The organism is Rhizobium sp. P40RR-XXII (assembly GCF_012641405.1).
In the GTDB taxonomy this organism is placed as follows: Bacteria; Pseudomonadota; Alphaproteobacteria; order Rhizobiales; family Rhizobiaceae; genus Rhizobium.
In genome coordinates this window covers 1-57,671 of the sequence record NZ_JABAII010000004.1, presented here as the reverse complement: position 1 = coordinate 57,671, position 57,671 = coordinate 1, and the positions used below count along the sequence as shown (strand labels likewise).

Genomic DNA, 57,671 nt, shown 5'->3' with positions numbered 1-57,671 from the left:
TTGACCGGGCGGTCGCGATCGACGGTCTGCGTCAACTCCAGCGCGACGCCATCCTCTTCGCTCGAGAAGACGGAATAGCCGAGACCGTGACGGGCCTCAAAGCGGACCTTCGCATTGCGCGACAGGCCGGCATAGGGCGTCATGACCTTGTTGTTGTCGAGATCGGCCACGTAGAGCGCTTCGCCCGGACGGTTGACGACCATGTCGTTGGTCCAGGGTGTCAGCTGATAGTCACGCGAATTGTGGCTCCAGGTGAAGCCGCCGCCTTCGGCGGGCACATGGAAGCCGAAGCGCTCGTTCGAGATGACGTTGATCCACGGATGCGGCGTCGACTGCCCGCCAGGCAGGCGAACGACATATTCGCGGCCGTCCTTGGAGAAACCGCCATAGCCGTTCCAAAAATCGAGATCGTCCTGCGCCTCCAGGGCGTCGGCCGCAAAGACCGACGCCTGCAGCGCCGCCGGTACGGTAAGGCGATTGACCAGCGCCGGCGCATCGGACTGCGCCGAGGCGAATAACGTCGCCGCGCGGGCGATCTGGTCGACGAGCTTGCCGTTGCGGGCATGGAAGATCACCCGCGATGCGGCAAGGATCTCCTGATAGGTCTCGTTTTCGATCTGGTCCTTGCGAACTGAGAAGATGTTCTGCCGGAGACCGTCGCCCTGATTGTGACGGACGTGCTCGACGAGCTTGTCCAGCTCGCGCTGCATGTCCTGGGCCTGCTCGACAGCGCGTTCGTTGACGATCACCAGATCGGCAGTGATGCCGCGTGAACGCAGATATTCCGCCGCCATCAGCGCTTCCCTGGCGATTTCGAGGTCGATATCGTCGTTGATGCGCAGCGTGAAGATCGGGAAATCGCCCGAGATCGTCACCGGCCAGAGTGCGGATTGCGAATGCAGACCGGCCTGCACGGTGGCGCCATCGGCGCGCAGATGCATATCCGGATAGACCAGATAGCGCGCGAGCTTCTGGAAGGCCGCCGCCTGCTGCGAGGTGACGCCGACATGGCGCATCTGCATCTGCGTGCGCGTCCAGGCCTGCGTGAGTTCGATGCCGAATGTGTCGGGATTGCGGTAGCGCTCGACGGCCTTGTCGACCTCTTCGCGGTTCGGCGCGGCCATAGTCCAGAAGATCACGCTGACCTTCTTGCCCGCGGGCACGCGCACGACGCGACGCAGCGACAGGCAGGCATCCATGGTGAAGCCGTCGGTGCCGGAAAGGGTCGTGCCCGGATCGAAAGCAGCGGCTTCCGCAAGCGTGCGGCCGCGGCCGAGGAACTTGCGGCGATCCGTTTCGAATTCGGTCGGCCGTTCCGATCCGGCATTGTCGACGACCATGTGGGCGATCGACATATCCGGCTCGTTGAAGTCGCGCTTGTTGCGCTCGGCGCGGATCACGTCGCCGCTATTGCCGATCTCGGTGCGCACGAACATGCGCGCGAAGACCGGGTGACCGGAATCGACGTCGTCACTGGCAAGCGCCGGCTCGAGATAGGAGGTCACTTCGATGAAGCGATCTTCCGTGCCCATGTTGAGCAGCGTCACGCGACGGCCTTCGGCGTCATGTTCGGTCGCGACGATGCATTCAACGTCACTGGTGAGATCGCCGACCGTCTTGCTATATTCGGCCTTTTCATCGCTGAACGAGACCTTGGTCTTCTCGCCCTCGATGCTGCGCGGCTCTGCAGTCGCCGACCACCACTGGCCGGAGGCGGTGTCGCGCAGGAAGATGAAGGTGCCCCAACGGTCTTCCGTCGGGTCGGCGCGCCAGCGCGAGACCGTCAGGCCGTTCCAGCGCGAATAGCCGGCGCCGGTCGCCGTCAGCATGACCGAATAATGGCCGTTGGAGAGGAAGGCGAGCTCGCGATCCCGCGTCGCCGGATCGGCAATCTTGCGGATTTCCGGCCGCAGCATGTCTTCCTGGATATTTGCCGGCTGGTCGCTCTCGTGCTTGGCGGCCATGACCGGAATATCGCGCGGCGCCTTTTCCTGCAGCAGCAGTTCGGCCGCCTCGATCACCGGATCGGCATGGAAGAGTTCGCGCAGGCGGCCGTTGAAGGCGACGTTGGCGATCGCGGCGATCGACATGCCGTGATGGTGCGCATAGTAGTTGTAGACAACAGCGCACTTCTTGCCTTCGGGAACGCGGGTCGGCGTGAAATCGACGGCATCGTGGAAGCCGTAGATGCCAAGCGCGCCCACCTTGCGCAGCTTCTGCAGGTTTTCCAGCGCCGCGGCCGGACGATACTGGCTGGCGAGGATGGAGGCGTAGGGCGCGATGACGGCATTCTGGCCGAGACCGCGCTTCAGGCCAAGGGAAGGCACGCCGAAATTGGTGTACTGGTAATGCATGTTATGGTCGCGGGCATTGAAGGCCGCTTCCGAGATGCCCCAGGGGATGTCGGAGCCAAGGCGCTTGGCGTAGTTCATCTGTTCCTGGACGACCAGATTGTTCGTCTGGTTAAGAATGCCGCCCTGGCGCTCCTGCATGACGAGCGGCGGCATCAGATATTCGAACATCGAGCCGGACCAGGAGACCAGCGCACCGCGCGAGCCGACGGGCACGACCTGGCGGCCGAGACGATACCAGTGCTCGGTCGGCAGATCGCCCTTGGCGATGGCGAAAAGGCTGGTCAAGCGGGCTTCGGAAGCCAGAAGGTCGTAGCAGGCCGCATCGAGCTCATTGGTTTCGACGCGGAAACCGATGGAAAGCAGGCGACGTTCCGGGCGATAGAGGAAGGCGTATTCCATGCCGAAGGCGAGTTCGCGCATTTCATCGCGCAACTTCGCCAGGCGCTGGCGCAGCGAATCGACATTGGCAAGATCGAAGATGCTGTCGGCGATATGGCCTTCGCAGACCTTGACCAGCGATTGCGACCAGGTAAGCACCTCGCCGCTCAGCGTTGACTTCACTTCATGGTCGAGGTTTGCCGCCAGCTTCTGGATGTCCTGCGCCAGAACCGAAAGGTTGATGACGCGGATGGAGGCGAACTCATGCTCGCGCTTGACGGCGGCGAGCGCGTTCTGGAAGCCGACGATACGCTCTTCCAGGCGGCGGCGCAGCGGCCGAACCGTCTTGCGGTCGTCCGGAAGCTCGGCAAGCATTTCGGCGAGAATGCCGGCGACGTCGCCGATACCGTCCAGATTGCCCTGCATATGCGCTGACGGCGCCTCCGCCCAGATACGGCAGGCGGAAGAAACCGCAATCAGGTGACCGGCGAAATTGCCGCTGTCCACAGCCGAGATATAGCGAGCGCCCATCGGCTTCATCGTATCGGTGTGATACCAGTTGCACAGGTGCCCGCGGAACTTTTCGAGCTTCGCCACGGTCGCCATGGTCTTTTCCATGCGATCGATGGTTTCCTCGAAGGACATCCAGCCGAAATGACGCGCGGAGATCACCGACAGCAGGTAGACGCCGATATTGGTTGGCGACGTGCGCGATGCCACGACGGCATTCGGGGTCTGCTGCACGTTGTCGGGCGGCAGATGGTTCTGCTGCTCGACGACGAAGGTCTCAAAGTAGCGCCAGGTACGGCGGGCGATCTTGCGCAGCTCGAAGGAAACGCTTTCCGGCACTTCAAGCCTGTCTTCAGTCTCGGCCGACTGGCTGACATACCAGGCGATCGCCGGCGACAAGACCCAGAGTAGCGCAAAGGGAATGCCGACGAAGAAGGCGTTGTCGCCGGAGAGTGAGGCAAAGGCCAGAGCCAGTAACGCCAGCACAGGCGCATGCCACATGACACGGTAGTGGCCGAGGATCGTCGTCTGTGCCGCGGCCTGGGCGCTTGCGGCGGTTCGCCATTGCAGCATCAGCTTGCGGCTGACGAAGGCGCGGTAGAGCGAACGGCCGATGGCGTCGGCCATGATGCAGGCGCTGTCGGCGATGAAGACGATACGCAGCGCGACCTGGGCATTGGCAGCGCGGATATCCGACCAGACCGTATAGAGATGGGCCCGTGCGACGATATCGCTGGTGCGCGGAATGATGCCGTTGATGAGCGACAAGGTCGGGGCGACGAACAGGCAGAAGATCAAGAGGATTTGCCAGATGAGCGCCGCCAGCGGCTCCATGAAGTACCATCCGAGAACGGATGCGAAGAACCAGGCGATCGGCGTCAGCGAACGACGCAGATTGTCCATCATCTTCCAGCGGCCAAGGCCGGTGACGCCGCGCTTCGGATTAAAGAGATAGGGAAGCAACTGCCAGTCGCCGCGCGCCCAGCGATGCTGGCGCGAGACTTCAACTTCGTAGCGGATCGGGAAATCCTCGACGAGTTCGCAATCCGTGACGAGAGCGCAGCGCGCCATCGAGCCTTCGAGCAGATCGTGGCTGAGAACCGCATTCTCCTCGATCTTGCCCTTCAGCGACGCCTCGAAGGCGTCGACATGATAGAGGCCCTTGCCGGTGAACGTGCCTTCCTCGACCAGGTCCTGATAGACGTCGGAGACGGCGAAGACGTAAGGATCGAGACCGCGATTGACCGAGAAGACGCGCTGGAACACCGACGCATCCTTGCCCGTGGTCAGCGACGGGGTGACGCGCGGCTGCAGCACGCCGTAGCCGCGCACGACGCGCTTGCTCTCGGGATCGAAGACCGGGCGGTTGGTCGGGTGATGCAGCTTGCCGACGAGCTTCGTGACCGTGTCGCGCACAAGGCGCGTATCGGAATCGAGCGTCATGACATACTGCACGTCCTTCGGCACGATGTTGGCGCCGGGCAGGAAGGTGGTATCGCGGTCGCCGCGCAGCAGCATATTTAGCTCGTGCAGCTTGCCGCGCTTGCGCTCCCAGCCCATCCAGGCGCCTTCGGCCGGATTATAGAGACGGCGGCGGTGCAGCAGATAGAAGCGCTGCGTGCCATCCTCATCATAACGCGCAGCCAGATTGGCCACTTCGCGGCGGGCGTAATCGAGGATTTCCAGATCGCGCTCGCTCTCCTCTTCCTGGCTGTCGGGCCAGTCGCTGAGCAGGGCATAGTAGATCTCGCCGCCCGGATTGGCGAGATAATGAACCTCGAGATTGCGCACGAGTTCGTCGACGCTATCGCGATTGCCGATTAGCGTCGGCACGACGACAAGCGTGCGGGCCTCTTCCGGAATGCCTTCCTTGAATTCGTAGCCGACGAGGCGCGCCGGCGTCAGATACATGGTGACGAAGAAATTGAAGAGGCCGGTCGCGCCTTCCGATGCCGGCAGCGAGAACATCAACAGCAACAGGATGGTTTCTGCCCAGCCCATGCCGGAATGCAGCATGAAGTAGCCGACGATGGCGAGCGCGACGACGGTCAGGAACAGGACCGGTGCTGCGATCGACAGCCAGTTGAGCTTGCGCCATTGGCGCACAAAGCTCACCGACAGCGGCAGACGATAACCGATCGCCTTCTCCAGCTTCTGCGTCTGCTGGCCCATGATGAAATCGCCGATATTCGGCTCATGCGGATGGCCCTCGCCCGATATCTTGACCGCCTCGGTCATCGCCATGGCGACCTGGGCGATCTCCATTTCGGTCTTTTCGGAGCGGCGGGCGAGCTTTTCGATACGGCGGCGATAGCTGTTGCGCGAGCCCGGATCGAGCTTGGCATAGTCGGTCTCGTCCCAGAGCAGCTTGTCGACGGCGCTGACCTCTTCGACCCAGACGGACCAGTCGGTGTCGTCGATCAGGCGCAGGCTCTTGATGATGTTGCCCATCGTCACATTGCCGGACGAGAGGCGATTGTGCTCGGCCATCATGACGCTTTCAGCGTCGGTTCCGGCCTCGGTCAGCCGCTTCTCAAGCCAGGTGACGGCAAGGCCGGACGTATGCGAGCCATCGCGCAGCCGATAGAGGAACTGGGTGGCGAAGGTATTGTCGGACGTGAACGGCTCGAGCGTCTTCAGGAATTCGGCGACCTTGGCGTCGTCATTGAGACGGATCAACTCATCGACGGCGGCATTTGCCTTCTTGCGGGTGAGGCGGCTCTGCTCGACGCGACTCGAAATGCGACGCAGGTTTTCGACCAGAATGTAGCGCACCAGCGAGGGAACGGCCCAAAGCTCGCCGATCTTCAGCATTTCCACCGACTGGAAGCCTTCGACCAGCGCCAGCAGGCCCTGATTGGAAACGGTGCTGTGGGTGTGGGCGACATAGAGCCACGCCAGCGCCATGGTGCGTGGCATGACCATGCCGTCGATGGTCAGCGTCTGCAGCTGGTCGTAGAACTTCTTCGGAAAGTCACGGCGGACTTCCTGAATCGCCTCTTCGATGATGTAGTGGTTGTCGAGCAGCCATTCTGCGGCCGGCGTGATCGATTCCCCGGCATCAACGTCGGCATTGGCCGAGCGGTAGACGCGCAGGATCTCTTTCTCGTTTTCCTTGTGCCGGGCGAAGAAATCGAAGGGCGCAAAGCCCGGCAACTTGGTTTTCGCGCCGTTGCGGGCAAAGGTCGCGCCGCATTCCTTTATCTGCTCGTTGGAGAAATAGGTGGCGCGGATCGCATCGTTATGATCGATCTGCTTGGCTTCAGAATCGCGCGGCGTAACGGTGGAGAGATTTTGAGATGTCATGGATTCGGGTTCTGGGTCCAAACAGAGTGAGTGGCATTGTCGCCTTTATCGTTTTTGTCCTGCCCGACACAAGAATTCACGCATTTGGACCCTTTTGCTTCGCTTCCCGGCGGGCGAAGGGGGTGAATTCGAAATGACGGCTTAGAACGAACATATAAAGGCGAAGATTTTCACGAGGCGTTTTTAAAGATTACGGCGACTAATTCGTCATCATCCAAAAAGGTGTCCGTGAAACTGGATACGCGGCCAAATGGTTCCGGCAGCGATCCGCACACGTCAGCGACAATCGATCAAGGTCATGAGGCATTCTCCCTGGGCTGATTCATCCCATTTTGGAAATTCAGCATGGTTCGGCATATTGAACCCTCAATATCCCGCAGAAGATGAACTTAAACTGAACCCTCTAAAAAGATTCGCAAATTCCTGTCGGGACGTCTGGTTTTCGAAACGGTTCACAAGCTGATTGCTTGGCTGCCGATCGCCTACGCACGAACATACTGAGCTCAAACCCTTTGGCTCCAACCGCCGCCCCATGGAACGGTCCTGCTCACAATCGAGGGAAATACGCGGCGCACAGGAGCCTTTTGGCTTCCTCCGCGCGCCAGACCATGACCGCGCCAACGGCCTCCCCAATGCCCTTCTATTTGCGTGAAGCTTACCGTTTCTGCGCGGCATATTCCATCGGCCGGGCAAATTTTCTTTGCCCAGCGAAGGTCTGTCAGCGGGAAAAGAGAGAGTTGCGATGAAATGGAACTGGGTTTCGGACAGGCCGGGCCGCGCAGGGGCGTCCGGCATTCCAGCTCCGCACGGCCCTCGGCAGCGCTATCAAAGCAGCAAGCAGGACCATCCTGTGCGGGTGGCATGGGTTGCCGCCCCGCAAAACATCGTACTTAGCCGACGATGCCGCAAACGATGGCCGCAACGAACAGGAATGCGGCGGAGAAAAGGACGACATGGATCGCCATCTGTATCTTCTGCCGCGTCTTAGCGGCGCGCTTGGAACCATCGAACTGATTCACATGCGTATTCGCAATACCCAAATTCGCCATGTGTCGCCTCCGTTCGTTTCTTATATGTCTCTCAGGTCGAGCCCGGGACGGATATTCATATATTTCCTATCAACTAGGTAGAGATGAATTTCCGTCCAGCACACGAGCTGAGAAAAATTAAACCACTGGATTTCGAGGACCCGAAAGATCGGCAATGCCAATTCAGCAGAGAATGCGGCGGGCCCAAATCAAACTGCGCTCGATGGCGCTGCTGTCGGCAGCCTGCTCTTCGGCAGGAGCCGACTGGCGGCGGCTGTTTTCATCGGAAAGAGAGGCGGACCGTGCACCTTCCTGCTTCACCGGCACCGGCGGATGAAGATAGCCCATGGTCATGCCACCCATGAAAAACATGCCTGCCTCCACTTAACATATGACCCTTGATCGGGATCACGAAAGTTAACTGCCATTAACGAGATCATGACAGAATTGCGGCGGGTGTCAATAGTCTATACGATTGGTCGTGTTTAACGGGCCTATTCGTTAACGCGCTGAAGGCATTAGGCGTCGCCCGCTCAGGCGCGGACGAACCCCTTGCTGGCGACCATCAGATTGCGCGTGTAGTCTTGCCTGACGTCGCCCGCCGCCAGCTCCTTCGCCGTCAATCTTTCGACGACGGCGCCATTGCGCATGACGGCCAGGCGCTCGCACATATGCGTGACGACGCCGAGATCGTGGCTAACCATCACGAATGTCAGATTGCGGTCCTTACGCACCTGTTCGAGCAGATTGAGCACCTCGGCCTGGACGGAGGCATCGAGCGCCGAAGTCGGCTCGTCGAGCAGCAGTATGGACGGCTCAACGATCAGCGCGCGGGCGATCGCAACCCGCTGACGCTGGCCGCCGGACAGCTGGTGCGGATAGCGGAAGCGGAAACCGGAGCCGAGGCCGACTTCGTCCAGCGCTCTCGCAATGCGCGTCTCGCCGTCGCCGATCCCGTGGATCGCCAGTGGCTCTAGGAGCAGCCGGTCGATCGTCTGGCGCGGATGCAGGGAACCGTAAGGGTCCTGAAACACCATCTGCACCTGACGATAGAAGGTCTTGCTGCGCTTGGCACCCTTCAACTGCTCGCCGCCGACGCGGATGGCGCCATCGGTGACGGGCGCAAGGCCGGCGACGGCGCGCAGCAGCGTCGATTTGCCGGAGCCGGACTCGCCGACTAGACCGAAGGATTCGCCCTTGTTCACCTCGATACCGACGGCATCGAGGGCATAGTAGCCATCATAGACGACGCTGAGGCCATCAACTGCAAGTGCCGCCGTCATGCCGCCCACTCCGGCTTGCGGTCGAGCACCGGCAGTGGATGCCGGCTTTCGCCGATGATGGGCATGCAGTTCAGCAGGCCGCGAGTATAGGGATGCTGTGCATTGCTCAATTCGGAAGCCTTCAGCTCTTCCACCACCTTGCCTGCATACATGACGATTACGCGGTCGCAGAAGGACGACACCAGCCGCAGGTCGTGCGAGACGAAAATCAGCCCCATGCCGCGCTCGGAGACGAGCTTGTCCATGATCTCAAGCACATCGAGCTGCACCGTGACGTCGAGAGCTGAGGTCGGTTCGTCGGCAATCAGCAGCTCCGGCCCGGCGATCAGCATCATAGCGATCATGACGCGCTGGCCCATGCCGCCGGAGACTTCGTGCGGATGCAGGTCGTAGACGCGGCCGGGATCGCGGATCTGCACCGCTTCCAGCATGGCCATGGCACGGTCGCGCGCCTCCGCCCTGCTCACCTTCTCATGCGTACGGAGCGTTTCGGTGATCTGCCGGCCGATAGTCATGACGGGATCGAGCGAGTATTTCGGGTCCTGCAGCACCATGGCGATGCGCTTGCCGCGCAGCGACCGGCGCTCCCTCGCCGAAACAGACAATAGGTCGATACCATTGAAATTCAGCCTGTCGGCGGTGATGAGCGCATGCGGCGGCGTCAGCCCCATGATGGCGCGGCCCGTTTGCGATTTGCCGGAGCCGCTCTCGCCGACGATACCCAGCCGCTCGCGGCCGAGCGTGAACGAGACGCCACGCACGGCTTCGATGATACCCGTGCGTGTCGGATAGCGAACCCTGAGGTTCTCCACGGTCAAAAGTGTCGTCATTGCCCGCTCTCCTTCGGGTCGAGCGCGTCGCGCAGGCCATCGCCGAGCAGGTTGAAGCCGAGGCTGACGATGAGGATCGCGATGCCGGGCATGGCCGCCACCCACCATTGATCGAGATAGTATTTGAAGCCGCTTGCAATCATGACGCCCCATTCCGGCAACGGGGGCTGCGCACCGAGACCAAGGAAGCCGAGACCGGCAGCCGTCAGGATCACGCCTGCCATGTCGAGCGTGACGCGGACGATTACCGAGGAGATGCAGAGCGGCATGATGTGGCGGAAGATGATGCGCAGAGGCGAGGCGCCCATGAGCTGCACGGCGGCGATGTAGTCTGAATGCCGTACCGTCATCGTCTCCGCCCGCGCCAGACGCGCATAGGGCGGCCATGAGGTGATGGCGATGGCGATGACAGCGTTCTCGATGCCGGCCCCGAGCGCGCCGGCAAAGGCGAGTGCCAGCACCAGCTTCGGAAAGGCGAGAAAGATATCAGTGATGCGCATCAGGATCGTGTCGATCCAGCCGCCCGTATAGCCGGACACCATGCCGATGATCAGCCCGATCGGCGCCGATATGATCGCGACCAGGACGACGATATAGAGAGTCCAGCGCGAACCATAGATGAGGCGCGAAAGGATATCGCGCCCGAGGTCGTCGGTGCCGAGAAGATAGCCCGGCGTGCCGGGCGGCTTCAGATAGGCATTGGTGAGATCGCCGATGACAGGCGAATGCGGCGCAATTACATCGGCGAGCGCCGCCACGAGCACGAGCCCAACGATGATCAGAAGACCAATGACGGCGAGACGATTGGCGGAGAACTGCCGCCAGGTGACGTAGGCACGCCCTAGTCTCGCCTGCCGGCGCGACTGCGGCCGGTCGGACAGCAGCCAGTCCCTCAAGCTGGGTTGGGTGATCTCAACTGTCATTTACGCCGGGTCCTTGGGTCCAGGGTCCGATACAGAAGATCGGAAATCAGATTGATGCCGATGAAAACCGTACCGACGACGATGGTGCCGCCGAGAACGGCATTCATGTCGGCGTTGCGCAGCGAACTGGTGATATAGAAGCCAATGCCCGGCCAGGAGAATACGATCTCCGTCAGCACGGAGCCCTCGAGCAGTCCGGCATAGGAAAGAGCAATCACAGTGATTAGCGGCACCATGGCGCTGCGAAGGGCATGTCCCCAGATAACCCGCGTTTCTGAAAGCCCCTTGGCGCGGGCGGCGACGATATATTCCTGGCCGAGCTCGTTCAGCATGAAACTGCGCGTCATGCGGCTGATATAGGCAAGCGAGAAATAACCGAGTAGCGACGCCGGCAGGATGATATGGCGGAAGACGTCCCAGAAGACGTCCCATTGCCCCTGCATGGCGCTGTCGAGCAGGAAGAAACCGGTGATCGGCGTGAAGGTGTATTCATAGGCGATGTCGATGCGACCGGGATAGGCCACCCAGCCCAGCTTCGCATAGAAGATGACGAGCGAAACCATCGCCAGCCAGAAGACTGGCACCGAATAGCCGACGAGGCCGATGACGCGCACGATCTGGTCGATGATGCTGTTGCGGCGCACGGCGGCAAGAACACCGAAGGGGACGCCGAAAACCGCGCCGATGATCGTGCCGACCGTGGCAAGCTCCATCGTCGCAGGAAAGACGCGCCGGATATCGTCCATGACCGGGTTGGTCGTCAGCACGGAGGTGCCGAAATCGCCGGTGAGCGCGCTCACCAGATAGAAATAGAATTGCAGATAGAGCGGCTGGTCGAGATGCATCTCGCGCCGCAGACGCTCCAGCACCTGCGTCGGCGCATGGTCGCCGGCAATCGCCAGCGCCGGATCGATCGGGATGACCCTCCCGATGAAGAAGGTGACGGCCAGAAGGCCGAGATAGGTCGTGACGGCCACGACGAGGAATCGCAGCAGACCCATGAAAAAGGGAGCGGCACGGCCCTTCTTGGGCCGCACCTGCATTTTTCGTTCGACAGTGCTCAAAGAACTAGTCCCGCCGGATCATCACTTAGAGATCGGCCAGACGAAGTTGGTGTCGAAGCTCGGACCGAGCTTGAAATCCTTGATATCCTTGCGATACCCGGCGACTTCCGTCTGCTGGTAGAGGAAGACGAAGGGGCTGGCCTCCAGATATTTCTTCTGGATTTCCCGGTACATGGCTGCACGCTTGTCGGTATCGACCTCGAACAGCGCCGCCTTCGTTTCCTTGTCGAGCTCCGGCGTCGTCCAAGCGTTGCGCCAGGCAAGCGTCTTGTTGGTGCCCGCGTCGGAATTGTCGGGATTGTTCGTGAACGTATCGGCGTTGGAATGGGGGTCCCAATAGTCGTTGCCCCACTGGCCGTAGTAGATGTCGTGATTGCGGGCGCGGTACTTGGTCAGCTTCTGCTTGCCGTCGCCCGGAATGATCTCAACTTTGATCCCGGCCTGGCCAAGCGTCTGCTGGATCGCGGTGGCGATGCCGGTGTCCGGCTCGATGCTGCGCGCGTCCATGGTCACCGAGAAGCCGTTCGGCAGGCCGGCTTTGGCCAATAATTCCTTCGCCTTGGCGACGTCGAGCTTGAACGGATTTTCGTCCAGCGCGCCGAGCAGGCCCTTCGGCTCGAAGGTCTGGTGGATTTCGCCGACACCCTTAATCAGGGTCTTGCCGATGGCATCATAGTCGACCAGATACTTGAACGCCTGCTGCACTTCCGGCTTGGCAAGGTTCGGATTCTTCTGATTGAGGCTGATGTAATAGATCGTGCCCTTCGGCGCATTGGTAGAGGCAAGCTGCGGGTTCTTCTCGACGGCAGCAAGATCGGTCGGCGAGAGATTGCGGGCGATATCGATATCGCCGTTCTCCAGCGCCAAGCGCTGCGCCGAGCTTTCCTTCATGAAGCGGTAGATGACGCGGGCAAGCTTCGGCTTGTCGCCGTAATAATTGTCATTGCGCTCAAGCACGACGGCTTCGTTGGCGCGCCATTCGCGCAGCTTGAAGGGGCCGGAACCGGCAAAGCCAGTCTTCAGCCAGCTATTGCCGAAGTCGTTGTCATATTTGTAGTCGGCCGATGGCGTTGCCGGCTTGACGTGCTGTAGGACCAGCTTCTTGTCGACCACTTCGGCGACCGTCGCCGTCAGGCAGTTCAGCACGAAGCTCGGCGCATAGGGCTTGTCGACGGTGAAGGTGAAGGTGTTCGGGTCGGTCGCCTTGGCCTTTTCCGTCACATTGTCGCCGGTAAGGCCGAACTGGGTGAGAATGAAGGCCGGGCTCTTGTCGAGCTTGACGACGCGCTCGAAGGACCAGGCAACGTCCTCGGCGGTGACCGGATTGCCGGAAGCGAACTTCAGGCCGGGCTTCAGCTTGAACGTGTAGGTGAGGTGGTCGTCGGAGACGGACCAGCTCTCGGCAAGGTCACCCTTGATCTTCGAGGTGTCGTTGATGTCGAGGCGCACGAGCAGGCTGTAGGTGTTGCCGGTGATTTCGGCAGCGGACAATTCGTAGGCCTCGGCCGGGTCCATGCTCAGAATGTCATCGAAGGCAAAGCCTTCGACCAGCGTATCCTTGGGCGTCGCAGCATATGCGTTCGGCGTCGCCATCAGCAGAAGCGAAAGAGCCGCCCCGGCGGAAAGCGCGCGGAAACCGCGGTTCATCTTGGTAATCATCATTGTTTTCATTCCCCTTTTTTAAACTCTACGCAATATTCAGGACGCACTCTAACGGCTGCCTTCCTTCCAGGCGGACGCCAGGACGCGAAGCCAGTTCTCCCTACACAGCTTTACAAGATCGGCTTCACCATAACCAACGTTCCGAAGAGCGGCAATCAGGTTTTGGTTGCCGGCCGCATCGCCGATTTCAGCGGGAATCGTCGCACCATCAAAGTCCGATCCGAGGCCGACGCAGTCGATGCCGACGCGGCTGACCAGATGATCCACATGCCGCACCATCGCCTCGATCGGCGTATCCGCATCCGAGCGCGCATCCTCGCGCAACATCGCCGTCGCATAGTTGAGGCCGACAATGCCGCGGCTCTCCTTGATGGCGTCGAGCTGCTTGTCGGTGAGGTTGCGCGCGACCGGCGTCAGCGCATGCGCGTTGGAATGGCTCGCGACCAGCGGCTGGTCCGAGGTCTTCGCCACGTCCCAGAAGCCTTTTTCGGTGATGTGGGCAAGATCGATGAGGATGCCGAGCCGGTTGCATGCGCGCACCAGCGCGAAGCCGGCCTCGGTAAGGCCAGGTCCGGTATCCGGCGAGCTCGGATAAGCGAAGGGCACGCCATGGGCAAAGACGTTGTTGCGGCTCCAGACGGGACCGAGCGAGCGCAGGCCGGCGGCGTAAAAGGTTTCGAGTGCTGCGAGATCGGCATCGATGGCTTCGCAGCCTTCCATATGCATGACGGCAGCAAAGACACCGTTCTCCACACAGCGGCGGATTTCAGCGGTGGAGCGGCAGAGCTTCCAGGCGCCTTCGCGATCGAGTCGCAGCGCGATCGCCGCCATTTCCAGCGCGATATCGAGGGACGGCGCGCGCTCCAACGGCACCGCCAGTGGCGTGGCATAGTGGCCATTGCCATCCGGCTCGGCAAAGACGAGATCACCAGATGGAATGTAGATGGCGCAAAGGCCGCCGGCCAAGCCACCGGCCTTGGACCGGGGCGCATCGATATGGCCGCTCGTCGTCCCATCCCTGAATTCGGCGATCGGATCGGCGCCGTCGCGAGCATTATGCCAGAGTCTCAGGAGAACATCGTTGTGACCATCGAATACGGCTTGCATTTTCTATCCCGGGTGAAGCGCTCGGGTGGAGCGAATGGAAAGCGGCCAGAATAGAAAAGCTGACAGGATTCGCCATACCCAAATGAAAAAAATTTGCATTTGCATGGAATAGCATCGTCAAGCAGAAAAGGCGGGATAAAAATCCCGCCTTGAGAGCATGCTTTAGAACGCTGACGATGTGTCGGGCATTTCAGCGCTTGGCCCGCTTCTTCTGGCGGTAGACGTCGATTGCCACGGCCGCAACGATGATGAAGCCCTTGGCGATTTCCTGGTAATAGGCATCGACGTTGAGGAAGGTGAAGCCGGAGATCATCACGCCGAGGATGACCGTGCCGATCACGGTGCCGGCGATGCGGCCGACGCCGCCGGTGAGCGACGTGCCGCCGATGACGGCAGCCGCGATCGCATCCAGCTCGTAGTTGACGCCCATGCCGGCCTGCGCCGTCTGCACGCGGGCGGCGGTGATGATACCGGCAAGACCGGCCAGAAGCCCTGCAATGGCATAGACTTTGACCAGATGTCCCTCGACATTGATGCCCGAAACGCGCGCCGCCTGCAGATTGGCACCGATCGCATAGGTAAACTTGCCGTAACGCGTGTAGCGCAGCACGATATGGAAGGCGATCGCGATGATCAGGAAGACGACGACGGGCCAGATGCCGGAGCCAATGAAATTGAACTGGTCGGTCAGGCCCGAGATCGGCTGGCCCTTGGTATAGAGCTTCGAAAGGCCACGAGCCGAGACCATCATGCCGAGGGTTGCGATGAAGGGAGGAATCTTCGTCTTCGTGATCAGCTGGCCGTTGATATAGCCGGCCAAAAGCCCGAGCAGCAGGCCGACACCGATCGGCACGAAGAAAGGCATGTCGGTCAGTGCCGGATAAACGGCCCTCGCCCATGTCGACGACTGAGCGAAGCTCGCCGCGACCATGGCGGTCAGGCCGACGACGGAACCCGATGACAGATCGATGCCGCCTGTTATGATGACCTGCGTCACGCCGACCGAGATGATGCCGATGACGGAGACCTGCAGAATCATGATCTTCAGGCGCTGCAGGTTCATCAGGAAGCTCTGCCCCACGAAGATCCAGCCAAGGATCTCACAGAGGAGCGCAATGCCGATCAGCACCAGGAAGATGCCGAGTTCGGGCGGCACACGGCGACGTCTTGGCCGTGTGACTGCCGGGGCGGTCGCATCTGCAACTTTGCTAACCATGGTTCAATCCTCCCTTGCGATGATTGGCGGCGTCACTGCGCGGCCAGCTCCATCACCTTCACTTGAGTTGCTTCTGCGCGATCCAGGAATCCGGTGACCCGCCCCTCGTGCATCACCATGATGCGGTCGCTCATGCCAAGCACCTCGGGCATTTCCGACGAGATCATGACGACGGCGACGCCGCTGCGCGCCATTTCGGTAACCAGGCGATGGATTTCCGCCTTGGCGCCGACATCGATGCCGCGCGTCGGCTCATCCAGGATCAGGATGCGCGGGTTGGTGAGCAGCCATCGGCCGATCAGCGCCTTCTGCTGGTTACCGCCGGAGAGGTTTTCGATGCGCTCGTCGAGATTCGGCGTCTTGACTCGCAATTTCCTGGCCATCTCCTCGCACGCCTGCTCAACCGCGCCCTCCTGCACGAAGCCGCCGCGCACGAAATTGTCGTGCAACACGGCCACCTGCATATTTTCAAGCACGCTGAGGATGAGAAGACAGCCCGTGTCCTTGCGGTCCTCGGTCAGGAAGGCCATGCCATGGCGGATAGCCGCTGCCGGCGAGGAAATCTCGGCCTTTTTGCCGAAGAGCTCGATCGTACCCGACGAAGCGGGCGTCACGCCGAAGATCGTCTCGGCGACATTGGATCGGCCTGATCCCACAAGCCCGGCAACGCCGAGGATTTCGCCGGCCCTGACATCGAAGGACACATTGAAGAAGACGCCGTCGAGGCTCAGATCCTTGACCGAAAGGACGGTCTCGCCGATCGGCACCTCCTCCTTCGGAAACATCTGCGTGATCTCGCGGCCGACCATCATGCGGATGATGTCGTCGCGGGTCACATCTGTAGAGGCGTGCGTGCCGATATATTTGCCGTCGCGGAACACCGAAAACTCGTCGGCGATCTCGAACAGCTCGTTCATCTTGTGGGTAATGTAGACGATGCCGATACCCTGTTCACGCAGCCCTCGGATAATCTCGAACAGATGCGCCACCTCGCGCTCGGTCAAGGCCGAGGTCGGCTCGTCCATGATCAGCACGTCGGAATTATAGGACACCGCCTTGGCGATTTCGACCATCTGCCGGCTGGCGACGGAAAGCTCGCGCACCTGGATTTCAGGGTCGATAGAGATGTTCAGGCGCTGGAAAAGTTCCTCGGTCTTGCGGCTCATCTCCGCGTGGTCGACGAAGCCGAAGCGGTTCTTCGGCTCACGGCGGATCCAGATATTCTCAGCAACCGTCATGAAGGGCATCAGGTTCAGTTCCTGATGGATCATGGCAATGCCGTTTTCCAGCGCGTCGAGAGGCGACTTCAGTTGGATTTCGACGCCCTTGAGGCGCACCTCGCCCTGGTCGGGGATGTAGATGCCGGCAAGGATCTTCATCAGCGTCGACTTGCCCGCGCCGTTTTCGCCCATCAGCGCGTGGACCGTTCCGCGCTTCAGGCGGAAGGAAACGTCGTCGAGAGCGAGCACGCCGGGAAATTCCTTGCGGATGCCTTCCGCGCTCAGCAGATAGGCGGCATTGGGGACAGCGCCGCTGGCGCGCACCGCCGCCATGGTGGATGGGCTCACAACCATTTTTCCCTCCCGGGCAGATCGGATTTCAAGGGATGCGGGCCTCCGGCCCGCATCCGTCGATCATTGCGTCATCAGTTCTTCTTGACGAAGTCCTTGACGTTGGCCGGCGTGACGAGCTGGAAGGGGATGTAGACCTTCTTCTCGATCTTCTCGCCCTTGGCGAGCTTGAGCGCGGCGTCGACCGCACCCTTGCCCTGGCCGGCTGCATCCTGGAACACGGTGACCTTCAGGTCGCCGGCCTGCATGGCGGCAAGCGCGTCCTGCGTCGCATCGACGCCGGCAACGACGATCTTGTCCAGCGGCTTGCCCGCGGCCTTCAGTGCCTGGATGGCACCGATCGCCATTTCGTCGTTGTTGGAGATGACGGCATCGAATTCGATACCGCTGGAGAGCCAGTTCGTCATCAGGTCGGCGCCCTGAGTACGCTGCCAGTTGGCGGTCTGCTCCTGAACGATCTGAATGCCCTTGCACTCGTCGGTCGCGACCACATCATGAACGTCCTTGGTGCGCATGCGGGCGGCCTGGTTCGAGAGTTCGCCCATCATGATGACAGCCTTGCCCTTGCCGCCCAGCAATCGGCACACTTCCTTGGCTTCCAGTGTACCGGATTCTTGCTCGTTGGAGGCGACGAAGGCCTGCTTGTCCGGCAGGCTGTCGACGTTGGCCGGCTCGCGGTTGACGTAGATAAGCGGGATCTTCGCTTCAGCCGCCAGCTTGGAGATGGCGGCGGTCGCATCGGTATCGACCGGGTTTACGATGATGGCATCGACCTTACTGGCGATGAAGTTCTGGATCTGGCTCTGCTGCTTGGCGATATCGTTCTGAGCGTCTTCCACCTGCAGCGTCACGCCGCTCATGCCCTTTGCATAATCCTGCATGCCGTTACGCAGGACGGTCAGGAAGTTGTCGTCGAACAGCGCCATGGAAACGCCGATGGTTTCCGCATGGGCGGCGGTCGACAGCATAAGCGCCATCGCAGAGCCAAGGATAAATTTCTTCATGTTTTCCTCCCAGATACGGTGCCCGGCCACACCCCTCCTAATGCCGGAGCCCTCAGTCTCGACCGCAGGGCCTATCATCAATTCGGCCGTCACTCCCATGATGGCGATATTGAAAAACGGAACAAACAAACCGTAAAATTCTTTATGCGGAATATTCATTCCATTTTTCAATGCAAAGGTCAACACCAAATTCTGGTCGCGTTGCGGGAGCCCGCAAAGACGGGTTTTATCGCTGCCACCGCTGTTAAGAATCGAAGGCCGAACCTACATACGGGCGCCCGGAATGACGGAACGGCTATTCCATCGACACGGGAAGAGAATAGAATGCTGACGACCAACCGGCCGCAACGCGGCAAGCAATGGAGAACCCGCATGCCCTCGATGTACAGTTTCTCGGTCCCCATCTTTCAACGCGGCCTCCAAAACCTCTCCGTCTATCTCGACAAGATCGAGGCCCATGCCGCGGAAAAAGGCATTGCGGCGGAGGAGCTCGTTTCCGCCCGCCTCATTGACGATATGCTGCCGCTCTCTGGCCAATATCAGCGCGCATCCGATACCGCGAAGCTCGCCATTGCGCGTCTTGCCGGCATCGATGCACCGCGCTTCGGAGACAATGAGGCGACCGTCGCCGATCTGCGCGAACGCCTGAAGAAGACACAGGATTTCCTGGCGACGATCACGCCAGCGACGATGGAAGGCAGCGACACGCGGGAGGTGACGATCACACCCGGCGGCAACAAGATCGTCTTCAAGGGCGAGGATTATCTGGCGAAATTCGCGCTGCCGAACTTCTTCTTCCACGTCACGACGGCGCACGACATCCTGCGCAGCCGTGGGCTGGCAGTCGGCAAGAGTAACTATCTCGGCTCGTTCAGCTAAAGCAATACCAGGAAAAGCGCGCAGCGGTTTTCCGTCCGGAACTGCGTAAACGCAAGTGACAGAAACGACTCAGGGCCGGAGCGATACCGGCCCTTTTTCTGCCAGCTCCGTATAGGCAAGCGTCTGGTCCAGATGTCGGGCACGAAGGGAGAGAAGCTTTTCGGCATAGGCAAGCCTGATCGCCAAATAGGCGCCATCATCGGCGACATTGGACAGCTCCGCCGGATCCTTCGCACGATCGAAAAGCAGCGGCGGAAGACCGGCGCAATGGACGTATTTGAAGCGCTCGTCACGGATGACGGCCAGATTGCACGCATTGGACCGTAAGCCGAAATGCCGCTCGGGAATGCTATTGGCGATATCCCGGAAATCGAACTCCCAGAAGGCCGCATCGCGCCAGTTCCCCGGTTCGGAACCAGAGAGGAACGGCACAAGGCTTTCGCCGTCGACATGGTTTGCCGGCGCTATGCCGAGGCGATCGCACAGGCTCGGGAAAATATCCGCAGCACTGGTAAAATGCTCCACCTGCCGGCCATGCATGCCAGGCTTGGCGGGATCGCGAATGACGAGCGGAACATGATAACTGCCGTCGAAGTAGCCACCCTTGCCGAGCATCCAATGATCACCCATCATCTCGGCATGGTCCGAGGTGAAGATGATCAGCGTATCGTCCCACACCCCGGCATCCTTCAATGCCTGCCAGATGCGGCCGAGCTGCGCGTCGACTTCGGCGATCATGCCGTAATAGATGGCGCGGATCGCTGAAAAATCCTCGGACGCCCACTCGCTGACGGAGCCTTTGCCGCCATGCATGAACCCGCCTTTGTCGAGCAGCGGCAGGGCGAAGGCGAGCAGCGGATGCGATGCCATTTCCGCTTCGCGGTCGGCGGCGCGCGCGAAAGCCGGACCATCGTCGGCCGAGAACATGCGGTTATAGGGTTCCGGCACCGAGAAGGGCGGATGCGGCCGGAGGAAGGAAACATGCGCGAACCAGGGCTGATCCTGTTCGCCGAGCCAGCGGATGAACTCGCCCGCCAGAAAGGCTGTCTGCGTCTCTTCCTTGGAATAGGCGGGCGCGTTATTGGAAATCTCGCCGGGCTGGGCACCGACCGGAATATGAATATCGCGGCTGGCAGCATCGGCATGGCCGCGCGACCGCAGCCAGGATAGCCATTGCTTTTCATGCTCGGGCAGGAGCTGTCGCGCCGTGAAGCCCGGCAGCACGCCCTCATAGGTCGTCAGATGCGGATCGTTGGAGTCACGACCACGCGGATCCGGTGCCGTGTCGGTATAGCCGAACAGCGTCGGTTCGTAGCCGGCCCGGCGTGCGGCAAGCGCGACATTGTCGAAACGTGCGTCCAGCGGCGAGCCGTTGCGGCAAACGCGATGGTTCATCTGGTAAAGGCCGGTATAGAGCGTCGCACGTGCCGGCGAGCACGGTGCTGTTCCGGCATAATGTCGGCGGAACAGCACGCCTTCCTTCGCCAGCGCATCGACATTCGGCGTCTTTACACATTCATGCCCGACGGCGGAAAGGCAATCTCCCCGCCACTGGTCGGCCGAAATCAGCAGGACGTTCGGACGTCTACCCCCAACACTGGCGACAGAACGCCGTTCAGTGCTGGTTGGACTTGGCATGCCAGTTCCAGGCCGATTGGATGATCTCGGTCAGATCATATTGCGGCGACCAGCCGAGAATATCGCGGGCCTTGTCGTTATTAGCGACCAGCGTCGTCGAATCGCCCTCGCGGCGGCCGACATATTCGACCGGAAACGGCCGGTTGGACACCGTCTCAATGGTTCCGAGCAGTTCCTTCACCGTCGTTCCCGTGCCCGTGCCGAGATTGAGCGCAACGGAATCGCCGCCTTCAAGCAGATACTCCACGGCGCGCACATGGGCGTCGGCGAGATCGAGCACATGGATGTAGTCACGCACGCAGGTGCCGTCGCGCGTATCATAATCACTGCCGAATACCTTGAAGCCCTGGCGGCGGCCGAGGGCGGCGTCGATGGCAAGCGGGATCGCGTGGGTTTCCGGCGTATGCCACTCGCCGATGCGCCCCTCGAAATCGGCGCCGGCAGCATTGAAATAGCGCAGTATGACGGAACGCAGCCCCTTGTACTGGTCGTAATCGGCAAGCGCCTGCTCGACGATATATTTCGTGCGGCCATAGGGGTTGATCGGCACCTGCTGGTGGCTTTCGTCGAGCGGCACACTCTGCGGCAGGCCGTAGGTCGCGCAGGTCGAGGAGAAGACAAAAGCCTTCACGCCAGCCGCTTGTGCCGCCGAAAGCAAGGTCAGCGTGCCAATGACGTTGTTCTCATAGAAGGAAACAGGATCCTTGACCGACTCCCCGACCTCGATCAGCGCGGCAAAATGCAGGATAGCGGCAGGCTTGTGTTTGGCCAGCACCTCATCGAGACGGGCGCGATCGCGGATATCGCCTTCCTCGGCCGGACCCCATTTGACGAATTCGCGATGACCGTTGGAGAAATTGTCGTAGACGACGGGCTTGAACCCCTTATTCGCCAGATCCAGACATGTGTGCGAACCGATATATCCGGCTCCGCCGACCACAAGCACCGTTTCTCCTGCCATGATCATCCTTTCTTGAGTCACAAGGATTTGCCGCCTCAAACGCGACGGACCGGTTCGGTCCGAGGCGTACACTTAGAGAGCTGTAGCCGACTTGCAAGACGGGAGAAAGGAGCAAGATTGGTCGTATCGAGAACAGGTCAATGCGAAAAGCTAAGCCGGCTTCACCTCCGCCTTGCTGATATGCGTGAGAATTCCGGCAAGCGCCAGAACCGGCGGGATGAGAAAACAGGCCATGCCGACGAGCAGGAAAAGCGCTGCCGCCACGGCACAGCCGAGCGCAAAGCCGCCGACTGCAGCTCCCATGCGGGAAAGCCGCGCCTTCATCGCCGCCCTATCCTCCGGCTTGGCGCCACGCAGCAGATCGGCAATGTCGATCATGATCTGCGTCGTCGTGCCCGTCATCATGGTCGTGGGTGGTGTCGAACCGAGATGAATGCGATGTGCCGTCGTCTGGATGGCCATGGCGGCGACAAGGATCATGCCGGTCAGGATGGCCTGCCAGCCATCCCCATCGCCAAACGGACCGAAGCGCATGGCGAGGATCGCCGCAAGCGCGAGCAGCAGTAATTTCAGCGAGAGGATGATCTGCAACGTCGGCAGATTGCGCCGCGAGAGATCGCCGCCAATGAGACGGGCGAGGATGACGACGACGCAGAAGACCGGCAGCGCCAGAAGCTTGGCCAGCGCACCCGAGGTTCCGAGTGCCAGGGAAGCGCCGAGCGTGACGAAATTGCCCGTCACATGCGCCGTGAACAGGCCATGCAGGGCCAGAAACCCGGCGGTATCCACATAGCCGCCATTGATGCTCAGAAGGGTGGGCAGGCTCGGCTTCATCGCTTTCTCGCTCGCTTTTATCGTCTCCGATCTTATCGCGCCGAATAGCTGCCGTTGTCGAGATGGTTGCGTGGGGGGAAACGAAACATCACCGTGCAACGCCGATCGGACAGCGGCGGCATACTGCAGATCAAAGTTGCATCCACGTGCCCAACTGGTCGTCTGTCACAAAGACGGTAGGAGGCAGCGCTTCACGATTCCAGCAGTTTTCTCGCGTCTTGTGCACCTCCTCGTCCAAGACCGTCGGATAAGGGCCGCAGCAGGACTAGCGATTCAACTGGGTCGTCGTGGCTTGTTGAACACGTTGAATTTCGCAACCAACTGCGGCGCGGCCTCATAAACACTGTTCATGTGCGCCGAAATTTCACCCAACTTTGCGTTTCATCGTGACCCTGGCTGGATTCCAATATCGCAATTTCGTCAACGGCATCTTCGCGACAGAACGGATCAGCCTCAAATGCAAATCTGGGTCAAGGCATCGCGAAACTGGCAGACCTAAGCACGTTGCGGCATCTTCGTTGGTATCTTTGATTGAGAAATGGGCGGCGTTATACTAGATTTGCAAAATAGTATAACGGAGCTTCCGATGAACCGCCTCGACACAATGTATCAAACGATCCTAGCCGAACTTGGTCAACGGGTTTTCGATGCCAGCTTCGTTTCCGACTTCCCGGCCGACGGCCGTTTTGTCTCCGTCACGGTGAAGGATCGCAAATATTGGTATTTCGATCAACCCGACGGGCAGGGCGGCCAAACTCGCCGCTATGTCGGTCCTGCTGATGATGCCGCGATCACTGAAAGGGTTACGCAATTCAAGGCGCTAAAGAATGATTTCACGTCACGCCGCAAGCTCGTTCGGACGTTGATCCGTGAAGGTGGACTTCCTAGACCTGAGAATAGGGCCGGGGACATCATTGAAGTTCTCGCCAATGCGGGTTTCTTCCGGCTGCGTGGCGTCCTCATCGGCACAGTCGCGTATCAATGCTACTCCGGCCTCCTCGGTGTCCGTCTGCCTTCCGCTTCCATGGTGACGGGTGACGCTGATCTCGCGCAAGATTTTGCAATCTCCAACGAAGTGCAAGACAGCCTTCCCCCTATCCTCGATCTACTCCGATCGGTAGACGAGACATTCCAGCCGATCCCGCATGGTTCGGGCTCGCCGCGATCGTCGGCTTTCCGGACGCAAGATGGTTATCGCGTCGAATTTTTGACCGGGAATCGAGGATCAGACGATTATCTGGACAAGCCTGCCGAAATGCCCGCCCTTGGCGGTGCCTCGGCTGATCCGCTCCGGTTTCTCGATTTCCTGATCTACGAACCGGTGCGGACGGTCTTGCTGCATCAAGCCGGGGTGTCAGTCCTCATACCCGACCCGGCTCGGTATGCCATTCATAAGCTGATCATCGCCACGCGGCGGATTAAGACGGCCGATAGCTTTCTGAAGCAGCAGAAAGACCTCGATCAGGCGACAGCACTGATCGAGGTCATGGCGCAAGTGCGCCGATTCAACGATATGAAGGAAGCTCTTCAAGAGGCTTGGGCGAGAGGACCGGCTTGGCGAGAGGCGATCACCGAAGCGCTTTCCATGATCCCCAATGAAACGGCTAATCGGCTGATGAAAGTCATCGATGAAAATGACGAGGGATAGGGGAAAGGGCCGCTGCCGGCTCTGATGGGGACGGCCCCGACGGCATCTGTGTGCCAGAATGGAGACGTTGATCACCATTTAGAGGAGGCGTCGATGACAGAGGTTAGTATTATCGGACTGGATCCGGCGAAGAATGTGTTTCAGGTCCATTGCTCTGATAGAACTGGCAGCGCGCTTTTGCGCAAGAAACTTCGGCGTGATCAGCTGCTTGGATTTTTTGATCTAAACCGAAAGCGCGGCCCGTCCGTGGCCGTGGCCGGCACTAGGCTTCGATCCTGCCCGAACGAACAGCCGCTTTTGGGCGACAGCTGATGCGCCGGCGCGAAAGGTACCCTCTATTCCACTAGCGCCCGACGCTCCTCCAAAACCCGCATTCAGGTCTGTCGCCATCTCGCCACTACTCATTACCAGCCGAACAACCCGCATCTTCGTTTCTGTTGGACGACCAAAAGGCGGCTCCACGACACGGACCCGGGTATAGCCTGTCGTTTTCCCTTCAAATCTTTGGACGTTCTCAGCGGTCAATGCCACGGACACGGTTGATCGTTCGACTTTGGCGCTCAGCGATAATCTCTTCTGTCCTATCTATAGCGACGGCACGCTGGACTGCGCGCAATTGGCCAAGGATGGATTTGAAGACCGGTTGCTGAGACCTTGAGACCATATTGGCAACATCGGTCTCGTTGCGCAAAATTGCGCCCGGTCCGAAGCGAGCATCAAGTGCCTTGCTGACAAGAGAAAATTCGCGTCGGACATCTGGCGACAAAGACCGGACCAATCGTGCCAGCTCGCGCGGGTTCTTCTCAGCCTCAGACGTGATGTGCCGCAGCTCATTCTGGGCAATTCTCGTCAACCCTGGAATAGCTATTGCCATCCGTTGCCGCTCGATGACGACCGCCGATTTTTCGGTCTCAAAAGCGCTCAGGTAATATCGACCAAGAGAGTGAATGTCGGCACCAACAGCGTTAACCGCCTGCAGTGCTTTCCTGCGCTCCCGGCCACCAGCGAGCAGCCTGTCCATCGTTCTGCCGCTACCGCGCAAAGGGCCATAGGCCGTTGGCTCTGTGGCGACGGCACGCGCAATACGCTCAGGGTCGATCTGCTTGCGCACCAGATCTTCGATCATCGTCACGGCGGCCGCGGGATCGCGCCAGATCACAGACCCAGTCGCGGCGAGTACGGCTCTCATCTGTTTGTAATGCTCAGTCTCGGTCACGCGCATTCGCGCCTCCTCGTCGAGGCTTGCATTGAATTTCGTGACCGCTGGCAACATTGCAGGAGATGCGAGTTGGGCGAGACGCCCATCCTCCGCAATTGATCGGCCAAAGGATTTCCCAGCGGGCAATAGACTGGAAGCATCCGCGACCGAAGCGGGCAACGCGTCTTTGTGGTGTGTCGCGTGAACAGCAGTATTTCGCCCCGAAGTTTCGATTGCCATACCGAAGGACACGTTCGCCCGCTGCCAGAGCCGCGCTATATAATCCCGTTGTATGGCGAGCCAATTGGATAGACGCTCAACCCGCGCCTCGACGGCGTGACTATAATCCGCGATAGCGTCGATGCCGCGCCGCCGTGCGAAATCGAAAGCCACGGATCGATAAGACGGCTCATTCTCGAAATCGAGCGTCGTCGTCTTTTCGCCGGGGCGCGACAGCCTTTCAATCAGTTGCGCAAAGAGCGTCGGGGGGCGATGTTCGGCGGCAAGTTGATCCATCCGAGCCTCGGTCTTATCAATTGAGTATGCCGTCCAAATATTGCGGTCGACAACACGATCCTCAAGGTGCCTCGCGCCCCTTTCCTCATCAATAACAGGCACTTTCACGGTAACTTTTTCAGTCCCCTCCTTGCGCATGGTCACTTTATCCCCGACACCGACGCCAGCCGCCTCAATCGCCTTTGGCAGATTGACGCCCCAAAGGCGATGCGTGGTTCCATCGTTCGTTCTGACGTCAACATACGGAGAAGGATCAGCGTCGTCCCGCTTGCGAAACTTCGCAAGTCCGATTTCAACAAGCTCGCCGGTAATGCCAACGGCATGTTCGGCGCGTGCCGTCTTGCCCCATTCGAACCTGGGCTGAAAATCTTCCCTTGCCGCATAAAGATCGACACGCTCGCGATGACGCGTCATGGCAACATATGTCAGGTGTCGGTCCATCATGCCGGTTGCCAGCACGAAAGTGCGGTCGAAGGTCGATCCTTGGGTCTTGTGAATCGTTGCGGCGTAGCCATGGTCGACATTGCGATAAGTGTCTTCGGAGAACATGACATCCCGACCACTGTCCAACCGAACAAAAAGAAATGGTTCCCCTCCTCGACCCGCTGTCGATATGACCGTTCCAAACATGCCGTTCTTGACATGCTGAACGGTAAGGTGACGGGCTTTGGGTTCGACGAACCGCGCATTTTCCAGGAAGATGATCCGGTCTCCCTCGCTAAACTCACGCATGCCGCGCTCTGTGCGAAACGACCTACCCTCCCCAAGCGCATCCTGGTGCAACATGACCGCACGGACCGCGTCGTTGAGGCGTCTCACATCGCTATTGGTGTGGGCGAGAACCATCAACTCGTCGCCACGCAACTTACGACCTTCGACTTCAGCCTTTGCAATGGCATCAAGGCGAGCGCTGGCCCAATCGGAGACGATGCGCTGAACTGCATCATTGCGCGTGTCACTTTCGAGGAGATGGCCATGGGCGCTATAGGCCCTCAAGGCTTCCTCAACATTTCCACGGGCAAACAGACGGGACGCCTCTCGCGCCCATTCGTGTCTCTGGCGGCGAACGCCGACCAATTCGGCAAAGCCGATGCGCTCAACGATGGCACGGAAGGAAGCCCCCGCCTGGATCGGCTGAAGTTGCATCGCGTCGCCGACAAGAACCGCTTTCGCGCCGGCATCCTCGACGCGTTTGAGAAGACGCGCCATCTGTTCCGACGAAACCATGCCAGCTTCGTCTAGAACCAGCACGTCGCCCTTCTGAAGCAGGTCATAGTCGTTTTTCCAGGCAAGCTCCCAAGCGGCGGTCGTACGCGAACGGATCCCGGAACTACCAGTCAATGCCTCCGCCGCCTTGCCGGCGAGCGCTGCTCCGAGAACGCGCCTGCCGTCTCCTTCCCAGGCGAGACGTGCCACACTTAGCAATGTCGATTTGCCAGCGCCCGCAATACCGACGACTGCGGCAATGCCGCTATCGGCCGTGATATGTCGAACCGCATCGACCTGCTCAGGGTCGAGGCGAATGGCCTTGTCTGGCGCTGCCTCAATCTCACCTATCGCAGCATCAACTTGGGATGACGATACCGCGAAGCCACCTATGTTCGAGAGATTGAATGCTGACCGCGCCATGTGAAATTCGGTTCTGATCGTCGCGCGCGTCGTGAAGACTGCCGGAAGCTCGACCCCACCAGTTTCCGCACTGACCTGCTGCGGTCGCAGCATTACCAAATCATCCGACGCCATCAGTTTCGCGCGGATATTGGCAAAGACGATTGGATCATCAACGTGGCGGTGGAGCGCACGGGCGACCTCGGCCTCATCGAAAGTCGAGCGCTCGTTGCTGAGTTGCCTAAGCAATAGACCGGGGTCGGCAGCGAGACGATCCGCAGCCTCGTAGCGCTGCGCCAATGCTGCAGGGGCGGAGTAGACATCGGCACCTTTGCGTAGAAGCGCCGTGCGGGCAGGACCGAGATGGCGCTGCCCCATTCCCCGCAACCCCTGCTCCTCGTAGGAGCGGCCGTCTATGCGAATATCGTGACCGGCAAGCGCTAGGTGGTGCGTTACCGTTTCAGCCCAGGCAAGTTTCCACCCCTCCATCGTTTCCTTGTTGCCTGCCCACGGACGGTAAACAATTGCTCCTTTCGGCCTATCGGGGGTTTTGAGGCGCAGCGGCTCGCCCCGGTCGTCGACGACAGCGACGTGCTTTGGCCCAAATCCTTCCGCGGTCAGTGGACGCAGCGTGGTCATAACGTGGACGTGCGGATTGCCCTTCTTGTCGTGATAGACCCAGTCTGCCACCATTCCACGCGACAGCAGGTTCTCGCGAACGAAGTCGCGCACGAGAGCGATATTCTCCTTACTGCTGAGCTCGTTTGGAAGCGCAAGGATGATCTCGCGGGCTAACTGTGCATCACGCCGGTTCTCGAAACAATCGACAGCATTCCAGAGTGCTTCGCTGGCGCCGGCAACCGATCGTCCGTCGATTGCGGTTCGCAACCATGCCGGCGTATCCTCGGGCAGAGCAAGTTCCTCGTGGATGAGTTCGTCCGCCCTTGCGAAGTGGCGAAAGTTAGTCCCCACCTGCTCATCCATCATCTTGGTACGATGGCGATAGGCTGCGGCCGAGACAATGCTCTGTCCCGCTCCGCGGCTGATCAATTTCGCTCTCAAAAACATAATAGCCAAATTTGACTCTATCCTTTCTGGCACCTCGGCACCGCGGATGTCGAGATGTTCAGCTAGAAGTCCTCCGAAAAATCCCAGTTTTCCGGGGCGAATTCCACTTCCCTATATTATTTCCGCCGATTTGACTACTGCATTTAATGCAGTATAAAAGATACTAGCTGACTCGACCCTGATGAAAAGGAAGGACAGATATGCGCGCAAGAACCACGGTTTCCGAGATCGACACACAGATTGAGCTGCTGAGGGAGAAACGCAAGACCATGGTCGCCAAGGCCAATGAACGTTTCGCTAGCGCGGCGCGGAGGGCCGGTCTCGCCGAACTGGACATTTCCGACGCCGAGCTCAATGACGTTCTCGCCGAGATTACAGCGCGATTTCGCGACGGCGAAAAAACCACAACGGGCGAATCCGCTTAAGAGGCTAGATCAGCGGATTATGTTTCTCGAACGAAGGCGGCAGCGCGATATGACAAACGATCGTAAGCGCGAAACGCGCGAAAAGATGATCTTCGGCGGATTGATCATCAAGGCTGGCTTGAGAAAAGCCGATCGCGCATTCCTGCTCGGCGCCCTGATTGAGGCGAGCCGGATCCCGTCAGATACCGCACGCTACAGCCAGTTACACAAGATTGGGATGGAAGCGTTTCGAGCCGACGCACGCATGACCAATGCGGAAAGCAAGGATCTAGAATGACGGTACAGTGATGATCAGGCCCAATGCTTCCGAGAGCATTGCGCCTGCGGTCGTGATCGCAATGGATGGAACGGCGACAACGATCTTTTGCCTCGACGTGTCGCTCGGTTCGCACCTACCACGGCGGCCATGTCGGTTCCAGCTGCTGCATCACCAGATTTGCTATTTTGGAAGTGTTAAAGCCGATCCGGATCGGCTCGAAACGAAGCCGCCTGTGAAATCTTACTCTCCGCGCTCGGTTTCGAGAGCGGCAATCTCGTCGGAGATTTCCGCAATCCGCTGACGGAGGTCCGCTTCGGTACCGTCGTCCACCTCGCCTTCGCCGAAACAATAGCGCGCTATATGCAGCTCGAGCTTGGCTTCAAGCTCTTCGCGCTTGGTCCGTAGATTTTTAAGATAGCTGTTTCGCATTGCGAACTACGCTTTCCGAGAAAAGAAAATAAGTCTCACCCAAATAAATGGGATCGAAACCAGAAAGTTTCGATAGGCATCCTGCGCCAAAGCTGAGGCGCGACGCGCGACAAGACCGCATGCCCAGGCCATTGCAACGCAGCTGACCGATCATCACATTCATGCGACTCGCATCTGAAATGATCCTCAAGGCAAATATTAGGCGCTGACATTCGCTTCGGATTTGGGCTAATTCAGGCGGAAAGTTCGAGGTATGCTGTGTTGAACGAAAAAATTGCCGTCATTGGCCTCGGTTATGTGGGCCTACCAGTCGCAATCGCGCTCGCCGAAAAATTCCGCGATGTGGTCGGCTTCGACATCAAGGCTTCCCGCGTCGCCGCACTGAAGGCGGGCGAAGACGATACCCGGGAGGTTTCTTCCGAACGGCTGCGGTCGAGCGGGCTGCGCATCAGCAGCGATATCGAGGATCTCCGGGATCGCGATGTCTTCATCGTCGCCGTGCCTACACCGATCGACCGGAACCGGCAGCCTGATTTGCGGCCGATGATCTCCGCCTCGCGCACGGTCGGCAAGGTTTTACGCAAGGGTTCGATCGTCGTCTACGAATCCACCGTCTATCCCGGCGTTACAGAAGAGGTCTGCGGTCCGGAGCTAGCCGAAGTTTCCGGGCTGCGTCAGGGCGAGGATTTCCATGTTGGTTATTCGCCCGAGCGCATCAATCCCGGCGACACGGAGCACACCTTTGAGCGCATCGTCAAAGTCGTCGCAGGCGATGACATGGAAACGCTGGAAAGGATTGCCGCCATCTATGGTGCCGTGGTCGAGGCCGGCATCCATCGCGCCCCCAGCATCAAGGTGGCCGAAGCCGCCAAGGTAATCGAGAATACGCAACGCGACGTCAACATCGCGCTGATGAACGAGCTTTCGATCATTTTCGAGAAAATGGATATCCGCACGGCCGACGTGCTGAAGGCGGCGCGGACGAAATGGAATTTCCTGCCTTTCACTCCCGGCCTGGTCGGCGGCCATTGCATCGGCGTCGACCCCTATTATCTGACGGCTAAGGCCGAGGAACTCGGCTATCACCCCGAGGTCATTCTTTCCGGCCGCCGCATCAATGACGGCATGGGCGCCTTCATCGCCCAGAAGCTTATAAAGATGCTGGTTGCAGCGAAAAAGCCGATCAACGGCGCCCGCATCGGCATATTCGGCCTAACCTTCAAGGAAAACGTGCCCGACCTGCGCAACAGCCGCGTGCCGGACATTATAAGCGAACTACATCAGTTCGGTCTGGAGCCGCTGGTGCACGACCCGATGGCGAGCCATTCGGAAGCTGAGGAAGAATACGGCATAAAGCTCAGGGAGCTGACGGACTTCGGCAAGCTTGATGCCGTCGTGCTTGCCGTCCCCCACAAATCCTATCTGGCTGAGGGCGCCGCAGAGGTCCTCGATCTTTTGAACGAGAACGGTGTCGTTGTCGACGTGAAGGCAGCCCTCGATCGGAGTAATCCTCTATTGGAAGGTCATTCGGTCTGGAGTCTGTAAGCTGAAAGGCCAGCTCAACGCCCCTTCATCCCAGCACCGGCAACCGTTGCCGTCAGCCCTTCTTCAACCGAGTAAGGCGGCGACCAACCGGTGACCGCCCGCGTTTGGCTAATATCGACCTGAAGCGAGCCAAGCAACCGCTGCGCGGCGGCTCGTCGCCCCAAAAGCGCGGCAAGTCCCTCGAGCAGCGCAGGCGGCACCGGCAGCATCCAAGCCTTGCGCCCCGCGGCCAGAGACAGTTTGGCGATCAGCTGGCCGATCGAAAGATCTTCGCCGTCGCTGACCAGGAACACGCGGTTTCCGGCGGCAGAATGGTTGGCGCAGAGCAGCATGAAATCGACGAGATTGCCGACGTAAACGAGCGACCTGCGGTTTCGAACCGCCCCGAATGGCCAAGGAAACGGTCGGGCAGCCCATCTCATCAGGCTTGCGAAATTCGCCTTGACGCCGGGACCATAAACGAGCGGCGGCCGAATGATGACCACCTCCATGCCAGTTTCCGTTGATATCGCGAGCAAGGCCTCCTCCGCTTCAAGCTTCGAGCGGCCATAGGCATCTTCCGGATGCGGCGCGTCCGCAGCCCTGAAGGGCTCTCCCGCCGCCGTCCCCTCGCCGTTGACCTTGATCGAACTCAGGAAGATGAAGCGTTTCACACCTGCGGCCGCTGCCTGTCGCGCCAGGTTGAGTGTTGCATCGACATTGACGGCGCGAAATGCGGCCAGCGGGTCGGCGGCGCTCTCGTTCATGACGTGGACGCGGGCCACCAGATGCATGACGATATCGACGCCGGCAAGCGCTCCGGTCCAATCGGTATCGCCACTCACCGCCCCGATGGCGGCGAAGCCTGGGCGGGAGTTGCGACTGACCGGCCGATAATCCATCCGCCGGCGGGAAAGCTCCGCGCATAGCGCCTGTCCGACAAAACCCGTCGCACCCGTCACCAGGATCATCCGCGCACTGCCTCCGCTTTTCCGCACCATGATTAGCTGAAACATGCTTTGCACTGGATATCCGCTCTGAACAAGGGCGAGGAATCTTGCGGAGGATGGTTGTGCTTAAAATCGCGATATGAGATGCACAGGACAATGACGACCTTCATTACCCTCTGAACAAAGGGCGATGCAACGACAAGAGACGATGCTTTATACGATCGCCAAGCGCCTTTTCGATTTTCTCGCCGCTCTTGCCGCGGCAATCGTCTTTTTCATCCCGATCCTGATCGTTGCTCTCGCAGTGCGGCTGACCTCGCCAGGTCCGATCCTCTATTGGTCGGATCGGGTTGGCCGGAAAAACCGGATCTTCCGCATGCCGAAATTTCGCAGCATGCGCACCGATACGCCTGCCGTCGCGACCCATCTGCTGAAGAACCCCGACATTTATCTGACGCCCATCGGGTCTTTCCTGCGCAAATCCAGCCTCGACGAATTGCCGCAGCTTTGGTGCATCCTCAAGGGCGAGATGAGCATCGTCGGCCCGCGCCCTGCCCTTTTCAATCAGCACGACCTCATAACCCTGCGCACGGAGCGCGGCGTCGATGCCTTGCTGCCGGGCCTAACCGGCTGGGCGCAGGTCAACGGCCGCGACGAGCTGCCCATCCCCGAGAAGGTGGCGCTGGACGAAGACTATCTGCGTCGACGATCTTTTTTCTTCGACTTAAGGGTTATTTTCCTGACGGCCTTGAAAGTGGTCAAACGCGACGGAGTTGCGCATTAACAACCATTCGGCGAAATCGACAATATTGATGCAACGGCATGGGAAAATCGCCGTATTCCTGCCCATTTGCGACCATAGGGGCCGTCATGGGGGCGAGAAATGCCGGATGGTGAACCGATTCTGGATGAGGGCGGACGACATTGGATGACTCGCGCATGAACAAACCGCACGCTGACCTTGCAGCCGAACCCGTCGGGGTCACAAAGGCTGGAAGCAGCATGACGAAACCGGTCGCCATCATCGGAGGCATTCTCTGGCTGCTGGTCGCCTCGCCGACCGTGGTCGAGAGCGACACCTATCGCTACGCTTCCGCGCTCCTGTCTCTGATCGCCCTCTACTACTACATGAAGGCACCGATACGGCCGCGCACGGACTGGATCGGCTGGCTTTGCATGGGCTGGGCCTTCTATGTCATGGTCCGGTTCTTCATCACCTTCTGGCTGACGCCGCAGCACGATATCGGCGCCTCGGACTGGCTCTATGCCTTCCCTTTCTTCTTTCCCATCATGGGCGTCGCCTTCCTGCTTTATGAGGAGCTGATGGAGAAGATCGTCGCGGCCTATTTCGCGATGGTCCTCATCATGCTGGTCGCCACCCAGCATCTGCGCGAGGTCTTTGCCGGCGAAACCATCCGGCCGCTGATCATGAACAACCAGATTCACGGCGCCGTTGCCTGCGGCATGATCGTGATCTTCACCCTGTTCTGGCTGTTGCACTACCTGACGGACAAATCCAGTGACCGCCGGATCGCCCGCTTCGCCTATATCGTTTCGCCCTTCATCTTCGCGCTCTGTTTCATCGCCATCTACGGCGCCAAATCAAAAGGCGTGTGGCTGGCGCTCGGCATCACCCTGCCGCTGCTGGCGCTGATCACGCTGACCTACCTGCGCCTGAAGAGCGGCGTTATCATCATCATCGCTATCGCAGCCCTGTTGATCGCCGGTATCTATGGCGTCAGGCACAATCTCGACAAGACGGCTGGCCCGACCGTGGCGGCAGCCCTTTCCATGGTCGAAAATGTGGCCAACGGCCACGAGATGGGCGGCGTGATTTCAAGCGCCATCAGCTCCAGCAATACGCCGGTGTCGATGGACGAACGCCTGCAGCTCTGGTCGAACAGCTGGGAGGTCTTTTCCTCCGCACCGATCTTCGGTTGGGGCAACCGGTGGCTCGAACGCTGGGCGGAGACGCGCTACTCGCATGTCCAATACACGCTGCTGCACAACGGCTACCTGGAAATCCTGGTGCGCTACGGCTTGTTCGGTGCGGTAATCATGGGCTTCATGCTCGCCATCTTCATCCGCGCCGTTTGGCGCGCCCGCAAGGCAGGCATTATCCCGCGCGCCGCGTGGCACGCCTATATCGCCTGCCTCTTCTTCTTCTCGCTAACCCTGCTCAGCAACTCCAACAACCGCCTGGCGATCGGCGAAAGCCTGGCCTTCGCAAGCTCCGCCTTCGCCTGCTGGTGCCATATGCGGCTGAAGGGAGAGTATTTGGCGATGGCGAAGGTGGAAAGGAAAGAAGCGGCCGTGAGAGCGTGAGCATGATAGTTGCACGACTACTTCCGGTATCCGCCCATAGTGGTATCGCTCCGCCATTTAAGGGCGCTTAACCTAGCTCAGCTCCTATTTAAGCCAAGAGCCAATTGCTTAAATAACACTGCATCCTCGTAATTGGGCATGTCCGAATCAGCTTCTAACCTTCGGTTAGGCCGCTTCGTCGAGACGACTATAGCGGGCGAAATCGTGCACGCCTTCGTGCCACCCCCATTACCGCCTGAACCGTCGATCGACGTGCTGGCCCTACTGGAAAGGCTGAGCCTAGCCGAGCGGGCCTTTGGGCGCGCCATCCTCATTCGATAGGCCGATGTCGAAGGCGTCGCGAACCACCGCTTCCGCTGACTTTACCTCCTCGTCCGTCATCTTTTCGAATTCACGACTGCGCCGCTTCTTGGAAAGCGTACCCTCGTTCTGACGGATGAAATTGATGAGACTGGAGATCATCCCGTCCGGCATCTCAAGGAAATCCTGAATGCGTCCCTTCGCTTCATCGAAACGCGAGAGGTGATCGATCTCGTTTGGCAGGTCATGCCTGATCGTCTGAACGACGCAAGCATAGAGAAATTCCGTCAACTCCGTGTAATCTCCGAACCTGTAGAGATCGGTGGTGTCGTTGACAACACGCACGTTTTTCTCCGGTGTCGGCACCCATTCGATAAAGGGCAACAGCGGTCCGGTGTAACCGCGCAGGCGCGCGCCATACTCCTCCTGGCGTTCAAGAAGTACGGAAGAAATGGGAAAGATCATGCCGGCGGGCGTATATCCGCGCTCGGACAGAACATGGTGTATGAGGTACCGATGCAGGCGACCGTTTCCGTCTTCAAAGGGATGGACGAACACGAAGGCGAAGGCCATGACCGAGGCTTGAAGTACGGCATCGACCCCACTCTCCGCCATCCTGCTTCCTGCGGCTATGATCCCTCCGAGAAGATCGTTAATGTCTTCGTGCCGGGCTGAAACGAATTCGGGGAGAGGATCGTCGTTCCAGTCGCGATCGCCAATAAAGCCGCCGGCGTCTCGCAGGCCGCGCATAATGAACCGGTTCTCCTCGATGACAATGTGCTGGAGGCGCACGAGTTCGTCGACTGTGATCGGCCGCTTTCCCGCTTGGGCAACAGCCCTCATCCAACGCTCGAGGCGGCTTCGCGGCGGGCGTTCGCCTTCGATCTGGTAGGATGCCTGGCTATCCGACAGAAGCAGAAAGCTTGCCGCGCGCGTAACGATCCCCTTCCCGATCTTTCCGATGAGCTCTTTGGCTTCAGCATCCCAGCGGTGGGCGACCGTGTCGACGAGATATTCGGTGCGCCTTAATACGGGGCAGAATGCTGGTGTACCAAGGAGATTGTCTCGCACGCGGTGACGGGGCGAATTCACCGGGGACGATGTGAAGTAGCTCGCTGTGTCAAGCGCTTCAACATAGTTCGCCCGTTCCGCGTCCGGAATGTCAAGGCGTGTACCTGTCAGCCATTCATAGAAAAACCAGATCCGGCGCGTCGCGCTGCTCGTCGGTTCGGCTTCGATTAGCGCTGCGATCTCACTTGCCGGGACGATGTGAAATAGCTTTTTTAGGATCAACAGATCGATCGTCTCGTGCCTCAGTGCGAAAGACAGATGTCCAAGCAAGCTGTCCCCTGGAGCGAAGCGCTTGTCGAAGATCGTCCAATCTTCATGTGCTCTCCTCGAGCCATAGACGAAGCCCTTCGCGACGCACGAGGGGCGACGAACAGGGGCTGCAATCCCGTATTTCTGGATGAGAGCTGCATACCCAACGGGAACCGTATCCGTTGGCACGATACGCTCTTGGAAGACCGCCGGATTTGCGGGATTGGCTGTCATGCCGACTTCCTTCCTCATCGAAAAACAAGTTACATCATCGAAGGATGATTATTTTTGAGACATGATATCGAAAATCGCTTACATCGGAAATCAATTATCTTTATCGAAAAATGCTTGGATACGACCGATCATATCGAAAATTGATTAATTGTGGGCATATGCCTCATCGAAACCGCAAGTTTCGCATCGAAAATCGATTAGTGACATAGGTCGAGATAGAACTAATCATTTCTCCGCTCGATCACGGCTCAAAATAAATCTCGCTAACCCGAAACCGCCCATCAATCCGCTTGCACTGGACAATGATATCGATCGCGACCTTGAGCAAATTACGAATATCGCCACGCTCAAGGTCACGACCACCTTCCGACTCTTTTACGAGTAACGTCAGTTGCTCAAATGCCAGCGCCGCAGAATCGGCATGCACCGTTGTGATCGATCCGGGGTGTCCTGAATTGACATTCCGGATGTAGTAGAAGGCCGAACCGTCGCGCAGCTCCTGTAGAAGAATGCGATCGGGTCGCATCCTGAGGCACGATTCGAGTAAATCTTTCGCGCTGATTTTCGACAGCCCCTGCTCTCCTTTCGAATAGAAAAGCTTGACGTGATTGGGCTGCGAGATGACCAGCTCCGGCGTATCCTCGATCGAGATTATCCGCTCATGCTCTGGGATATGCCGGATCAATGCCTTCGACAGAGTTGTCTTGCCCGATCCCGTCGCGCCCGAGATGATGATGTTCTTGCGCGCAAGAACCGCCGCACGCAGAAACGTCGCGCAATTTCCTGCCTTAAGGATCTCGTCCAACTTCGTATTGGAGGATTCGACATGACGGTTTGGCGAGGAGACATCGGAAAACAATCCACCCTTTTCGAGATCATCCAACGTCAGCGTCACTAACGACGGCTTTCTGATCGTGACGCTGACCGTGCCCTTAGTCGTTGCCGGTGGAACAACGATCTGAATCCGCTCTTCATCGGGCAAAGAGGCCGACAAGACCGGCCGGACCTCATCGATTGCCTGGTTCGAATAGCTTGCAACGGCCCGGGCCAGACGCATCAGCTTCTCGAAACTAAGATCCGGCAGTGCATGATGCTGCCATCCCTCCGTTCCCTCAGTCAGCACTTCACCCGGGCGGTTGACGACGATCTCATAGAGCGACGTATCCTTCAGGAAGCGAGATAGTGGCAAAAGCAATTCACGCACGACACCAGCATCTGAAGCTTCCGCCATCTTCCGCCCTACTTCGTCACGAGCGTCGATCGAGGCCTGAAATCTCCCGACACCGCCCGATCGAGGATCCTGGTGCGGGGTTCGGTGACACGCAGACTATAGACGTCGGAAAATTCGAGATCGCGGGCTACAAAAATTGAGACGAGTTCGCCCTGATGCTTTGTCAATGTCGGCACAATATTGATGGATTGCTCGACGGCGATCGCTGCTGCCTGCTGGCCAGCGGTCGTCGTATTCTGCGCCTGAACGTCACTATCCTGCAGCCGGCTGCCGGCATAGGTCGTCGCGTCGCCAACGATGGAGAGCAGGATGGCGCTGCCGAAGCGCTCCCACCAATGCGTGTCGACATAGCCATCCATGCCCGCCCGCCCGAGTGCGTCAGTTGCGGGCGAGGCGAGTGTAATAATCACACCTCTTGGCGTTTTTGCCCGGTTCCAAAGCACGAACAGACGCTTCTGGCCCCGGTTCAAGCCGCCTCGATATTCTCCAACGATCTGAGTTCCTTTCTCCATCAGAACGACGCGGCCATTGTCCGAGAGCACATCGCGGTTGATGACGCAGCTGGCGAAGCCCGGCTGATCGGAGGCGAGCGCCGTCTCCAGCACACAGGGAATCGAAGTTCCCATCGCCACGATGAAGTCGCGATTGCCGAGCGTGCCGGCGCGTGATCCTTCCAGATGGGTCGGCGTCAACATCCTGTTGAAGCGCTGATCCTCCGTTTCAGGTTGGGCGCCACCAAGGCTGCCTTGAACAGGGAGATAATTGGAGCCAGGGTCTTGCGACATGGCGGCGGCTGTGTTGCGGCGTTGCGATGAGGACTGCTGTCCATTATAGGCCATTACCGGCGCACGGCGGGCAGAATCCAACAAAGTGTCCTCAGCAGGTGTGACCTGCTCCTTTGGCGCAGGCGTCGGTAGCAGCACCTCGGGAAGCGGTGCAGCCGGCTTTACCTCTTCCTTCGCCGGTTCGAAGTCAGCCGTCTGGCGAATAACGACATGGTCGGGCTTTGTCGTCTCAGTCTTTTGCCGGTCACGCATCGACCACAGCGAAAACCCAACAAAAGCGACCATCGCTAGAACCACGGCACCGCGCTTCAGGAATGGACTGGCCTCAGATCGCGGGTTGACATCCGTCTCGGCGCGCTCGCCTGGGATACGGTCTTCCGCCTCATCCGCCATGGGCTCCTCCTGTCGCAGCACTTGCCGCCTGCACTTTCATGACGCGCTCCACCGAAGGCGATGTCGTATTGGTGTTGGGATCGATGCCCATCGGATCGTAGGCCTCGTTGAAAATGCAGAGCACGTCTCCTCCCCGCCGCAGAATGAATTTGCGGCCGATCGCATGAACGAGCACGAGATCACCGGCGACCGACTTAGGTACCAGGCTCTCGGTGCCGTCGGAGTTTTCCATATAGATTGCCGGCATTTCCTGATTACCGGGGAAGGCGATAGTCGTGATCTTGCCGTTGTCATAAACAGCGTTCGGTTCCAACGCTTCTGATCCCTGTGCCGAATAATGCCAATTGCGCGGTCCATATTGCTCATGCAAAGCCAGCACAGTGTCGGCTTGTCCAGCTTGTGCTGCCTGGGTTTGCGCGAGCGCCTCCTGACGGCGGCGTTCCCTATCATCTGCCGGATAGCGAAATTTGACATAGAAGTAAGTGTCCTGGCCGGCAGCAACCGGACCGTCTCGAACCGTCAACTCCATCTGGTAACTGCGCGTCGAACCATCACGACGTGTCGTGACCACGGAGATGTTCGTGACCGGCTGGTTCTCTCGCGCCTTCAGGAAGAGGATATTGCCAGCGGGCGCCACTTCCCAGGCGACCGTGTTGCCAAGCGCCACATGCGCGATTTCCTCGTCGGCGGCAAACTCTACCTGGACGGAGGAACGCAACGAGCCCACGATCCTGGTGATATTGTAAGGCTGATAGTCGACGAAGCGGACCCGACTGTCCTGGGATGCGCCGCGCGGCGTTTCCAAGGCAAGGACTGCCGATGGCAAGCTAGCAGTCAGGAGCAGCGCGATCAAACAATGATGTTTCAGATATGTCAATTGATGGCCTCCGGATCGGATCGATAGTCGCTGACAGCGAAGCCGAGCGGATTTATCAGCCGATCGGTCGAGGACATTGGAGCATTCACATAGGAGAAGGTAAGCGTCGCCACCCAATGGGTCGTATGGGTCTCATCACCGCGGGTGATCGTACGCATATAGCGAATAGAGAGTACATTGGCGTTGATCAGCGAGATGGAAACAATGTTGATCCGCGATGTGGCGCCGCGGCCGTAGATATTTTGCGGCGAATCCGGATTACCACCGCGATAAATTGCGGCAAAGCGGGTCTGTTCCGGCGCCGTTGAGAGCAGCGAAACCGTGCGAAAATTCTCCTCCGCCTCGCTCCAGACGTAACCCTCGCGGGCACGAACATAGCGGGCGGCAAAATACTTGGTCACCGCTTCGTCGTAGGTGCCAGCAGTCGATGTGAGTGCCGAAACGACATCGACTATACCGGTGGAATTGTCGACTCTCACGACAAAAGGCTCAACCGTCTTTAGCGGTGTCAAGCCTGCGATGGCGACAATCGAAATCGCCGCAAGAACGCTAGCCCCGGTGGCCACGAACCAGGCAATCCGAGCCGAACGTTCCATGTGAATCATGCGGTCCTGATCGAAGCGCCGGGCCCTATCGAAATAATCCTTGAGACTGTCCGTCGTCACCATCACCGCTACCCTCCGCATGGGCGGTAGGAATCGCCGACATCAAAATGCGCGAAGGCGGCGGGAACGATGTCCGGCTTTTCCTCGACATAGGCAGGTGGCTTGCCACCGGACTGTGCCGGAGAAGAGTGAGGAGGTTGGGGCGTGGACCGGCTATCGCCGTCCCATTGCCACATGGCGCGATTGAGCGGCCGGCGCGAATAGCCGTCGCATTTGGGCAGGGGATAGGAATGTGACGCGCAGCCGCCGAGCGTTGATACCACGCAAAAAAGCACGAATATTCGGATCATCGTGAACCAGCCATCTTGTTGTTTGCTTGAAGTTCCACATCAGTCGGTTCTTTCGGAACGAAAGCTGCGGCCAACGGCACGTGCACCCCGGCCAGTCGCTCGCGCCATGTAGGTAGCACCTCGAGCAAGCGTGCCTTCATGCGCGTCGCGTGCCGCGCCGTAGCCGTAAGTGAGCGACGCTCCGCCAGCGGCCAGTGCCGAGGCAATGCCTGGAAGCTGGTAAAAGACGTAGAGGGCGGCAAGGCAAATGGCGCCGAGCGCAACGGGTCGCATGAGTACGTCGCTGTAGCTCTCGATCATTGTGAAGGTGGAATCGATGCAGGTGATGAGTAGAGAGCCAACCGCCACGACCAGCACCTGCAGGATCACGAAGTTGGCGAGTTGCCCGATCCAGGCTTCGGTAAAGCGGCGTGTCGAGCGGAACATGGCGAGCGCTACGAAAATCGGTCCGATCGCCAGCACGATCGCAAGCGCCAGGCGGGCATAGAGCGAGACGATATAACCGATCGCGGCAACCACGAAGCTTGCCAAGATGACCAGCATGCCGCCGAGACCGGTAACGATGTCGACTCCCCATGAGGCGCGCGACCAAATCTCGCGCGCGCATTTCTGCCCTTTATCCAACAGGCTGTCGAAGGTCGAGGCGCTTGGTATCGTGCCGGAGTTCAACGCCTGTGAGATTTCCTTAGGCAATGTGTCGAAGAAGATATTGCCGATATAAGTCTGGTACTCGCCAGCGTTCGTGACCAGCATCAGGATGATGGCAAGCTTTATTGCCCGAAAGGCGAAATCCATGATCGGTTCGTGGACTGATCCGCGCAGGATCAGAAAGCCATAGAGGATGACATAAAGTGTCAATGCCGCCGTCAATGGCCCGGTGACCCAGCTGGCAATATTCGACGTACCTGACGATATGAAATTCTCCAGCGGCGCCTTGAACTGCCCGTCGACGAAGGCAAAGATCTGATACATGCCTCAGCCTCCGAGTGCTTTCCCCATGCGTTCCAGGCGGGATTTCCAATCTGCTGCTTTGGCATTCACGCAGTTCGGCGTCTCTTGCAACTCGCCGGGATTGCTTTTGCATTTGGCGATGAGATCCGACAGCAGCGTTTGGTTGGCCATCAGCTCGTCGACCGAATAGGTACGCTCGGGCTGCTTCGAGCAGCCGAACAAAGAGAGGCCGAGTGTGAGGAGAACAAGAATTTTCATTGAAGGGCCGCTCCCATTGTATCCATGCGCTTGCGCCAATCCTCGGCCCTGCGCTGCTCATCGACCTGAACCTGGGCCTGCTGCACCATCTGCAATCCCTGCATCCTGAGCATATCGGTCTGGAGAAAGGCCGTTTCGGCCTGCAGGCGTGCCTGCAGATCGGCGATATCTTTGGCGTCGCTCGCCGAAGAGATTTGTCGGCGTAATTGATCAATCCCGTCGATCCGCTTGGTCGCAGCGTCGTAGATTTGCTGGCCAAGGCTCATCTGCCCTGCATTCTTGTTCTGGAGACGCGACAGTTCCTGAGCATAAAAATCGTTAGCGCTCGTTTTGTAGGTCGAATTGTCGGTCAAGAACTTTGAGGCCGCATCGCCAAGCGTGCCTGAACCTGAGCCCTTGAGCAGGCTTTCAACCGCGGAAAAGTCCCCTGGCAGTGCCTTGCGGATCGCCGGATCGTTCAACAGGCCGGCGACGTCGGCCATATTGGTCAGCGTGTTTAGCGAACCGTAGAGCTGCTGGGCCTGCTGGAGTTGCTGGTTCAGCGCATCGAGCTGCGATTTCAGCTGGGTTATGCTTTCGATCTGCTTGGCAATCGCCGTCTGGTCGATCACCGGGATACCCTGCGCGCCGGCGACATGGGCTGAGACGAGCAACGCTAACGCTGTTTGTCGAAGAATTCTGCATCGAACCATCACACACTCCTTCTTTGCTGGAACATTCGTAACCATGCTTCGCCATCGCCTTCGTCTCGGAGTTCAGACCGGATCGCATCGGCGAGTTCGATATTGGCCGTTCGCCCGGACAGGATTGCGAGCTCATCGTCGAAACCGTTGAGATTGAGTTCGGCAACGACACTGTTGTGACCCTGTTTAACAATGAAGCGCCGGCTTTCGGCGGAGAGCTCGCGGGCAACCAACTCGAATTCGCGCTCGGTGAGCTTGAAGCCAGCGACATAGTCGTCTCGGTTACCGCGGGAATTCGGCAGGAAAACCTGTGTTGGGCACTGCTCTATGATCGTATGCGCGATCGATGAGTTGATGGCGTCACGCGGGCTTTGCGTGGCAAACAGCATCAAGCCATTCTGCTTGCGGATGGTCTTGAGCTTGTTCTGGGCGAGATCAAGAAAGCTCTCGTCCTGCAGCGCCTTCCAAAACTCATCGATGACGATGATAATCCGCCGGCCATCAATCAATTGTTCGACGCGATAGAAAAGATAAGCCATCAAGGGATTACGGATTTCCTCATTGTCGAGAAAATCGGTCATGTCGTAGCCGAGAAATTTGGCGCCGATACCGATCTCATCGGCCTCGTTGTCGAAGACCCAACCAAGCGGCCCGCCTCTTTCCCACCGACGCAGGCGCGCGGCGATCCCTTCCGGATCGGTATTGTTGAGAAAGGTGCGCAAAGCGCCGATCGTGCGCTGGTCTTTCGGCAGATCGGCAAGACCATCGATCGCCAGCGCGATATCGCTGACATCGCTGACCGAAAAATCACGCATGCCCGCACCGGCTAGCTTGGCGATAAATCGTGCCAGGAATATCTTGTTCGCCGGGGTCAGCTCTAAGGCTTTCAGCGGCGCACATCCGGTCGGCAGCCCGTTCTTCAGAGGCAAATAGGTTCCGCCGGCAGCCCGAACGAAGAGGTCGGCGCCGCGATCCTTGTCGAAGAAGACCATGTGCGGGTCATGCTTTTCGAGTTGCGATAGCATGAAATTGAGAAGTACGGTCTTACCGGCACCCGACGGACCGCAGACGAAGGTGTTGCCGAGATCGCCATAGTGGAAATTGAAATAGAACGGCGAGCCTGACGCCGTCTTCAGCATGGCGACGGCGGGGCCCCATTCGTTGCCGTCCTTCCTACCCATAGGATAGGAATGAAACGGAGAAAGCGCTGCAAAATTCAGCGAGGTGACCGCACCGGAACGGGCCCGATACCGAAAATTACCGGGCAATTGTGCCCACCATGCGGCCTCGAGCCCTAGATCCTCGCGCGCCACGACGGCGCCGCCATTGGTCAGATGCGAGCGCGCCTTGGCGAGATTATCAGCAAGGTCTTTGACAGATGAAGCGAATACCCCGAGGGTCAGATGGTGCTCCCCGAGCACGAAGCGGTTCGATTCCAGCTCGTCCATTGCCGCATCAAGCTCTTCAATCTGGGAGGCCGCCTTGTCGACCGCACTCACCATTTGGTTCTGCTTGCGCCCCATGATGGTGCGGGCATCGGTTTTGGACCTGAACGCGAAGGACTGAGTGAGGATCAGTTCGAAAGGTGCCGTCAGAATGCCGTCCAGCATTCCGCCGCGGGTTCTTGCTGGATATTCCTTGAAACCGAACATGCCAGCATAACGGCTTGTCCCTTCATCGCGGATCTCGACTGTCTCGCGCCCGAAGATTAGACGATCGGAATAGATCGCCGAGGAGATCCTGCCGTCCGTCAATGGTATGGGTTCTCGGCGGCCGCCGATCAACTGATGCAGCACCTCGCTCGGTTCGGAAAACAGGATGCCGTTCTGATCGTAGAGTGACAGCACGCGGGGCCCGAAGCGTCGCAGTCCCGCAGTGACATCGGTTACTTTGTCCCGCAGATGCTTCAGGCTATCCTCATCGAGCTCCACTGCGGCTCGTTGGACCTTGCGAAGCCGTGACAGCAGATTTGCGAGCCGTTCGGTCGGATCGCGTGCCGGATGCCAAAGCAGAGTGAGATAGAGATCGTTGCGAAACAGGTCTTCGCTCACCATCCGCTCCCGATACTTGCCATTCAATGTTGCCGAGAAGGAATTGGTGAATTCGCCGTCGGGATAAGTGTTATCGCGCCGACGGATGAGGTGGGTCCAGATTGCCAAGCGTTCGTCCGCAATATTGCGGTAGAGCGTGTTGAGATCGCGCTGCAGGCTGTTCAAATCGATAGCATCGATTGTCTCGAACGATACGCCCTCCAAAGCGATCATCGCTAGCAATGCCCTGGAATCGAGTGCGATCACGGTCTCGTCCACGTGCCGGACATAGGGGATAAACGTTTCCGGTTCGAGTTCACGGAATTTGAGACGGGACACCTTAGGCATGACCAAGGTCCCTTTCGTCATAGTGCCGCACTAGCCTCAACGGCGTCAGCGAAGCACCACTCCAATAGGCGCCGTTGCGCGAACGACCCCGGGTTTCGATCCAGGCCAGCAGAATACGGAACATGTTGTGGTCATGCTTGACGAGCGAGCGAAAAATGAAATGAAAGACCACACCGACAAGCCCATAGGCAATCGAGCCGGCAATTATGTAGAGGATCGTCGTCAGTATAATGTTGACGCCCATGGCCTCCATCGTCACCCCGGCAATCATCGCTGGCCGGGTGCAGGCCAAGAACAGGGTATCTTCCTCAAGCGAAACCTTCTCCGGCATCATCTTCAGCCCCCGGAAATCGTGCTGACGATCTGCGAGGCGCCAAATAGAATGCCGATACCAAGCACGACATAGGCGGCCTTGCGAAGGTCCAGGTAACCGAACATCCAGGCGATACCGACGATGATGACGGCGATCGTTGCCAAGAGCTTGGCAACGTTGCCGGTGAGTAAGGTGACGATATTCTGCAGAACCGTCTCGATCCCGCCGGCGCTCTGTGCGAAGGCTGGCTCGATCATGGCGATCGAAAGGACAGTTGCCATCGCAACGGTAACGCCAAATGCACGAATATTAATTCTCGACATCATTCAGATTGCTCCGGGGGATCATTTTGGAAGATCAGCGCAGATGATTGCCGCGCTGCATGGAAGACATCCCAAGACTGTAATTTCGCCGGCCGTTCGGGCAAACGCCCTTCCTCACCGTTCAAGGACGGATCACTGGACTGGGATTCTGGAACTGTCGGCCGCCCGACACTCTGCCCTATCGCTATGGCGGACAGCGTTTTCGAAAGCCGTTTGGCCTCGCGTCGGACCTGATCGTCATACTGCGCCATCTTTCCGACCGAAGGATCGGAGCGCCCGTAGTAGGATTGCAGCATCACGCGCTCAGCCTGCTGCGGCGCGGCGCCGGCGCGCTCGGCCAGACGATAATAACCATCGAGCAGTGTGGCCGTTGCCTTGAGGTTGAGGCACGGGTCGAAGGCGTCCGCGATGCTGAGATCAAACTTGCGCAATTCGGCGATGCCAATGCCGCCAAGCCCTACTTGGACATCTTTATGCTCCGCCATCAGCGCCGTTGCGGTTTCGATCGCCTCCGCCTTGCTCTTCGGCTGTTCATGAAGAGATGAGCTCCCGCCCACGCGAATATCAAAAGGCTGGAACTGGCTTTCGAGACTGACAACCGCTGCAAGCGTTTCGATCGCAATCGCCGGCGCACAGGTCTGGGCAAGGTCGGTGAAGGAGACCGCCATGATCAGTACCACACTCGTTGGCTTCCAACGCCGTCGATGGTCACATCGACATAATGGGGTTCGGATCGCACATTCGGTCGCGCCGTCGGATAGCCCATGCACTGCATGTGCCGGCCATCCCGCTGCCAACGCGCCGATATCACCAGCCCATCGTCTCTTGCGCTGCCATCACGACCGGATGCGCAATAGCTGCCGTCAACCTTGGAAAGGGTTCGCGAAACGCAGGTCTCCTGTTGACCGCGCTCGCCATAGCGTGTCGTCAGGCGATAGCTGTCACTGCAGAAATAGGGCTCGTAACCGGGACGCGATGCCCGGAAGCCGACACCGCTGCAGGTGGGAAAGGAATGCCCCTTGGCAAGCTCCTGCCAGAGCTTGCTGATCGGCGGATGGCAGGCGGCATATTGTGTAGGTCCACCCGGATTGGAAAGACACAGGATAACCTGACATCCCCAATCATCGGCGCGCGCATGCCGCTCGGAAATGAGGTATAAAGGGATGGAGCCGGCAATGGCGAAGATTGTTCCAACCAGAAGGCGTTTCATCAGCATGATCCTTCGATGTGGCGATATCAAACGATCCGTCCGGCGACGAATCTGGCGTCGTTCGTAGTTTATACTGAATTATATAATGCAGTTAAAAAGATGACAAGTACCCTAACCACGCAGTGGCACAGTCTTTCGTTTGCAGCCTTCATCCTGCACGAAATCATGGATAATCCGCAGGAAGACGAGACACCGCAATCCAGGCTGAAACAGGTTGGCATGATGAGTGTTCTTTACATCATGAACCAAGCTCATCAGGCACTAACTATCTCAAATATAGTCGAAATTACGAAGCTCACACGTATGGGCGTGACGGAGACAATCGAGCCGCTGGTGAAACGTGGGATCTTGACCGAGACGTTCGTGAAGAATTCCATGGGGCGCGGCAAGGCCCGTCAATTTGAGATCGCGCCGGAGATTTTCGAGAAGCTACGGAGCTTTCAGGCGCGGTAATTGATCATCTCAGCGGCCGAATCAAACTGAATCAAAATAATCAATAAAAACCGAGAAGGGTCCAAACAAAGAGACTATGCTGATCGGCTTTACTCACTCTTTCGTAAGCCCGGTAGCTTGAACACATAGCCAGCTGCATGGACGGTGCGAATGACAGCACCACATCCGGGCAACTCTCCCAGCGCCTTGCGCAAGCGGCCAATGTGAACATCCACGGTTCGCGGCGTGACTTCGGCGGAAGCCGGCCAAGCCGAAGCAATCAGTTCGGAACGGCTGCAGAGCTGTCCCTCCCTGTTCATCAGATGACGTAGAATATTGAACTCGATTGGCGGCAGCGCAAAGTCGTGACCGTTGCAATGTATTCGGCGACTGTCGACGTCGACTTCCAGGTCGGCGAAAGCCAGCGACGCGACCATTTTTGAGTGGGCCGTTTCCATGGCCTGTCCCGTCGCCTGCATGAGAGATGTCAGCAACTTCTCCGGTGAAAGCGGCCTGAACAGGAAGTCATCAACACCGGCTTGCAGCAAGGACAGATGAAGGGGCTGCGCTTCGCTTCGTAAGAGCGCAATCAGGCGGACCTCGTCGTCATGTGTGGTGGCTCGCCTGATTTCGCCACATATGGAAACGGCATCTTGGGTTTCGTGGGTGCAATCGAAAAGGACTGCGCACGGCGAGCGCTCCGTGCAGGAGGCCAGAACATCGTTTGCGCTGCAAGCCACGGAGGGGATAAAGCCTTCCGTCTTCAGAATATAGCTAAACGGCAGGAACAGCTCTGCATCGGAGGTCCAGATGATGACTTCGTTGCAGGCCGCCACGTCGAAGCGCTTGAAGCCGGACGCGCCGGACCGTGTGATGGCTCTAGGCTGGCGCATATTCGCCCCCGTTGATATCGAGGATAGCACCATTAACGAAGCCCGCGTCCTCCGACGCCAGGAAGGCAACGGCAGCGGCGATGTCCTCCGGCGTTCCCAATCTGGCAGAAGGAATGCGTCCGACCGCGTCCCGATTGGCTGGCGTATTGGGATCGCCAGTCAAGGGCGTCAAGATCCTGCCCGGTGCCACGAGATTAACGGTTATGCCGAAAGGACCGCACGATCCGACAAGCGAGCGCATAAGACCGGCCAGTGCTGCCTTGCTGGCGGCGTAAGCGCCACCGGCGATGCGAGGGCGTGTGCGCCCAGCGAGCGAACCGATCAAAATGATGCGTCCGAATCCCGTCCGTCGCATTCCCCTGACGACCGCCTGGCAACATAGCATGGTGCCGGTCAGATTAACGGCCAGCACTTCGTTCCATTCTTCCAGCCCAATGTCCTCGAACCGCCGAGGACCAGCTGGGCCTTTCGGCGATATCCCGGCATTGCAGACGAGAATTGCGGCATCTCCCCAGGTCGATGAAAGCTCTTCGAAGAAATTGGCAACAGCCACAGGATCCGACAGATCGACAACTCGGCCCAGGACCCGTCCAGATCCGAACTCCGCGGAAAGCGCGGCAGTTGCGTCGGTCACAGTTTTAGCGCTGTGACTGAAGACGGCGACGCAATGCCCCGCCGCCAATAGCTTTCGCGCCGTCGCCAATCCGATACCGCTCGTCCCTCCCGTCACGACGGCGATGCGAGACGGCTTAGGCATCATGCCGCCTCATCTAAGCCGGCAAACAAGGACAAAGCCGGATGAGCCTCAGGATCTGTCATGACCTCGATAAACAGCGGCCCCTTGCCTGTCAGTCCACCCTGTAGATGAGCCGTGAGCTCGGCTGGATCCTCAACGCGCACTGCCGGGCATCCGCAGGCTTGAGCGATCCGCATATGATCGACAGGCGCAAAATGGCACGCCGATGTGAAGCGCCCGAACTTCACGGTCTCGGCATCCCGCTGGAAACCGAGGATACCGTTGTTGAGAAGGATAATGGTGATGGGAAGATCGGAGCGAACCATGGTTTCCATCTCCGCCCAGCTATGGGCAAACCCGCCGTCGCCGACGATGGCGACCACCGGATGCTCGGGTCTGGCTGCCTTTGCGCCAAGAGCCAGAGGCAGGCCCCACCCCAACCCCGCAAGACCGCGCGGCGTCAGGAACCGCATTCCTGAAGTAAGCGATCGCAATTGGCCGACGACCCACATCGATGAATAGCTTGCATCCGCAACGACGGTCGTCTGCGGCGTCAATGACGCCTGCAGTTCTGCCATGATGCGTTCCGGACGGATCGGCGACGCAGTAGCACGCACGAGGTGATGCCGATCCTCATCGAACTGCCGCCAGCACTCGGCTATGCGGTCGATAACAGCGGTCCGTTGATCTCGACGTTGGGATAGATCTTGCGCGTTCAGGGCATGAACAAGCTCTCTGAGTGTCTCACGCGCATCCCCGACCAGGCGCAGCGCCTGATAATTTCGGCCGATTTCCTGCGGGTCGACATCGATGTGGATCACCTGAGCACCAGCAGGAATTTGCCGCCAACTATCCGTGCCGTTCTGATTGGTTCGCGTTCCAATCAGAATGACAAGGTCTGCGTCACCGACCAGAGCAGCCGTATAGCGTCCGAGCGACCGCGGACCCACGAGCGATCCTAAGACGCCGGCTGAAAGCGGATGATATTCATTAACCGCGCCCTTACCCATGTTGGTAGTCAAAATTGGGAGTACAGCCAGATCCTGCAGCACGGCCAGTTCATGGCAGGCATCGCTGCCAAGGACACCGCCGCCCGCGACTACCACGGGATTGTGGGCATTCGCAATCAACTCCGCTGCCCTTTGCAAAGTCGCGCGATCAGGGGACGATCGATCAAGCGGCCAATGACCGAGATTCAGAGAGCGTGAGGGCGTTTTGACACCAAGCTCCGAGCGTAACAGATCGGCGGGCAACAACAACGCAACCGGCCCGGGTCGACCGGAGGCAGCGGCAGTGAAGGCGGCATCAACATAGTCCTCGATTCGCTCCGGGACCATGACCCTGCGCACCCATTTCGTGCAGGATTGGAAGAGCGCGATATGGTCGAGCTCCTGAAACGCGTTCCGATCCATCTGATCGCGCTCGACTTCCTGCACAAGTGCTACGATCGGAACGCTCGCCTTCAGCGCTTCGGCCATGGGGGGCACCAGCAGCGTGGCAGCCGGACCATTCTGCGCAGCCACCACGCCGATCTTTCCGGATCGTCGAGCATAGCCATCGGCCATGGCGCCGCCCATATTCTCCTGCCGGTAAGCGACCTGGCGAATGCCTGCCGCTTCAGCAGCCAGGATCAGCGCTGATGGTAGGCTCTGGGCAAATATATGGGTAACGTCATGACGCACCAGCGAGCGAGCCAGGCATTGGGCGACAGTTTCCAAGGACTTCATGGTCATGCGATTGCTCCAGCAAAATCGGCTTCGTAGGTTTCGAGGAAATCGCCGAAGACTTCGACGATCAAATCAAGGTCGGTATTCGTCATTGCCGTGGAGAGGCAGGCGGCGGCTCCAAAGGGCAGGAGGATATCAAGCTGACGGAAATGGCTTGTCAGATTGGTCATCCAACTGTTCTGTTCCGGTGTCGGGAAGGCTTGCCGATAGTCACGGGGCATCTGCCGCTTTGGGTGGATGCGAAAAAGCGAAGCCGAACCGGTGACGATAAATGGTGCGTCATGGCGCATGATCGCGGCAGAAAGGCCGTCGCGCACACGCGCACCCATTTCATCAAGACGCGCGAAGCTTGCCGAGGTCAGTGCCTCCATAGCCACCCTTCCTGCGACCATTGAAACCGGATTGGCTGAAAAGGTGCCGCCCTGTGGCAGCGCTGGCCTTGCGCCCAAGCTTGCGAAGACCCCCATCACCTCCTTGCGACCACCAACCGCGCCGACTGGAAAGCCGCCGCCGATGATCTTTCCGGCAGCAATAAGATCCGGCACGAGCCCGAAACGTGCCGATGCGCCGCGATATCCCTGCCGCAGATTCAGCACTTCATCGGCTACGACGAGAACGCCATATTGCCGGGCAAGATTGGAGACGGCTTCGATGAAGGCTGGCTCAGGGGCGACCAAACCTGCCCTGCTCGGCATGGGATCAATCAGGATGCAGGCAAGGTCGCCGCCCGACGCGGCCAACCTCCGTTCCAGACCTTCGACATCATTGAAACGGATCACATCGACCTCTTCGGCAACACTTGCCGGCGCGCCGGCATAAGAGGTCGTGGATGCAGGGGCGTCCGCTGGTCCCCAGGACGCCGGCGACGCGCCCTGGCTTACCTCGGCCCAGTCATAGGCACCGTGATAGGCTCCTTCGACGCGGACAATGCGCGACCGCCCGGTAAAGGCGCGGGCTGCCTTGATAGCGAACATGACGGCCTCGGTGCCGCTATTGACGAAACGAATGTGCTCGATCGCGGGAATGCGCTGCACGAGCAATTCCGCCAACCCCAGCTCGTGCTCCGTTGGATTGGAAAAGCAGGTTCCTTTCTGCAGCAGATCTGCAATTGCGTCGGCGACGGGCAGGTAACCGTGACCATGAATCAGCGTTGTGAAATTGTTATTGAGGTCGAGGAGCCGATTGCCGTCCACATCGACCAGATAGGCACCCTCACCACGGGAAATGTACGTCGGCAGAGGATCGCGCTCGACGGTGACGCGCGTGGTTCCATCAGGAAACACGATCTGCCCACGCTCGAAGAAATATTGCGAGCGCGACCTGAGCGCCGTCCGTCGAAATGATGGAAAATCCTGATGAAGCATGCCTTGCCCTCTCCATGCAGAGATGCGCGTTCGCATCCCGTTCACATTTTTGTTGCAACAAAAAAACATGGAGAGAAGAAAAGTGCAACATAAATTGTCAGCGGCGACAGAGATTCCTTTGATCGCCGTCTGCGGTGATTTTTTTCATCTGACGAAATCCATCACGAATGTCGCTCTCGATGGCGGCGCGGGCAGCGGCCGCATCCTTTTCAACAAGCGCCTCTATCGCGGCACGGTGATTGCGAGCTCCGTAGCGCGTCTCGGAAAATTCCGGGTAGAGGCCATTGAATGACGCACCAACCCGCAGCCAAAGAGTCTCGATCACCTGCAAAAGATAGGGCATACCGCTCAGACGGTAGATCGCAAAATGGAATTCCTTATTATGCCAAAGGGCGTCGAAATACCGCTTTTCATCCAATGCGGTGTCAATTTTCGCCTGAAGTAGTTCAAGTTCTTCGATCGTCTGCTCGCCTGCGGCCTTGACGGACAGTGCCGCCGCAAGCCCTTCCAGGGCCAGGCGCATCTGCGTAATCTCCTCGAGATCCGACAATCTTAAGTGTGGAACGATGACGGTTTTCGGGCCTGAATAAATGAGCGCCCCATCGATCACCAGGCGGTTGATGGCATCACGAGCGGGCGTCGTGCTGACATCGAGCATTTCCGAAAGCGCACGAATTGTGAGCTTGTCTCCAGGAGAAAAAGCACCTCGGATCAGTCGCTCCTTCATGTTGCGATACGCCATTTCGCCCAATCGATTGGGCTGATGCTGCTGGTGCCCTTCGTCTTCCGGTGCCATTTCCATTAAAAATTTCTCCAATTTCCTTTGACAAGCGTTTATTTTGTTGCAACAAAAATGAAAAGCGACATACTTGTAAACATTATGTGACATTAAAAGTCATAGCACTTTCGCAAATTTCCGTCTTCCCAAAGTTCAACTCGGGAACCGGACCAGAAAGCCAAGCGATCGGTGAACAACTCGCTACGCCGTCGCAAACGAACACGTTGCATAAAGACAACAATAAGGAGAGGAACTTTGATTGGTGAAGCACTTACGCTGCAAGGGCTTGAAAAGCGATATGACACATCGCTTGCCGTGGATGGCATTTCACTGGCCATCCGGGCAGGTGAGTTCCTATCGATCCTCGGACCCTCGGGCTCCGGCAAGACGACGCTACTAACGATGATCGCCGGCTTCGAGAGCCCGAGCAATGGCCAGATAATGATCGGCCGTCGCGACGTTACCTATATGGCGCCAAATAGGCGCAACATCGGAATGGTGTTCCAGCGCTATGCCCTTTTTCCGCATCTGACGGTGGCGGCCAACATCGCTTTTCCGTTGCGCATGCGCCGGATGGATAAAGATCTCATCAGCCGCAAGGTTGAGGCGGTACTGGCACAGGTACATCTTGACGGCTACGGCGATCGATATCCCCATCAACTCTCCGGAGGCCAGCAGCAGCGCGTCGCCGTCGCTCGGGCAATCGTCTTCGAGCCGCCCGTTCTCTTGATGGACGAACCACTTGGGGCCCTCGATAAGAAACTGCGCGAGGCGCTGCAATTGGAAATCAAGAGCTTGCAGCAACGACTCGGCGCGACCGTCGTCTATGTAACGCATGACCAGGAGGAAGCACTCACCATGTCTGATCGCGTTGCAGTGGTGGCAAAAGGCCGGCTAGCCCAAGTGGGATCGCCGCTCGAGCTTTACCGTTCACCTGTCTCAGCCTTTGTCGGAGACTTCATTGGTCGCATGAACTTTCTCGACGGCGAATATCTCGGTCAAGATAGCGGGAACTACATGGTACGGCCAAAAAGCGGCAACGTCGTTGCTACGGCGGCTGCCGAAGACGGGGAAAGCCCCTTTGCCTCTCGCCAAGCTGTCAGTATCGCGGTTCGCCCCGAACGGTTGTCGTTAGCACCTCATGGCCGCGACCGCGGCGCCATTCTGACGGGCACCATAGACGCAACTGTGTTCGCCGGTTCGTTTTTCCTCTTCTTCGTGCGAACCCAAAACAGCGATGACCGTTTGCTCCAGATCCAGATGCCCGTCGGACATGTGGCCGCAGGCCTTCGTCAAGGAGACCTGGTTGACGTCATCCCCGAAGCGAACGCCTTGCGGTTGTTTGCAAAAGCGGAGGTCTAATCCATGGCATCATCCTTCGCGAAACAATCGATCGGCACTTTCCGCAACTGGATCCTCACAGGGTCGAGCCAACATTATTCGCCACTGTTGGCCATCTTGCTCATCCTACCGCTGCTCCTCCTGTTGGCGGGAGGCTTCATCTATCCGGTGGTCAGGCTTGTCGGTATCAGCCTTTCCGGGGAAGCTCCGCTTGCCCCCTACCAGCGTGTCTTCGACAGCCCACTTTATATTCAGGTCCTACTCAGAACCTTCCGCATCGCGGCGATCGTGACCGTTGCCTGCTTTGCAATTGGATATCCGACCGCCTATGCGATCGCGCGCATGCGGGGCAAGTTGGCAAAGCTCGGAACAGCATGCTTATTCATTCCGCTATGGACCTCGGTGCTTGTCCGCTCCTATGCCTGGATCGTGCTGCTAGGTCGCAACGGCATCATCAACGACGGGCTGATCCAGCTCGGTGTTATCTCGACACCGTTGAAAATGCTTTATACGGAGGGCGCTGTCATTCTCGCGATGACGCATGTGCTGATGCCCTTCATGATCCTGCCGATCCATTCCGCCTTGCGCTCCGTGCCGAGCGCTTATGAGCAGGCGGCACGAAATCTCGGCGCCAGCCGGATCGTCGCCTTTTGGCGCGTGACCTTTCCACTCAGCCTATCCGGCGTCTTCGCCGGTTGTGTCATCTGCTTCATTCTCGCCATCGGGTTTTACATCACCCCCGCCCTAGTCGGTGGACCCGGCGCGCTGATGATGGCGACCCTGATCGGTCAGCAGACAATCGTCCTTCTGGATTGGCCATTTGCGGCCGCCCTATCAGTCATCCTGCTCACCGCGACATTACTGCTGGTGCTGCTCTTTCGCCGCGCGCTCTCTTTCAGCAAAGGTTTGAACAGTGTCCATTGAATCTCAACCCTTGAGGCAGCGATTGGCAACATCGTCATCCGATGCTCGCCGGTATCGCCCGGTCTGGCCACGGGTGGCACGACATGCATCCAATCTAATGATTGCGGCGGTGCTGTTCTTTCTCGTCCTTCCGACGCTGCTGGTGATACCGCTGGCGCTCAGCGACGCCTCCTATATCACGTTCCCGCCGCAGGGACTGACGCTACGATGGTTCGAGGCATATCTATCCGATCCCGATTGGCTGCACTCGACCATTTTCAGCCTACAGATCGCCGCAGTAACCACAGTGGTAGCGACGACCATTGGGACGATGGCGGCGGTTGCTCTCGTACGTGGCAAACTACCGGGCAAGGCACTGCTACAGGCCCTCTGCCTCGGGCCGATGATTGTGCCGGCCATCGTCTTCGGCGTAGCGCTCTATCTGGTCTTCTCGCCTTTACAACTGACAGGAAATCTGACCGGATTCGTCCTTGCCCATTCGGTTCTTGCGGTGCCTTTTGTCGTCATCATCGTTTCCGCAGCGCTGGAGAGAATGGACCCGTTGCTGGAACTGGCGGCCCTGAGTTGCGGAGCGGGACGGCTCAGAGCCTTCTTTGCCGTGACACTTCCCAATCTCGCGCCGGCCGTCGCGACGGCCGCAGTCTTTGCTTTCCTGACCTCCTTCGACGAAGCGACCGTAGCTTTCTTCATCTCCGACACCGGCGGTAAGACGATCAGCCGGAAAATGTTCGAGGATATCGATTTCAACCTGACACCTGTCATTGCCGCCGTCTCGGTCATCATTGTTGCCGTTTCGCTGCTTTTGATGGGTTCCATACATCTCCTGAACAGCCGCCGGGAGCAGCAGTAGCGGCAAAAACACCCGCTGCAGGCGGGACCATAAGAGGGAAACATTGATGACAAAAAGAGCAGCCATCCGGCTGAGCGGCATTGCTATGCTTTGCGCAGCCATTCTTGTGGGAGAAACGCCCGATCCAGCATTTGCCAGCGAGCAGGTCGTGATCGCCACGACCGGCGGCGCCTATGATGCGGCGCTACGCAAATGGTGGTTCGAGCCATTCACCGCTAAGACCGGTATCCGGGTCGTTTCCGTAGCGGCAACCAATGCGGAGATGCGCGCCAAGGCGACCGCGATGGTGAAAACCGGCAATGTCAGCTGGGATCTATACCCCGATGGAGAAATCCAGGTGAGCTCAAAGGATCATCTCGCGATTTCCGAACCGCTTGACGGTTTTTGCGCACAGTTTAAGGACCGTCAGGATCTCGTTCCCGATGCCTGCATCCCGGCCGGTGTGCGGCTGTTTTCGACAGCCACATTGATGGCCTATGATCCGCAAGCCTTCAAAGGCGAGCAGCCCGTGACCTGGGCGGATATGTGGGATACTTCAACGTTCCCGGGCGGGCGCTCGTTTCCGAATTTTGACGATCCGTGGCGTGTCATGGCGGCTGCCCTTTTGGCAGATGGGGTCAAACGCGAGAACCTGTTTCCGCTCGACGTCGATCGCGCCCTTGAGAAACTTGACGCGTTGCGGCCGTCCATCTCGCTGTGGTGGAAAACCGGGGATCAGAGCGTCCAGGGGTTCCGTGAGAACGACTACAGTATTGGGCAGATCTGGCTAACGAGGGCAAGCGCGCTCAAGGCAGAGGGACGTTCAATCGCTTGGTCGAACAAGGCAGCATTTCTGGTGGGCGATCGTCTCACGGTTATCAAAGGGGCGCCCAATCGGGACAATGCACTGAAGCTCATCGCCTTCTGGTTGGATTCCCCCGACATCCAGGCCAAGGTTTGCGAGGCATTATTGTGCACGCCACCCAACAGCGCGGCGATTATGATGATGCCGCAAGCAGTTCGCGACCAGATGCCGAGCGCCGAAGACGTGCGCGACAGTATCGTCATTCCAGATGCCAAATGGATCAACGAGCACGCCGCTGAGCTATTGGAGCGGTGGAACAACTGGGTTCGCTAAGGCACGATAACGACGTGAAAAACATTGGACGTAACCATGGGATGCACGACATCTGGAAAGTGAGTGTTCAGCGATTGCTCATTGAATGAACGCTTGACGCCTACGCACCCCAGTGCACCTCCGCAGGAGGTCCGCCTGCGAGCAGAAATGCTCGGAGCTGGGCGGGCCTCTCTTGCCTAACGAGGCCTCGTAACGATGCAGAATTACCCCTTTTGTCGCGCGCCGCTACCTTCTCGTTTGGGGTTTGCGTTTTTATCGGCGGCATTTAATGAGATGAACCAGCACCTTAATGCTCAGAAGTCCAACTTGACTTCTGATTTGCAATATCAGAACATAAAGGGAACGTGCGGATTTACCGTGACCTACGCAAAGCAGATTATTAAGCAGGCGCCCTCAAAATCCAAATTCGATCTAAGGGCTGAAGCCTCTGCTACGCCATATGGCGGCATAAATTGGATATCGGACTGGCATTGCAACCGGATCGTACCTAGAACTGGAATCATCAGAAAGGGTCCCGCTCTCCATGAAGTGCAGCCTTGATCATCTGCCGGAGCGCAAGCGCTCGGAATTGTCGCGAATTGTCGAAATCGTGCATGAGGAATTCGAGGATGTGCTGAAGGAAGGCACGGCCGATTTTAAGAAGAAGGGGCGTATCCTCAAGATCATTCTCTTCGGCTCCTATGGTGCGCCGTGAAGGCGTGGGAGGTTATCATGCAATAAAGGCAACCTCCCAAACTAACTGGTTCTTGACCGGTGACTGGAATGTCACCCCTCTACAGAGAGTAGTAGACGGAAGGGGA

The 57,671-nt window shown here is 58.6% G+C and carries 49 protein-coding genes and 2 pseudogenes (1 of these 51 running past the window's edge); 14 read left to right on the top strand and 37 right to left on the bottom strand.

All coding sequences use genetic code 11. The features are described 5' to 3' along the window. The 12 genes from HGP16_RS09155 to HGP16_RS09100 all read right to left on the bottom strand — a co-directional run. Positions 1 to 6,548, bottom strand: partial view of a GH36-type glycosyl hydrolase domain-containing protein gene (locus tag HGP16_RS09155; protein ID WP_168839707.1) — the 5' portion only. The gene continues 1,963 nt to the left of window position 1, outside the view; the window shows 6,548 of its 8,511 coding nt (coding positions 1-6,548); it begins with the start codon at positions 6,546 to 6,548; its stop codon lies off the left edge, out of view. Between the two features lie 890 nt (positions 6,549 to 7,438). After that, on the bottom strand, positions 7,439 to 7,597 hold the full coding sequence (locus HGP16_RS09150) for a hypothetical protein (RefSeq protein WP_168839706.1): 159 nt from the start codon (positions 7,595 to 7,597) through the stop codon (positions 7,439 to 7,441). Positions 7,598 to 7,759: 162 nt separating this feature from the next. Beyond that, positions 7,760 to 7,948, bottom strand: a complete 189-nt coding sequence (locus HGP16_RS09145) for a hypothetical protein (protein ID WP_168839705.1) — start codon at positions 7,946 to 7,948, stop codon at positions 7,760 to 7,762. A gap of 161 nt (positions 7,949 to 8,109) precedes the next feature. After that, a complete protein-coding gene (locus tag HGP16_RS09140; RefSeq protein WP_168839704.1) occupies positions 8,110 to 8,859 on the bottom strand; it encodes an ABC transporter ATP-binding protein in 750 nt (249 codons plus the stop codon). Further along, on the bottom strand, positions 8,856 to 9,689 hold the full coding sequence (locus tag HGP16_RS09135; RefSeq protein ID WP_168839703.1) for an ABC transporter ATP-binding protein: 834 nt from the start codon (positions 9,687 to 9,689) through the stop codon (positions 8,856 to 8,858). Before HGP16_RS09135 ends, HGP16_RS09140 begins: the two co-directional genes overlap by 4 nt. Further along, on the bottom strand, positions 9,686 to 10,612 hold the full coding sequence (locus tag HGP16_RS09130; protein WP_168839702.1) for an ABC transporter permease: 927 nt from the start codon (positions 10,610 to 10,612) through the stop codon (positions 9,686 to 9,688). The genes HGP16_RS09135 and HGP16_RS09130 overlap by 4 nt, the downstream gene beginning before the upstream one ends. Then, a complete protein-coding gene (locus HGP16_RS09125) occupies positions 10,609 to 11,676 on the bottom strand; it encodes an ABC transporter permease (protein ID WP_168839701.1) in 1,068 nt (355 codons plus the stop codon). The genes HGP16_RS09130 and HGP16_RS09125 overlap by 4 nt, the downstream gene beginning before the upstream one ends. 21 nt (positions 11,677 to 11,697) lie before the next feature. Next, positions 11,698 to 13,338, bottom strand: coding sequence for an ABC transporter substrate-binding protein (locus HGP16_RS09120; protein WP_168839700.1), 1,641 nt, complete (start codon positions 13,336 to 13,338; stop codon positions 11,698 to 11,700). Positions 13,339 to 13,386: 48 nt separating this feature from the next. Further along, the gene (locus HGP16_RS09115) at positions 13,387 to 14,445 is read right to left on the bottom strand and encodes a dipeptidase (protein ID WP_168839699.1); all 1,059 of its coding nucleotides are present in this window, start codon (positions 14,443 to 14,445) and stop codon (positions 13,387 to 13,389) included. A 190-nt stretch (positions 14,446 to 14,635) separates the two neighbouring features. Beyond that, positions 14,636 to 15,661, bottom strand: coding sequence for an ABC transporter permease (locus HGP16_RS09110; RefSeq protein WP_168839698.1), 1,026 nt, complete (start codon positions 15,659 to 15,661; stop codon positions 14,636 to 14,638). A gap of 32 nt (positions 15,662 to 15,693) precedes the next feature. Continuing rightward, positions 15,694 to 17,235: a sugar ABC transporter ATP-binding protein gene (locus HGP16_RS09105; RefSeq protein ID WP_168839697.1), complete on the bottom strand. Its 1,542-nt coding sequence runs from the start codon at positions 17,233 to 17,235 to the stop codon at positions 15,694 to 15,696. 71 nt (positions 17,236 to 17,306) lie between these two features. Continuing rightward, positions 17,307 to 18,236, bottom strand: a complete 930-nt coding sequence (locus tag HGP16_RS09100) for a sugar ABC transporter substrate-binding protein (protein ID WP_168839696.1) — start codon at positions 18,234 to 18,236, stop codon at positions 17,307 to 17,309. A gap of 372 nt (positions 18,237 to 18,608) precedes the next feature. Here HGP16_RS09100 and HGP16_RS09095 point away from each other — a divergent pair, with 372 nt between their 5' ends. After that, complete coding sequence (locus tag HGP16_RS09095) at positions 18,609 to 19,115, top strand: DUF1993 family protein (RefSeq protein WP_168840067.1); 507 nt, start codon at positions 18,609 to 18,611, stop codon at positions 19,113 to 19,115. Positions 19,116 to 19,184: 69 nt separating this feature from the next. Here the strand turns inward: HGP16_RS09095 and HGP16_RS09090 are convergent, their stop codons facing one another. The 3 genes from HGP16_RS09090 to HGP16_RS09080 form a co-directional block, all read right to left on the bottom strand. After that, on the bottom strand, positions 19,185 to 20,753 hold the full coding sequence (locus HGP16_RS09090) for an alkaline phosphatase family protein (RefSeq protein ID WP_168839695.1): 1,569 nt from the start codon (positions 20,751 to 20,753) through the stop codon (positions 19,185 to 19,187). Beyond that, on the bottom strand, positions 20,731 to 21,714 hold the full coding sequence (gene galE / locus HGP16_RS09085; RefSeq protein WP_168839694.1) for a UDP-glucose 4-epimerase GalE: 984 nt from the start codon (positions 21,712 to 21,714) through the stop codon (positions 20,731 to 20,733). The genes HGP16_RS09090 and galE overlap by 23 nt, the downstream gene beginning before the upstream one ends. 150 nt (positions 21,715 to 21,864) lie before the next feature. Then, complete coding sequence (locus HGP16_RS09080; RefSeq protein ID WP_168839693.1) at positions 21,865 to 22,548, bottom strand: YoaK family protein; 684 nt, start codon at positions 22,546 to 22,548, stop codon at positions 21,865 to 21,867. 586 nt (positions 22,549 to 23,134) lie between these two features. On the opposite strand from HGP16_RS09080, the gene HGP16_RS09075 reads away from it, so the two are divergent. After that, the gene (locus tag HGP16_RS09075) at positions 23,135 to 24,196 is read left to right on the top strand and encodes a GSU2403 family nucleotidyltransferase fold protein (protein ID WP_168839692.1); all 1,062 of its coding nucleotides are present in this window, start codon (positions 23,135 to 23,137) and stop codon (positions 24,194 to 24,196) included. Positions 24,197 to 24,710: 514 nt separating this feature from the next. On the opposite strand, the gene traA is transcribed toward HGP16_RS09075, so the two are convergent. Further along, a complete protein-coding gene (traA, locus tag HGP16_RS09070; protein ID WP_168839691.1) occupies positions 24,711 to 28,595 on the bottom strand; it encodes a Ti-type conjugative transfer relaxase TraA in 3,885 nt (1,294 codons plus the stop codon). Between the two features lie 191 nt (positions 28,596 to 28,786). Between traA and HGP16_RS09065 the strand changes: the two genes are divergently transcribed. Continuing rightward, a complete protein-coding gene (locus HGP16_RS09065; RefSeq protein WP_168839690.1) occupies positions 28,787 to 29,011 on the top strand; it encodes a TraC family protein in 225 nt (74 codons plus the stop codon). A 49-nt stretch (positions 29,012 to 29,060) separates the two neighbouring features. Next, on the top strand, positions 29,061 to 29,288 hold the full coding sequence (locus tag HGP16_RS09060) for a conjugal transfer protein TraD (RefSeq protein WP_168840066.1): 228 nt from the start codon (positions 29,061 to 29,063) through the stop codon (positions 29,286 to 29,288). A 222-nt stretch (positions 29,289 to 29,510) separates the two neighbouring features. Here HGP16_RS09060 and HGP16_RS09055 read toward each other — a convergent pair whose 3' ends face one another. Continuing rightward, the gene (locus HGP16_RS09055) at positions 29,511 to 29,699 is read right to left on the bottom strand and encodes a hypothetical protein (protein WP_168839689.1); all 189 of its coding nucleotides are present in this window, start codon (positions 29,697 to 29,699) and stop codon (positions 29,511 to 29,513) included. A 258-nt stretch (positions 29,700 to 29,957) separates the two neighbouring features. Between HGP16_RS09055 and HGP16_RS09050 the strand changes: the two genes are divergently transcribed. Then, on the top strand, positions 29,958 to 31,244 hold the full coding sequence (locus HGP16_RS09050) for a nucleotide sugar dehydrogenase (protein WP_168839688.1): 1,287 nt from the start codon (positions 29,958 to 29,960) through the stop codon (positions 31,242 to 31,244). A 14-nt stretch (positions 31,245 to 31,258) separates the two neighbouring features. On the opposite strand, the gene HGP16_RS09045 is transcribed toward HGP16_RS09050, so the two are convergent. Beyond that, complete coding sequence (locus HGP16_RS09045) at positions 31,259 to 32,194, bottom strand: SDR family oxidoreductase (RefSeq protein WP_168839687.1); 936 nt, start codon at positions 32,192 to 32,194, stop codon at positions 31,259 to 31,261. A 187-nt stretch (positions 32,195 to 32,381) separates the two neighbouring features. Here HGP16_RS09045 and HGP16_RS09040 point away from each other — a divergent pair, with 187 nt between their 5' ends. The 3 genes and pseudogenes from HGP16_RS09040 to HGP16_RS33925 all read left to right on the top strand — a co-directional run. After that, entirely contained in the window at positions 32,382 to 32,957 is a 576-nt protein-coding gene (locus HGP16_RS09040; protein WP_168839686.1) for a sugar transferase, read from the top strand. A 155-nt stretch (positions 32,958 to 33,112) separates the two neighbouring features. Continuing rightward, positions 33,113 to 34,498: an O-antigen ligase gene (locus HGP16_RS09035; protein ID WP_168839685.1), complete on the top strand. Its 1,386-nt coding sequence runs from the start codon at positions 33,113 to 33,115 to the stop codon at positions 34,496 to 34,498. Between the two features lie 138 nt (positions 34,499 to 34,636). Further along, a pseudogene (locus tag HGP16_RS33925) lies at positions 34,637 to 34,801 on the top strand (Fic family protein); the annotation flags it as partial. Here HGP16_RS33925 and HGP16_RS09025 read toward each other — a convergent pair. The 14 genes from HGP16_RS09025 to HGP16_RS08960 form a co-directional block, all read right to left on the bottom strand. Further along, the gene (locus HGP16_RS09025; protein WP_168839684.1) at positions 34,778 to 36,352 is read right to left on the bottom strand and encodes a Fic family protein; all 1,575 of its coding nucleotides are present in this window, start codon (positions 36,350 to 36,352) and stop codon (positions 34,778 to 34,780) included. The pseudogene HGP16_RS33925 and the gene HGP16_RS09025 overlap by 24 nt on opposite strands. Positions 36,353 to 36,593: 241 nt before the next feature. Then, positions 36,594 to 37,583, bottom strand: a complete 990-nt coding sequence (gene virB11 / locus HGP16_RS09020; protein WP_168839683.1) for a P-type DNA transfer ATPase VirB11 — start codon at positions 37,581 to 37,583, stop codon at positions 36,594 to 36,596. Between the two features lie 8 nt (positions 37,584 to 37,591). Further along, positions 37,592 to 38,761 (bottom strand): type IV secretion system protein VirB10, encoded by a 1,170-nt coding sequence (gene virB10, locus HGP16_RS09015; protein ID WP_168839682.1) that lies wholly within the window; start codon positions 38,759 to 38,761, stop codon positions 37,592 to 37,594. Next, positions 38,751 to 39,629 (bottom strand): P-type conjugative transfer protein VirB9, encoded by an 879-nt coding sequence (virB9, locus tag HGP16_RS09010; RefSeq protein ID WP_205927490.1) that lies wholly within the window; start codon positions 39,627 to 39,629, stop codon positions 38,751 to 38,753. Before virB9 ends, virB10 begins: the two co-directional genes overlap by 11 nt. 5 nt (positions 39,630 to 39,634) lie before the next feature. Beyond that, entirely contained in the window at positions 39,635 to 40,306 is a 672-nt protein-coding gene (locus tag HGP16_RS09005) for a virB8 family protein (RefSeq protein ID WP_168840065.1), read from the bottom strand. A gap of 5 nt (positions 40,307 to 40,311) precedes the next feature. Continuing rightward, the gene (locus HGP16_RS33920) at positions 40,312 to 40,593 is read right to left on the bottom strand and encodes a hypothetical protein (RefSeq protein ID WP_168839680.1); all 282 of its coding nucleotides are present in this window, start codon (positions 40,591 to 40,593) and stop codon (positions 40,312 to 40,314) included. A gap of 39 nt (positions 40,594 to 40,632) precedes the next feature. Further along, positions 40,633 to 41,565, bottom strand: coding sequence for a type IV secretion system protein (locus HGP16_RS08995; RefSeq protein WP_168839679.1), 933 nt, complete (start codon positions 41,563 to 41,565; stop codon positions 40,633 to 40,635). 3 nt (positions 41,566 to 41,568) lie between these two features. Next, the gene (locus HGP16_RS08990; protein WP_168839678.1) at positions 41,569 to 41,802 is read right to left on the bottom strand and encodes an EexN family lipoprotein; all 234 of its coding nucleotides are present in this window, start codon (positions 41,800 to 41,802) and stop codon (positions 41,569 to 41,571) included. Then, positions 41,799 to 42,494, bottom strand: a complete 696-nt coding sequence (virB5, locus tag HGP16_RS08985) for a P-type DNA transfer protein VirB5 (protein ID WP_168840064.1) — start codon at positions 42,492 to 42,494, stop codon at positions 41,799 to 41,801. Before virB5 ends, HGP16_RS08990 begins: the two co-directional genes overlap by 4 nt. After that, complete coding sequence (locus tag HGP16_RS08980; RefSeq protein ID WP_168839677.1) at positions 42,494 to 44,863, bottom strand: VirB4 family type IV secretion/conjugal transfer ATPase; 2,370 nt, start codon at positions 44,861 to 44,863, stop codon at positions 42,494 to 42,496. The genes virB5 and HGP16_RS08980 overlap by 1 nt, the downstream gene beginning before the upstream one ends. Continuing rightward, the gene (locus HGP16_RS08975; RefSeq protein WP_168840063.1) at positions 44,856 to 45,194 is read right to left on the bottom strand and encodes a type IV secretion system protein VirB3; all 339 of its coding nucleotides are present in this window, start codon (positions 45,192 to 45,194) and stop codon (positions 44,856 to 44,858) included. The genes HGP16_RS08980 and HGP16_RS08975 overlap by 8 nt, the downstream gene beginning before the upstream one ends. A gap of 5 nt (positions 45,195 to 45,199) precedes the next feature. Further along, positions 45,200 to 45,502 carry a TrbC/VirB2 family protein gene (locus tag HGP16_RS08970; protein ID WP_007694680.1) on the bottom strand — a complete coding sequence of 101 codons (303 nt, stop codon included), beginning with the start codon at positions 45,500 to 45,502 and terminating at the stop codon, positions 45,200 to 45,202. Beyond that, positions 45,499 to 46,167, bottom strand: a complete 669-nt coding sequence (locus HGP16_RS08965; RefSeq protein ID WP_168839676.1) for a lytic transglycosylase domain-containing protein — start codon at positions 46,165 to 46,167, stop codon at positions 45,499 to 45,501. The genes HGP16_RS08970 and HGP16_RS08965 overlap by 4 nt, the downstream gene beginning before the upstream one ends. Positions 46,168 to 46,169: 2 nt before the next feature. Beyond that, on the bottom strand, positions 46,170 to 46,709 hold the full coding sequence (locus HGP16_RS08960) for a hypothetical protein (RefSeq protein WP_168839675.1): 540 nt from the start codon (positions 46,707 to 46,709) through the stop codon (positions 46,170 to 46,172). A gap of 99 nt (positions 46,710 to 46,808) precedes the next feature. Here HGP16_RS08960 and HGP16_RS08955 point away from each other — a divergent pair, with 99 nt between their 5' ends. Then, positions 46,809 to 47,162 (top strand): MarR family transcriptional regulator, encoded by a 354-nt coding sequence (locus tag HGP16_RS08955; protein WP_095436095.1) that lies wholly within the window; start codon positions 46,809 to 46,811, stop codon positions 47,160 to 47,162. Positions 47,163 to 47,251: 89 nt separating this feature from the next. On the opposite strand, the gene HGP16_RS34535 is transcribed toward HGP16_RS08955, so the two are convergent. From HGP16_RS34535 to HGP16_RS08930, 5 genes are all read right to left on the bottom strand, one after another. Further along, positions 47,252 to 47,977, bottom strand: a complete 726-nt coding sequence (locus tag HGP16_RS34535) for a response regulator transcription factor (RefSeq protein ID WP_168839674.1) — start codon at positions 47,975 to 47,977, stop codon at positions 47,252 to 47,254. Between the two features lie 43 nt (positions 47,978 to 48,020). After that, positions 48,021 to 48,794, bottom strand: coding sequence for a 3-oxoacyl-ACP reductase FabG (fabG, locus tag HGP16_RS08945; protein ID WP_409526826.1), 774 nt, complete (start codon positions 48,792 to 48,794; stop codon positions 48,021 to 48,023). After that, entirely contained in the window at positions 48,791 to 50,503 is a 1,713-nt protein-coding gene (locus HGP16_RS08940; protein WP_168839672.1) for an acetolactate synthase catalytic subunit, read from the bottom strand. The genes fabG and HGP16_RS08940 overlap by 4 nt, the downstream gene beginning before the upstream one ends. Beyond that, the gene (locus HGP16_RS08935; RefSeq protein WP_168839671.1) at positions 50,500 to 51,861 is read right to left on the bottom strand and encodes an aspartate aminotransferase family protein; all 1,362 of its coding nucleotides are present in this window, start codon (positions 51,859 to 51,861) and stop codon (positions 50,500 to 50,502) included. Before HGP16_RS08935 ends, HGP16_RS08940 begins: the two co-directional genes overlap by 4 nt. A 97-nt stretch (positions 51,862 to 51,958) precedes the next feature. Continuing rightward, positions 51,959 to 52,663, bottom strand: a complete 705-nt coding sequence (locus HGP16_RS08930) for a GntR family transcriptional regulator (RefSeq protein ID WP_168839670.1) — start codon at positions 52,661 to 52,663, stop codon at positions 51,959 to 51,961. Between the two features lie 231 nt (positions 52,664 to 52,894). Here HGP16_RS08930 and HGP16_RS08925 point away from each other — a divergent pair, with 231 nt between their 5' ends. The 5 genes and pseudogenes from HGP16_RS08925 to HGP16_RS08905 all read left to right on the top strand — a co-directional run. Continuing rightward, the gene (locus HGP16_RS08925) at positions 52,895 to 54,001 is read left to right on the top strand and encodes an ABC transporter ATP-binding protein (RefSeq protein WP_168839669.1); all 1,107 of its coding nucleotides are present in this window, start codon (positions 52,895 to 52,897) and stop codon (positions 53,999 to 54,001) included. 3 nt (positions 54,002 to 54,004) lie between these two features. Continuing rightward, a complete protein-coding gene (locus HGP16_RS08920) occupies positions 54,005 to 54,904 on the top strand; it encodes an ABC transporter permease (protein WP_168839668.1) in 900 nt (299 codons plus the stop codon). A gap of 97 nt (positions 54,905 to 55,001) precedes the next feature. After that, entirely contained in the window at positions 55,002 to 55,754 is a 753-nt protein-coding gene (locus tag HGP16_RS08915; RefSeq protein ID WP_168840062.1) for an ABC transporter permease, read from the top strand. Between the two features lie 85 nt (positions 55,755 to 55,839). Beyond that, complete coding sequence (locus HGP16_RS08910; RefSeq protein WP_246705507.1) at positions 55,840 to 56,871, top strand: extracellular solute-binding protein; 1,032 nt, start codon at positions 55,840 to 55,842, stop codon at positions 56,869 to 56,871. A gap of 523 nt (positions 56,872 to 57,394) precedes the next feature. Next, positions 57,395 to 57,553: pseudogene (locus HGP16_RS08905) on the top strand (nucleotidyltransferase); the annotation flags it as partial. Between the last annotated feature and the right edge of the window lie 118 nt (positions 57,554 to 57,671).

Coding starts and splice junctions, on each gene's coding strand:
- HGP16_RS08930 (WP_168839670.1), bottom strand. CDS start 52,663: ATGGAAATGGCACCGGAAGACGAAGGGCACCAGCAGCATCAGCCCAAT.
- HGP16_RS09150 (WP_168839706.1), bottom strand. CDS start 7,597: ATGGCGAATTTGGGTATTGCGAATACGCATGTGAATCAGTTCGATGGT.
- HGP16_RS08975 (WP_168840063.1), bottom strand. CDS start 45,194: ATGCCGGAGAAGGTTTCGCTTGAGGAAGATACCCTGTTCTTGGCCTGC.
- HGP16_RS08955 (WP_095436095.1), top strand. CDS start 46,809: ATGACAAGTACCCTAACCACGCAGTGGCACAGTCTTTCGTTTGCAGCC.
- HGP16_RS08980 (WP_168839677.1), bottom strand. CDS start 44,863: ATGCCTAAGGTGTCCCGTCTCAAATTCCGTGAACTCGAACCGGAAACG.
- HGP16_RS09055 (WP_168839689.1), bottom strand. CDS start 29,699: ATGCGAAACAGCTATCTTAAAAATCTACGGACCAAGCGCGAAGAGCTT.
- HGP16_RS08990 (WP_168839678.1), bottom strand. CDS start 41,802: ATGAAAATTCTTGTTCTCCTCACACTCGGCCTCTCTTTGTTCGGCTGC.
- HGP16_RS09075 (WP_168839692.1), top strand. CDS start 23,135: ATGAACCGCCTCGACACAATGTATCAAACGATCCTAGCCGAACTTGGT.
- HGP16_RS09145 (WP_168839705.1), bottom strand. CDS start 7,948: ATGTTTTTCATGGGTGGCATGACCATGGGCTATCTTCATCCGCCGGTG.
- HGP16_RS09110 (WP_168839698.1), bottom strand. CDS start 15,661: ATGGTTAGCAAAGTTGCAGATGCGACCGCCCCGGCAGTCACACGGCCA.
- HGP16_RS08970 (WP_007694680.1), bottom strand. CDS start 45,502: ATGATGTCGAGAATTAATATTCGTGCATTTGGCGTTACCGTTGCGATG.
- HGP16_RS09005 (WP_168840065.1), bottom strand. CDS start 40,306: ATGGTGACGACGGACAGTCTCAAGGATTATTTCGATAGGGCCCGGCGC.
- HGP16_RS09100 (WP_168839696.1), bottom strand. CDS start 18,236: ATGAAGAAATTTATCCTTGGCTCTGCGATGGCGCTTATGCTGTCGACC.
- HGP16_RS09130 (WP_168839702.1), bottom strand. CDS start 10,612: ATGACAGTTGAGATCACCCAACCCAGCTTGAGGGACTGGCTGCTGTCC.
- HGP16_RS09035 (WP_168839685.1), top strand. CDS start 33,113: ATGAACAAACCGCACGCTGACCTTGCAGCCGAACCCGTCGGGGTCACA.
- HGP16_RS33920 (WP_168839680.1), bottom strand. CDS start 40,593: ATGATCCGAATATTCGTGCTTTTTTGCGTGGTATCAACGCTCGGCGGC.
- virB11 (WP_168839683.1), bottom strand. CDS start 37,583: ATGGCGGAAGCTTCAGATGCTGGTGTCGTGCGTGAATTGCTTTTGCCA.
- HGP16_RS08960 (WP_168839675.1), bottom strand. CDS start 46,709: ATGAAACGCCTTCTGGTTGGAACAATCTTCGCCATTGCCGGCTCCATC.
- HGP16_RS09060 (WP_168840066.1), top strand. CDS start 29,061: ATGACAAACGATCGTAAGCGCGAAACGCGCGAAAAGATGATCTTCGGC.
- galE (WP_168839694.1), bottom strand. CDS start 21,714: ATGGCAGGAGAAACGGTGCTTGTGGTCGGCGGAGCCGGATATATCGGT.
- HGP16_RS08935 (WP_168839671.1), bottom strand. CDS start 51,861: ATGCTTCATCAGGATTTTCCATCATTTCGACGGACGGCGCTCAGGTCG.
- HGP16_RS09135 (WP_168839703.1), bottom strand. CDS start 9,689: ATGACGACACTTTTGACCGTGGAGAACCTCAGGGTTCGCTATCCGACA.
- fabG (WP_409526826.1), bottom strand. CDS start 48,794: ATGATGCCTAAGCCGTCTCGCATCGCCGTCGTGACGGGAGGGACGAGC.
- HGP16_RS08995 (WP_168839679.1), bottom strand. CDS start 41,565: ATGTATCAGATCTTTGCCTTCGTCGACGGGCAGTTCAAGGCGCCGCTG.
- HGP16_RS09120 (WP_168839700.1), bottom strand. CDS start 13,338: ATGATGATTACCAAGATGAACCGCGGTTTCCGCGCGCTTTCCGCCGGG.
- HGP16_RS08920 (WP_168839668.1), top strand. CDS start 54,005: ATGGCATCATCCTTCGCGAAACAATCGATCGGCACTTTCCGCAACTGG.
- HGP16_RS08965 (WP_168839676.1), bottom strand. CDS start 46,167: ATGGCGGTCTCCTTCACCGACCTTGCCCAGACCTGTGCGCCGGCGATT.
- virB5 (WP_168840064.1), bottom strand. CDS start 42,494: ATGGTTCGATGCAGAATTCTTCGACAAACAGCGTTAGCGTTGCTCGTC.
- virB10 (WP_168839682.1), bottom strand. CDS start 38,761: ATGGCGGATGAGGCGGAAGACCGTATCCCAGGCGAGCGCGCCGAGACG.
- HGP16_RS09115 (WP_168839699.1), bottom strand. CDS start 14,445: ATGCAAGCCGTATTCGATGGTCACAACGATGTTCTCCTGAGACTCTGG.
- HGP16_RS09090 (WP_168839695.1), bottom strand. CDS start 20,753: ATGCCAAGTCCAACCAGCACTGAACGGCGTTCTGTCGCCAGTGTTGGG.
- HGP16_RS09065 (WP_168839690.1), top strand. CDS start 28,787: ATGCGCGCAAGAACCACGGTTTCCGAGATCGACACACAGATTGAGCTG.
- HGP16_RS09105 (WP_168839697.1), bottom strand. CDS start 17,235: ATGGTTGTGAGCCCATCCACCATGGCGGCGGTGCGCGCCAGCGGCGCT.
- HGP16_RS09040 (WP_168839686.1), top strand. CDS start 32,382: ATGCTTTATACGATCGCCAAGCGCCTTTTCGATTTTCTCGCCGCTCTT.
- HGP16_RS09140 (WP_168839704.1), bottom strand. CDS start 8,859: ATGACGGCGGCACTTGCAGTTGATGGCCTCAGCGTCGTCTATGATGGC.
- HGP16_RS08915 (WP_168840062.1), top strand. CDS start 55,002: ATGATTGCGGCGGTGCTGTTCTTTCTCGTCCTTCCGACGCTGCTGGTG.
- HGP16_RS09080 (WP_168839693.1), bottom strand. CDS start 22,548: ATGAAGCCGAGCCTGCCCACCCTTCTGAGCATCAATGGCGGCTATGTG.
- HGP16_RS08910 (WP_246705507.1), top strand. CDS start 55,840: ATGCTTTGCGCAGCCATTCTTGTGGGAGAAACGCCCGATCCAGCATTT.
- HGP16_RS09095 (WP_168840067.1), top strand. CDS start 18,609: ATGCCCTCGATGTACAGTTTCTCGGTCCCCATCTTTCAACGCGGCCTC.
- HGP16_RS09025 (WP_168839684.1), bottom strand. CDS start 36,352: ATGACAGCCAATCCCGCAAATCCGGCGGTCTTCCAAGAGCGTATCGTG.
- HGP16_RS09045 (WP_168839687.1), bottom strand. CDS start 32,194: ATGATCCTGGTGACGGGTGCGACGGGTTTTGTCGGACAGGCGCTATGC.
- HGP16_RS08940 (WP_168839672.1), bottom strand. CDS start 50,503: ATGACCATGAAGTCCTTGGAAACTGTCGCCCAATGCCTGGCTCGCTCG.